The sequence below is a fragment of the Ruegeria sp. AF5 genome, from assembly GCF_056541905.1.
This window is the reverse complement of the sequence record NZ_JBQFYZ010000007.1, coordinates 1-53,831: the sequence shown is the minus strand read 5'-3', so window position 1 is coordinate 53,831 and position 53,831 is coordinate 1. Positions and strand designations below refer to the sequence as shown.

At 57.4% G+C, this 53,831-nt stretch carries 69 protein-coding genes and 1 tRNA gene (1 of these 70 running past the window's edge); 37 read left to right on the top strand and 33 right to left on the bottom strand.

Going from position 1 to position 53,831, the window contains the following annotated elements:
• Nucleotides 1-746, top strand: partial view of a sensor histidine kinase gene (locus ACR0DS_RS11795; protein ID WP_480559559.1) — the 3' portion only. Its footprint begins 787 nt before the window's first position; 746 of the gene's 1,533 nt are visible here — the last part of the coding sequence; the start codon falls outside the window, past its left edge; the stop codon is at nt 744-746.
• A gap of 363 nt (nt 747-1,109) precedes the next feature.
• Here the strand turns inward: ACR0DS_RS11795 and ACR0DS_RS11790 are convergent, their stop codons facing one another.
• On the bottom strand, nt 1,110-1,667 hold the full coding sequence (locus ACR0DS_RS11790) for a DUF3604 domain-containing protein (RefSeq protein ID WP_480487266.1): 558 nt from the start codon (nt 1,665-1,667) through the stop codon (nt 1,110-1,112).
• Complete coding sequence (locus tag ACR0DS_RS11785) at nt 1,664-2,524, bottom strand: DMT family transporter (protein WP_480483840.1); 861 nt, start codon at nt 2,522-2,524, stop codon at nt 1,664-1,666. Before ACR0DS_RS11785 ends, ACR0DS_RS11790 begins: the two co-directional genes overlap by 4 nt.
• A gap of 116 nt (nt 2,525-2,640) precedes the next feature.
• On the opposite strand from ACR0DS_RS11785, the gene ACR0DS_RS11780 reads away from it, so the two are divergent.
• Nucleotides 2,641-4,029: an aminotransferase-like domain-containing protein gene (locus ACR0DS_RS11780; protein ID WP_480559556.1), complete on the top strand. Its 1,389-nt coding sequence runs from the start codon at nt 2,641-2,643 to the stop codon at nt 4,027-4,029.
• An 83-nt stretch (nt 4,030-4,112) separates the two neighbouring features.
• Here ACR0DS_RS11780 and ACR0DS_RS11775 read toward each other — a convergent pair whose 3' ends face one another.
• The gene (locus ACR0DS_RS11775) at nt 4,113-4,514 is read right to left on the bottom strand and encodes a VOC family protein (RefSeq protein WP_480559554.1); all 402 of its coding nucleotides are present in this window, start codon (nt 4,512-4,514) and stop codon (nt 4,113-4,115) included.
• A 107-nt stretch (nt 4,515-4,621) separates the two neighbouring features.
• Entirely contained in the window at nt 4,622-5,098 is a 477-nt protein-coding gene (locus ACR0DS_RS11770) for a cupin domain-containing protein (protein WP_480483843.1), read from the bottom strand.
• Nucleotides 5,099-5,188: 90 nt separating this feature from the next.
• On the opposite strand from ACR0DS_RS11770, the gene ACR0DS_RS11765 reads away from it, so the two are divergent.
• Nucleotides 5,189-5,764 (top strand): hypothetical protein, encoded by a 576-nt coding sequence (locus ACR0DS_RS11765; RefSeq protein WP_480559552.1) that lies wholly within the window; start codon nt 5,189-5,191, stop codon nt 5,762-5,764.
• Between the two features lie 335 nt (nt 5,765-6,099).
• Here the strand turns inward: ACR0DS_RS11765 and ACR0DS_RS11760 are convergent, their stop codons facing one another.
• The 5 genes from ACR0DS_RS11760 to ACR0DS_RS11740 form a co-directional block, all read right to left on the bottom strand.
• Nucleotides 6,100-6,345 (bottom strand): GlcG/HbpS family heme-binding protein, encoded by a 246-nt coding sequence (locus ACR0DS_RS11760; RefSeq protein WP_480528746.1) that lies wholly within the window; start codon nt 6,343-6,345, stop codon nt 6,100-6,102.
• A 663-nt stretch (nt 6,346-7,008) separates the two neighbouring features.
• Nucleotides 7,009-7,085: transfer RNA gene (locus ACR0DS_RS11755), tRNA-Arg, on the bottom strand.
• A 64-nt stretch (nt 7,086-7,149) separates the two neighbouring features.
• Nucleotides 7,150-8,532 carry an ATP-binding protein gene (locus tag ACR0DS_RS11750; protein ID WP_480559550.1) on the bottom strand — a complete coding sequence of 461 codons (1,383 nt, stop codon included), beginning with the start codon at nt 8,530-8,532 and terminating at the stop codon, nt 7,150-7,152.
• An 18-nt stretch (nt 8,533-8,550) separates the two neighbouring features.
• Nucleotides 8,551-9,969 (bottom strand): dihydrolipoyl dehydrogenase family protein, encoded by a 1,419-nt coding sequence (locus ACR0DS_RS11745; RefSeq protein WP_480484752.1) that lies wholly within the window; start codon nt 9,967-9,969, stop codon nt 8,551-8,553.
• 3 nt (nt 9,970-9,972) lie between these two features.
• The gene (locus ACR0DS_RS11740) at nt 9,973-10,731 is read right to left on the bottom strand and encodes a TVP38/TMEM64 family protein (protein WP_267366121.1); all 759 of its coding nucleotides are present in this window, start codon (nt 10,729-10,731) and stop codon (nt 9,973-9,975) included.
• Between the two features lie 269 nt (nt 10,732-11,000).
• Between ACR0DS_RS11740 and rpmH the strand changes: the two genes are divergently transcribed.
• From rpmH to yidD, 3 genes are read left to right on the top strand one after another with little or no spacing between them, the layout of a single operon-like run.
• The gene (gene rpmH, locus ACR0DS_RS11735; RefSeq protein ID WP_005980833.1) at nt 11,001-11,135 is read left to right on the top strand and encodes a 50S ribosomal protein L34; all 135 of its coding nucleotides are present in this window, start codon (nt 11,001-11,003) and stop codon (nt 11,133-11,135) included.
• A 26-nt stretch (nt 11,136-11,161) separates the two neighbouring features.
• On the top strand, nt 11,162-11,587 hold the full coding sequence (gene rnpA / locus ACR0DS_RS11730; protein ID WP_267366122.1) for a ribonuclease P protein component: 426 nt from the start codon (nt 11,162-11,164) through the stop codon (nt 11,585-11,587).
• Entirely contained in the window at nt 11,584-11,817 is a 234-nt protein-coding gene (yidD, locus tag ACR0DS_RS11725) for a membrane protein insertion efficiency factor YidD (protein WP_480484753.1), read from the top strand. Before rnpA ends, yidD begins: the two co-directional genes overlap by 4 nt.
• Here yidD and ACR0DS_RS11720 read toward each other — a convergent pair.
• The gene (locus ACR0DS_RS11720; protein WP_480484754.1) at nt 11,814-12,749 is read right to left on the bottom strand and encodes an alpha/beta fold hydrolase; all 936 of its coding nucleotides are present in this window, start codon (nt 12,747-12,749) and stop codon (nt 11,814-11,816) included. The two genes, yidD and ACR0DS_RS11720, sit on opposite strands and share 4 nt — an antisense overlap.
• Before the next feature lie 114 nt (nt 12,750-12,863).
• On the opposite strand from ACR0DS_RS11720, the gene ttcA reads away from it, so the two are divergent.
• From ttcA to ACR0DS_RS11680, 8 genes are all read left to right on the top strand, one after another.
• On the top strand, nt 12,864-13,757 hold the full coding sequence (gene ttcA, locus ACR0DS_RS11715) for a tRNA 2-thiocytidine(32) synthetase TtcA (RefSeq protein ID WP_480484755.1): 894 nt from the start codon (nt 12,864-12,866) through the stop codon (nt 13,755-13,757).
• Between the two features lie 65 nt (nt 13,758-13,822).
• Entirely contained in the window at nt 13,823-15,358 is a 1,536-nt protein-coding gene (locus ACR0DS_RS11710) for a putative bifunctional diguanylate cyclase/phosphodiesterase (protein ID WP_480616742.1), read from the top strand.
• 126 nt (nt 15,359-15,484) lie between these two features.
• A complete protein-coding gene (gene yidC / locus ACR0DS_RS11705) occupies nt 15,485-17,314 on the top strand; it encodes a membrane protein insertase YidC (RefSeq protein WP_480559546.1) in 1,830 nt (609 codons plus the stop codon).
• Nucleotides 17,311-18,048, top strand: coding sequence for an MOSC domain-containing protein (locus tag ACR0DS_RS11700; RefSeq protein ID WP_480484758.1), 738 nt, complete (start codon nt 17,311-17,313; stop codon nt 18,046-18,048). The genes yidC and ACR0DS_RS11700 overlap by 4 nt, the downstream gene beginning before the upstream one ends.
• A complete protein-coding gene (yihA, locus tag ACR0DS_RS11695; protein ID WP_480559544.1) occupies nt 18,045-18,698 on the top strand; it encodes a ribosome biogenesis GTP-binding protein YihA/YsxC in 654 nt (217 codons plus the stop codon). Before ACR0DS_RS11700 ends, yihA begins: the two co-directional genes overlap by 4 nt.
• A 60-nt stretch (nt 18,699-18,758) precedes the next feature.
• Complete coding sequence (argB, locus tag ACR0DS_RS11690) at nt 18,759-19,622, top strand: acetylglutamate kinase (RefSeq protein ID WP_267363778.1); 864 nt, start codon at nt 18,759-18,761, stop codon at nt 19,620-19,622.
• A 22-nt stretch (nt 19,623-19,644) separates the two neighbouring features.
• The gene (locus ACR0DS_RS11685; protein ID WP_480559542.1) at nt 19,645-20,331 is read left to right on the top strand and encodes a ferredoxin; all 687 of its coding nucleotides are present in this window, start codon (nt 19,645-19,647) and stop codon (nt 20,329-20,331) included.
• On the top strand, nt 20,328-20,828 hold the full coding sequence (locus ACR0DS_RS11680; protein ID WP_480484761.1) for a SixA phosphatase family protein: 501 nt from the start codon (nt 20,328-20,330) through the stop codon (nt 20,826-20,828). Before ACR0DS_RS11685 ends, ACR0DS_RS11680 begins: the two co-directional genes overlap by 4 nt.
• A 44-nt stretch (nt 20,829-20,872) precedes the next feature.
• Here the strand turns inward: ACR0DS_RS11680 and ACR0DS_RS11675 are convergent, their stop codons facing one another.
• From ACR0DS_RS11675 to rplO, 17 genes are all read right to left on the bottom strand, one after another.
• Nucleotides 20,873-21,664, bottom strand: a complete 792-nt coding sequence (locus ACR0DS_RS11675) for an amino acid ABC transporter ATP-binding protein (RefSeq protein ID WP_480484762.1) — start codon at nt 21,662-21,664, stop codon at nt 20,873-20,875.
• Between the two features lie 12 nt (nt 21,665-21,676).
• Nucleotides 21,677-22,981 carry an amino acid ABC transporter permease gene (locus tag ACR0DS_RS11670; protein ID WP_480484763.1) on the bottom strand — a complete coding sequence of 435 codons (1,305 nt, stop codon included), beginning with the start codon at nt 22,979-22,981 and terminating at the stop codon, nt 21,677-21,679.
• Nucleotide 22,982: 1 nt separating this feature from the next.
• Nucleotides 22,983-24,251, bottom strand: a complete 1,269-nt coding sequence (locus ACR0DS_RS11665; RefSeq protein ID WP_480474035.1) for an amino acid ABC transporter permease — start codon at nt 24,249-24,251, stop codon at nt 22,983-22,985.
• Between the two features lie 128 nt (nt 24,252-24,379).
• The gene (locus tag ACR0DS_RS11660) at nt 24,380-25,396 is read right to left on the bottom strand and encodes an amino acid ABC transporter substrate-binding protein (RefSeq protein WP_480474036.1); all 1,017 of its coding nucleotides are present in this window, start codon (nt 25,394-25,396) and stop codon (nt 24,380-24,382) included.
• Nucleotides 25,397-25,601: 205 nt separating this feature from the next.
• Nucleotides 25,602-26,309, bottom strand: a complete 708-nt coding sequence (locus ACR0DS_RS11655; protein ID WP_480559540.1) for an ATP12 family chaperone protein — start codon at nt 26,307-26,309, stop codon at nt 25,602-25,604.
• 3 nt (nt 26,310-26,312) lie between these two features.
• On the bottom strand, nt 26,313-26,984 hold the full coding sequence (locus ACR0DS_RS11650; protein WP_480559538.1) for an HAD-IA family hydrolase: 672 nt from the start codon (nt 26,982-26,984) through the stop codon (nt 26,313-26,315).
• Nucleotides 26,981-28,024 carry an RluA family pseudouridine synthase gene (locus ACR0DS_RS11645; RefSeq protein ID WP_480487339.1) on the bottom strand — a complete coding sequence of 348 codons (1,044 nt, stop codon included), beginning with the start codon at nt 28,022-28,024 and terminating at the stop codon, nt 26,981-26,983. Before ACR0DS_RS11645 ends, ACR0DS_RS11650 begins: the two co-directional genes overlap by 4 nt.
• Before the next feature lie 186 nt (nt 28,025-28,210).
• Nucleotides 28,211-29,521 (bottom strand): replication-associated recombination protein A, encoded by a 1,311-nt coding sequence (locus ACR0DS_RS11640; RefSeq protein ID WP_480554832.1) that lies wholly within the window; start codon nt 29,519-29,521, stop codon nt 28,211-28,213.
• Nucleotides 29,522-29,524: 3 nt separating this feature from the next.
• A complete protein-coding gene (locus ACR0DS_RS11635) occupies nt 29,525-30,910 on the bottom strand; it encodes a trypsin-like peptidase domain-containing protein (RefSeq protein WP_480559536.1) in 1,386 nt (461 codons plus the stop codon).
• A gap of 65 nt (nt 30,911-30,975) precedes the next feature.
• The gene (locus ACR0DS_RS11630) at nt 30,976-31,311 is read right to left on the bottom strand and encodes a glycosyltransferase (protein ID WP_480559534.1); all 336 of its coding nucleotides are present in this window, start codon (nt 31,309-31,311) and stop codon (nt 30,976-30,978) included.
• 181 nt (nt 31,312-31,492) lie between these two features.
• The gene (rplQ, locus tag ACR0DS_RS11625; RefSeq protein ID WP_480474043.1) at nt 31,493-31,915 is read right to left on the bottom strand and encodes a 50S ribosomal protein L17; all 423 of its coding nucleotides are present in this window, start codon (nt 31,913-31,915) and stop codon (nt 31,493-31,495) included.
• Nucleotides 31,916-32,090: 175 nt separating this feature from the next.
• Nucleotides 32,091-33,107 carry a DNA-directed RNA polymerase subunit alpha gene (locus ACR0DS_RS11620; protein WP_480559532.1) on the bottom strand — a complete coding sequence of 339 codons (1,017 nt, stop codon included), beginning with the start codon at nt 33,105-33,107 and terminating at the stop codon, nt 32,091-32,093.
• A 114-nt stretch (nt 33,108-33,221) separates the two neighbouring features.
• On the bottom strand, nt 33,222-33,611 hold the full coding sequence (rpsK, locus tag ACR0DS_RS11615; RefSeq protein WP_170462414.1) for a 30S ribosomal protein S11: 390 nt from the start codon (nt 33,609-33,611) through the stop codon (nt 33,222-33,224).
• 15 nt (nt 33,612-33,626) lie between these two features.
• Nucleotides 33,627-33,995 (bottom strand): 30S ribosomal protein S13, encoded by a 369-nt coding sequence (gene rpsM, locus ACR0DS_RS11610; protein ID WP_209505862.1) that lies wholly within the window; start codon nt 33,993-33,995, stop codon nt 33,627-33,629.
• A 201-nt stretch (nt 33,996-34,196) separates the two neighbouring features.
• Complete coding sequence (locus ACR0DS_RS11605; RefSeq protein ID WP_209505861.1) at nt 34,197-34,841, bottom strand: adenylate kinase; 645 nt, start codon at nt 34,839-34,841, stop codon at nt 34,197-34,199.
• Nucleotides 34,838-36,202 (bottom strand): preprotein translocase subunit SecY, encoded by a 1,365-nt coding sequence (gene secY / locus ACR0DS_RS11600; RefSeq protein WP_209505860.1) that lies wholly within the window; start codon nt 36,200-36,202, stop codon nt 34,838-34,840. Before secY ends, ACR0DS_RS11605 begins: the two co-directional genes overlap by 4 nt.
• A 110-nt stretch (nt 36,203-36,312) precedes the next feature.
• Entirely contained in the window at nt 36,313-36,786 is a 474-nt protein-coding gene (gene rplO, locus ACR0DS_RS11595) for a 50S ribosomal protein L15 (protein ID WP_480508519.1), read from the bottom strand.
• Nucleotides 36,787-37,105: 319 nt separating this feature from the next.
• Between rplO and ACR0DS_RS11590 the strand changes: the two genes are divergently transcribed.
• A complete protein-coding gene (locus tag ACR0DS_RS11590) occupies nt 37,106-38,140 on the top strand; it encodes a fatty acid desaturase (protein WP_480547319.1) in 1,035 nt (344 codons plus the stop codon).
• Between the two features lie 39 nt (nt 38,141-38,179).
• Here ACR0DS_RS11590 and ACR0DS_RS11585 read toward each other — a convergent pair whose 3' ends face one another.
• Entirely contained in the window at nt 38,180-38,365 is a 186-nt protein-coding gene (locus tag ACR0DS_RS11585) for a hypothetical protein (protein WP_480616739.1), read from the bottom strand.
• A gap of 156 nt (nt 38,366-38,521) precedes the next feature.
• Here ACR0DS_RS11585 and ACR0DS_RS11580 point away from each other — a divergent pair, with 156 nt between their 5' ends.
• The 21 genes from ACR0DS_RS11580 (at nt 38,522) to ACR0DS_RS11480 (ending at nt 49,806) form a co-directional block, all read left to right on the top strand.
• A complete protein-coding gene (locus ACR0DS_RS11580; RefSeq protein WP_480559530.1) occupies nt 38,522-39,472 on the top strand; it encodes an FRG domain-containing protein in 951 nt (316 codons plus the stop codon).
• Nucleotides 39,473-39,664: 192 nt separating this feature from the next.
• Complete coding sequence (gene rplB / locus ACR0DS_RS11575; protein ID WP_170531634.1) at nt 39,665-40,507, top strand: 50S ribosomal protein L2; 843 nt, start codon at nt 39,665-39,667, stop codon at nt 40,505-40,507.
• Between the two features lie 3 nt (nt 40,508-40,510).
• On the top strand, nt 40,511-40,789 hold the full coding sequence (gene rpsS / locus ACR0DS_RS11570) for a 30S ribosomal protein S19 (RefSeq protein WP_005980699.1): 279 nt from the start codon (nt 40,511-40,513) through the stop codon (nt 40,787-40,789).
• Nucleotides 40,790-40,792: 3 nt separating this feature from the next.
• The gene (gene rplV, locus ACR0DS_RS11565) at nt 40,793-41,173 is read left to right on the top strand and encodes a 50S ribosomal protein L22 (RefSeq protein WP_209505855.1); all 381 of its coding nucleotides are present in this window, start codon (nt 40,793-40,795) and stop codon (nt 41,171-41,173) included.
• The gene (rpsC, locus tag ACR0DS_RS11560) at nt 41,173-41,883 is read left to right on the top strand and encodes a 30S ribosomal protein S3 (RefSeq protein WP_209505853.1); all 711 of its coding nucleotides are present in this window, start codon (nt 41,173-41,175) and stop codon (nt 41,881-41,883) included. Before rplV ends, rpsC begins: the two co-directional genes overlap by 1 nt.
• Before the next feature lie 12 nt (nt 41,884-41,895).
• A complete protein-coding gene (rplP, locus tag ACR0DS_RS11555; protein WP_480559528.1) occupies nt 41,896-42,309 on the top strand; it encodes a 50S ribosomal protein L16 in 414 nt (137 codons plus the stop codon).
• Between the two features lie 235 nt (nt 42,310-42,544).
• Entirely contained in the window at nt 42,545-43,165 is a 621-nt protein-coding gene (locus tag ACR0DS_RS11550) for a 2OG-Fe(II) oxygenase family protein (protein ID WP_480496041.1), read from the top strand.
• Between the two features lie 149 nt (nt 43,166-43,314).
• A complete protein-coding gene (locus tag ACR0DS_RS11545) occupies nt 43,315-43,818 on the top strand; it encodes a hypothetical protein (protein ID WP_480487324.1) in 504 nt (167 codons plus the stop codon).
• Between the two features lie 203 nt (nt 43,819-44,021).
• Nucleotides 44,022-44,228: a 50S ribosomal protein L29 gene (rpmC, locus tag ACR0DS_RS11540; protein ID WP_209505847.1), complete on the top strand. Its 207-nt coding sequence runs from the start codon at nt 44,022-44,024 to the stop codon at nt 44,226-44,228.
• A gap of 4 nt (nt 44,229-44,232) precedes the next feature.
• Nucleotides 44,233-44,463, top strand: coding sequence for a 30S ribosomal protein S17 (gene rpsQ / locus ACR0DS_RS11535; protein ID WP_209505845.1), 231 nt, complete (start codon nt 44,233-44,235; stop codon nt 44,461-44,463).
• A gap of 75 nt (nt 44,464-44,538) precedes the next feature.
• Nucleotides 44,539-44,907 (top strand): 50S ribosomal protein L14, encoded by a 369-nt coding sequence (rplN, locus tag ACR0DS_RS11530; protein WP_005621870.1) that lies wholly within the window; start codon nt 44,539-44,541, stop codon nt 44,905-44,907.
• A 2-nt stretch (nt 44,908-44,909) separates the two neighbouring features.
• Nucleotides 44,910-45,221 (top strand): 50S ribosomal protein L24, encoded by a 312-nt coding sequence (rplX, locus tag ACR0DS_RS11525; RefSeq protein ID WP_480474055.1) that lies wholly within the window; start codon nt 44,910-44,912, stop codon nt 45,219-45,221.
• Complete coding sequence (gene rplE / locus ACR0DS_RS11520; protein WP_480484777.1) at nt 45,214-45,774, top strand: 50S ribosomal protein L5; 561 nt, start codon at nt 45,214-45,216, stop codon at nt 45,772-45,774. The genes rplX and rplE overlap by 8 nt, the downstream gene beginning before the upstream one ends.
• Before the next feature lie 19 nt (nt 45,775-45,793).
• Complete coding sequence (rpsN, locus tag ACR0DS_RS11515; protein WP_142639784.1) at nt 45,794-46,099, top strand: 30S ribosomal protein S14; 306 nt, start codon at nt 45,794-45,796, stop codon at nt 46,097-46,099.
• A 13-nt stretch (nt 46,100-46,112) separates the two neighbouring features.
• Nucleotides 46,113-46,505, top strand: coding sequence for a 30S ribosomal protein S8 (rpsH, locus tag ACR0DS_RS11510; RefSeq protein WP_209505841.1), 393 nt, complete (start codon nt 46,113-46,115; stop codon nt 46,503-46,505).
• 11 nt (nt 46,506-46,516) lie between these two features.
• Nucleotides 46,517-47,050 carry a 50S ribosomal protein L6 gene (rplF, locus tag ACR0DS_RS11505; RefSeq protein ID WP_039523384.1) on the top strand — a complete coding sequence of 178 codons (534 nt, stop codon included), beginning with the start codon at nt 46,517-46,519 and terminating at the stop codon, nt 47,048-47,050.
• An 11-nt stretch (nt 47,051-47,061) separates the two neighbouring features.
• On the top strand, nt 47,062-47,421 hold the full coding sequence (gene rplR / locus ACR0DS_RS11500; RefSeq protein WP_480559526.1) for a 50S ribosomal protein L18: 360 nt from the start codon (nt 47,062-47,064) through the stop codon (nt 47,419-47,421).
• 186 nt (nt 47,422-47,607) lie between these two features.
• Nucleotides 47,608-48,183 (top strand): 30S ribosomal protein S5, encoded by a 576-nt coding sequence (gene rpsE / locus ACR0DS_RS11495; protein ID WP_480554841.1) that lies wholly within the window; start codon nt 47,608-47,610, stop codon nt 48,181-48,183.
• Nucleotides 48,184-48,195: 12 nt separating this feature from the next.
• The gene (gene rpmD / locus ACR0DS_RS11490) at nt 48,196-48,384 is read left to right on the top strand and encodes a 50S ribosomal protein L30 (protein WP_480559524.1); all 189 of its coding nucleotides are present in this window, start codon (nt 48,196-48,198) and stop codon (nt 48,382-48,384) included.
• Nucleotides 48,385-48,518: 134 nt separating this feature from the next.
• Nucleotides 48,519-49,346: a VOC family protein gene (locus ACR0DS_RS11485; protein ID WP_480559522.1), complete on the top strand. Its 828-nt coding sequence runs from the start codon at nt 48,519-48,521 to the stop codon at nt 49,344-49,346.
• A gap of 247 nt (nt 49,347-49,593) precedes the next feature.
• A complete protein-coding gene (locus ACR0DS_RS11480) occupies nt 49,594-49,806 on the top strand; it encodes a DUF1127 domain-containing protein (protein ID WP_209505835.1) in 213 nt (70 codons plus the stop codon).
• A 283-nt stretch (nt 49,807-50,089) separates the two neighbouring features.
• Here the strand turns inward: ACR0DS_RS11480 and ACR0DS_RS11475 are convergent, their stop codons facing one another.
• The 4 genes from ACR0DS_RS11475 to rpsJ are packed head-to-tail and all read right to left on the bottom strand — an operon-like array spanning nt 50,090 to nt 52,055.
• A complete protein-coding gene (locus ACR0DS_RS11475; protein ID WP_170609990.1) occupies nt 50,090-50,386 on the bottom strand; it encodes a 50S ribosomal protein L23 in 297 nt (98 codons plus the stop codon).
• Nucleotides 50,383-51,000, bottom strand: coding sequence for a 50S ribosomal protein L4 (rplD, locus tag ACR0DS_RS11470; RefSeq protein WP_480474058.1), 618 nt, complete (start codon nt 50,998-51,000; stop codon nt 50,383-50,385). The genes ACR0DS_RS11475 and rplD overlap by 4 nt, the downstream gene beginning before the upstream one ends.
• On the bottom strand, nt 50,997-51,722 hold the full coding sequence (gene rplC, locus ACR0DS_RS11465) for a 50S ribosomal protein L3 (RefSeq protein ID WP_171638102.1): 726 nt from the start codon (nt 51,720-51,722) through the stop codon (nt 50,997-50,999). Before rplC ends, rplD begins: the two co-directional genes overlap by 4 nt.
• Nucleotides 51,723-51,740: 18 nt before the next feature.
• Nucleotides 51,741-52,055 carry a 30S ribosomal protein S10 gene (rpsJ, locus tag ACR0DS_RS11460; RefSeq protein WP_008756422.1) on the bottom strand — a complete coding sequence of 105 codons (315 nt, stop codon included), beginning with the start codon at nt 52,053-52,055 and terminating at the stop codon, nt 51,741-51,743.
• Between the two features lie 350 nt (nt 52,056-52,405).
• Between rpsJ and ACR0DS_RS11455 the strand changes: the two genes are divergently transcribed.
• Entirely contained in the window at nt 52,406-53,398 is a 993-nt protein-coding gene (locus ACR0DS_RS11455) for a hypothetical protein (RefSeq protein ID WP_480559520.1), read from the top strand.
• Nucleotides 53,399-53,529: 131 nt separating this feature from the next.
• Here the strand turns inward: ACR0DS_RS11455 and ACR0DS_RS11450 are convergent.
• A partial coding sequence (locus tag ACR0DS_RS11450; protein ID WP_480616737.1) for an EF-Tu C-terminal domain-related protein occupies nt 53,530-53,831 on the bottom strand: 302 nt, incomplete at its 5' end.

The window sequence follows — 53,831 nt, the reverse complement described above, 5'->3', positions numbered from 1 at the left end:
TCCAGCGCAGCCAGATGGCGGGCCATGGTGGTCAGGCATGGGAACCACCAGACCAACTTGGCACGCGGGAAATCGCGGATCTGAGCCAGAGCTTTCAATCGCTGACGGAACGCTTGCAGGACAAGCAGGACGGATTGAAAACGTACACCGCCCATGTCACCCACGAGCTGAAGTCACCCCTCACTGCCCTGAAAGGTGCGGCAGAGCTGCTGCGCGACGATGATTTGCCACCCGCGCAGAAACACCGCCTGCTGGACACTGTAGAAAAGGGCGGAAAGCGGATGGAGGATCTGCTGGCCAATATGCGCGCCTTCAGCCTTGCCGATCAGAGCGCCATTAACGGTACATGCTGTCTGAACGACATCACTGATCAGGTCGTTCAGACGTTCCCGGCGCTTGCCATCAAGGCTGAGAACGATCACCTGCCCTTACCCGTCGCGGCGCCCACCCTGCACATCATACTGACACATATGCTCGAGAACGCTCAGCAACACGGCGCGCAGGATGCCGTGCTGACAGCCTATCAAAACGACGGTGTCATCTGTCTGAAAATTGCGGATAATGGCCACGGTATCAGTGAAGGGAACAAGGACAAGATTTTGCAGCCCTTCTTTACAACAAAAAGAGAGGCCGGTGGCACGGGTATGGGCCTGAATATTGTCAAAGCGACCATGGAAGCAATTGGTGGGCAACTCAGTGTTGTGCCAAGCAACCAAGGCGCTTGTTTTCTTCTGACTTTTAATTAATCGGGCGCGCAAGCCGCCTGTAAAAGGGGCAACATTCGCCGTTCAGAAGCGCGGAGGTTCTGTCTATCGAACCGCAGTCGCAGACTTTGCGCTTAGCCGCCATTCGCTCTGACACCGCTGCGCGTTTTGACACATCAATGTCCGAGTGGCGTCAACTTTGCTAAGGATTAGTTCGAGTTGATTACCAAAAGTGAGAAAGGTCCGACGCTTTCTAAATGGCCCTTTCCGAGCGCCGCCAGCATATTGTTCAGGTTGTGTCGTGTCTTTCCACCGAGACCTGTTTTCGCACGAGAGGCGGTACCACTCTCAACCGCACCATCGAACAGTCGATCGCGTTTTTTTCGACCCAAACTTGGCAATCAGTCAGCCTTGCGGCGTGTACCAGATTGGAGACGTGTAGGCACGCTCCTGCTGCGAAGTAGGAGCGCCTTCAGGGATGTCGATACCGTAGCGGTATGCGTCGTAGACGTACCAGGGTGGTGTCGGAATCTCGAGCACACGCGCGTAATAGAAAGCCGGGCGCGTCGGGTCGAATTCAGGATCAGTCCAGATTGTCGCAAGTTCCGCGGCACCAATGGTGTTGGTCCAGGTTGCGGAAGCAACATCCACAGTATCACCAACGGGCGGAACCTTTCCGTCGCTGCCAGTTTCGCGTTCGTCTGACCAGGCGACGTCAAAGACTTTCTCATCGGTCGTCCCGTCCTCATTGAGCCAACCTTTCACGATTTGCACGCGGTCGAGGTTAGCGCCAATTGGATCACGAAGGGCTGCCACCATGAACCTTGGTGCCTGTGCACCTTCGGAGGGGGCCCTAAGGTCGGCACCCATCGGTACGCCTTTTGCATATCCAACCGTCGCCGGAATGCGGGCTGCGACCGCGGCTTCCGACTTGGGCAGTGGATGGCAGGAGTGGGCCGTCACGCGAAACGCTTTGCCCCCGCAACGCAAATCACCACAAAGATCGTGACACTGATCATGGATGGCGCAACGGGCTCGGCGAGCAAAAGAGCCGCAAGAGTCAAACCGAAGAACGGCTGAAGAAGCTGAAGCTGTCCAACGCCTGCTGTGCCGCCAAGTGCAAGGCCACGATACCAGAATATGAAACCGATTAGCATCGAAAAGATCGAGACGTAGCCTAGACTGAACCAGACCGGCAAGGTCAGCTCGTTTAACGTGGGTGGCCATGTCAGAATCGCGAAAGCAGCCATAATAGGTAAGGATAGAACCAGCGCCCAGGAAATCACCTGCCATCCGCCCAATCGGCGCGACAACTGCGCTCCCTCAGCATAGCCCAACCCGCATGCCACGATCGCCGCTACCATAAAGAAACCGCCAATGAGCGAACCGCCAGCGCCTTGGGAGAGCGCGAAACCAACGACGGCGGAGCTGCCAAGGATTGAGAATACCCAGAACAACGCGGTCGGACGCTCACCACCACGCAGCACGCCAAAAGCAGCGGTGCTCAAGGGCAATAAGCCGATAAAGACGATCGAATGCGCAGCTGTGATGTGTTGCAGTGCCAGTGCCGTCAAAAGCGGAAAGCCGATCACCACACCGAAGGCAACTACAACAAGAGAAATCAGATCCGTGCGCAAGGGTCGCTTCTCTCTGAAAAGGGCCAACAAGAAAATTGCAAGAACCGCCGCCAGAACCGCACGGGCTGATGTCAGGAAGAGCGGGTCCAGGCTACTTACAGCCACCCGCGTGGCGGGTAGTGATCCGCTGAAGATCAACACACCGAGTAGTCCGCTGCCCCAGCCAGAAAACGAGGAGTTCATAAAGAAAGATCCCTTTTGGGACCTTGTAGCTGGAGTGGTGGGAAAAATGCAGATACAACGCGATACAATTCACGTAAACTGTACTGTTCATCAGTCCCATACAAAGGCAATCTTACATGGCCGTTGCAACCCGTAGAGCTCTTGTGATGGAACACATAACGCGTCTCATCCGATCGCGGGCACTGGGTGCGGGTGAAAAACTTCCCTCGGTCCGGGGCCTCGCAACGCGCTTGGGCGTGTCACCTTCGACAGTGGTTGAGGCCTATGATGTCTTGGCTGCAAAAGGAGCTATTTTTGCTCGACGCGGCTCAGGTTTCTATGTGTCAGACCGCGTACAGCCGTTCGAGGTTTCACAGACCGGGCCGCTGCTTGAGCGCGAGATTGATCCACTCTGGGTTGCGCGACAATCGATTGACGCCAGCGAGGGCATGGCAAAGCCTGGATGTGGCTGGATGCCTGCCGATTGGATGCCTGTCGAGTCGCTCCGGCGAGCGATGCGCCGAGTGGCACGTGGCGACGACAATATGCTTACAGATTACAGCTGTGCACAGGGCCATTCTGGTCTGCGTCAGCATGTGGCACGTATGCTGTGCGACCAGAACATAGAGGTAGATCCCGATACTGTTTTGCTCACCAATTCCGGATCGCTGGCGCTGGACTTGATTTGTAGATTGCTTCTCAAGCCCGGTGATACCGTTTTGGTAGATGATCCTTGTTATTTCAACTTTCAGGCCCTTCTAAGAGCGCACCAGATTTCCATTGTCAGTGTGCCCTACACGCCTAACGGCCCCGACCTTGCCGCATTTGAAAACGTGCTTTTGAGAGAGCGCCCACGGCTCTACCTGACCAACTCGGCATTGCACAACCCAACGGGCGCGACACTCACTGCAGCGACTGCACACCGTGTGCTGTCTTTGGCCGAAACCTATGATTTGCAGATCGTGGAAGATGCTATTTTCTCTGAGTTCGAACCTGATCTTTCGCCAAGGCTGGCTTCACTGGATGGGCTGAATAGGGTTCTCACGATTGGAAGCTTCTCCAAAACCCTTTCTGCATCGTTGCGATGTGGATACATAGCAGCGCGCCCTGATTGGATTGCGTCTCTGACTGAGCTTCAGGTTGCGATCAGCTTCGGAGGCCCCAGCCCAATGGTGACAGAATTGCTACATTCAGCGCTCACTGATGGCAGCTATCGCAAACACATGGAGGCGCTTAGGGACAAATTGGATCGCATCCGCGCGCGTTCAATCGAAGAATTAAATACGCTGGGCATAAGGCCTTTCGTGAAGCCCAGAGGTGGATTTTATCTATGGTGCGAACTGCCCAACGGGCAGGATGCTGCTGCGATGGCGCGAAAAGCTCTCAAGAAAGGTGTTGTTCTGGCACCCGGAAATGTCTTTAGCCCAACTCAATCAAAGAACTCGTTTCTACGTTTTAACGTAAGCCAGATGGCCGGAAAGACACTATCGCAAGTACTTCGTGATCTGATGAGTGACGCTCAATAAGAACGTCTGCTTCAAGGAACGGTCAAAGACTTTGCCCCTCAAGGTAAATGTCCGGTTAGGGCCGCAAGGAGTTCGGCCATGGGTTAATCGGTATTGGCAGCAATGACTTCTATTACATTACCGTCCGGATCCTGAGCAAAGAACGACCGACCATTCCAGGGCAGACTGTCGGGCCATGAGCGTTCGCGAATGATCATTTTCAGGTCTGCGAAACGGGACCGCTCCAGATCGTATTGGGCGTCGGGAACCTCAAAGGCGATGTGGTCGAGCGTTGAAAGCGACGCATCGATGGAGTGTCCTCTCCCGAATAGAGCGAGAAGTTGCGGGTGCCCGACTTTGCCCAGCGGCGAATTCAGTGCGCCGACTTCCAGAAAAACCACACCGGCTTCGCGGTGATGGAACTTGAAACCCAGAAAATTTTGATAGAACGCAATTGCCCGGTCCAAGTATTCAACACGAATGGCGATTTCTGCGATGCGAAACATGGTAGTGGTTCTCTCTTGCGGGCGCACACGCGATGCCATTGTGACATTCAAAAAAAAACGAAGCATTGACCATAAGCAGCCGCTGATGGCCGTCGATTCATCGCTCTTTAGGCGCGGTGATCTGCAACCTCCGGCGCGAGTATCGTCATGCCCAACGAAGATGCTTTCGCAACCAGGGCCGGGATATCTGGAGGACCGCTCGGCGGCAAAGGCCGCGTTGCGCCCTCGGGCAATTCGGATCCGACGGACGTAAAGAACCGCTCGTGCATCACGCCGGGGGCGTTCACTATCAGTAGTTTCGCTTCCTCTGAGACACCGGAAAAGGCGTGTATCGCTCCATCAGGGACTGTTAGAAACATGCCTTTCTTCGCAACGATGTCTTCTCCATCGACGTGAAAAGCAACTTCACCATCCAGTACGTAGAATGCTTCCATTTCGCCGGCGTGCATATTTGGTGGGGCACCTGCGCCCTTTGGAACAATGCACTCTATGACGCAGTACTTGCCGTCGGTTTCGTCAGGATACGCCAGAAATTTAACGACATTTCCCAAGACATCGTAGGTGCGGTGACGTTGGACGTTCATTGGCTTCTCCTTGTTGATTCTAGTTCGCATATACGTAATTATGATACATATGTCTCTTTTTGAGGCAAGTGTCTTATTTTGGAGTGCTTGATGGCGCCAAGTCTCAGCAAACGATCCAGAACCCGCGAAGCGATTCTTGAGGGCGCGCGAAGTCTGATGTTGCGTGGCGAAACCGTAACCGTTGCGGCCGCAGCGGCAGAGAAAGGAATTTCGCGCGCGACTGCGTACCGGTATTTTTCGGACCCGCAGATTTTGGCCAACGAAGCAGGACTTGCCGTGGCTGTGCGTCCTTACGAAGAGGTGGTCGCAGGACATGAGGGCGCGCGGAAAAAAACGATTGCGGTCGCTCTGTATATTTTCGACCTCTCAGTCGAAAATGAAGCGGCCTTCCGTCAGTTCCTTGCGCGTAGCTTGGATGCCTGGCTCGTGCATGGTCCCGGCGACAGGCGCGGCGCGCGGCGGGTCGAAATGTTCAGAAACGCCCTTTGCTCGGCAAATCTTTCACCCACTGAGAAGACCCGTTTGGTGAACGGGCTGACAGCAGCATCAGGTTCGGAGGCCATGATATCTTTGTATGATATTGCCAAAACCGACCCAAAAGCGGCGCGCGCTGCAATCCGCGATGTCGCCGAGGCGCTCCTGGACAAGTTCGGAGTCACCGAATGAAGTGCGCCGCTTCCGACCGCCAAACGTGATCGAGCTAAAGACTGCGCGCCAGGCAAGACATCAACGCCAAACCAAATTGACCATCTTCCGCAAAAGCTCCGCGGTGTTCAACAGAAGTACTGAGCGCACAGCCAAGGTCTGCAAGACTGGCTGCGATCGCAGCAGCAGACCAGAGCGCTGAGTGTCTGTTGGGGGCCGCGAGTGATGGTGTTGCGCAGTGCACAAATATCCACTTCTTGAATGATGTCGCCCAGGGCAAACGCCTTTTGATTGACGCACAACCGCGGCCCATTGCGCTGCAAACAGCCCCGCATGCCGTGGCGGTAAAACTCGATTCAATCGCCCAGACCAATAGCCGCCAAACCAGCCAGAACGCACTGAATATCATCAGGACCAGCTGCGCCGGACACACCCATAGTACCGATCAATACACCGTCTTCAAAAATGGGAACTCCGCCATCCCAAGCACACAGGCCCGGACGGTTCAGCAGACCCATTTCCAAATTCGGATGCGAGGACATGCGTTCAGCAAACGCCCGCGTGGTTTTTCCCAGACCTCGAATACCATGGACAGGTGCCATGTCTTGAACCCGATGTAGCTGGCCAAAATAGATGCTGTGATAGATGTCATCCCGGACGCCCCCAAAGATCCAACTTTCATCACCCAAATCTGGCGCGCCGATTTCATACCCCCGCGGCCGTCACCGCCGCGACACGCCGCGCAGTTTTCCTCGAAAATCAATCCATCGGCTTTAGCCGCCGTCGCATCATGTTGCTGTCCAGACAGGGACAAATCAAATTCCTTGACACCTTTGACCTGCTGTTTTCGATCATGCCATCCGCTCCAAAGGCAAGCATCTGTGCAATCCTTGTACCGTCATGACGCGCGTTACTGTCCCCTTGTGGGCCAGTGGGATTTGGGCAAGCCAAACGCCCCTGCCCATCAGGGGTAAGACGCTGCCTTCCCCCTCGGGCAACCTATTAGACAAAACCGTGTCCTCGGCTATGCCTGCGGGCCGCACCACTATTGTCGAATAGCATTGCCTCGCCCCCATCCGCGTCGCCATGTGGCAGATCAGCAGGAACAGGCGCTTTCGGCGCCTTATCTGCAAATCAGTCCTGATTTTCCCAATAGGAAGTCAGGATCAATGAAATCGGTCTAAGTGCTGGCTGAAGGAAGTGAGGCGAAAATGGCAAGGTCCTGTCGCTGGTGCAGAACTAATGTCGCCTTTTAGGGAAACCAGTGGCGGACCGAGGAGGATTCGAACCCCCGACCCCTTGATTCGTAGTCAAGTACTCTATCCAGCTGAGCTATCGGTCCGCGTTGGTGAGGCGCTGTTTAGACCTGTGCTCAAAGACGTGCAAGCCGATTCTTCAAAAAAAAATCAAAAAGTCATGTCTCCACGCGGAAGCCTGATTTCAAAGATCGTTCCTTCGGGTCCGGTCTCTTTCAGTGTCAGGTTACCGCCATGCCCGCGCACCAGTTCCTGAGAGATTGCAAGGCCCAGGCCTGAGCCTCCTTTGCGGACCCCACCCTGAAACGGTGTGAACAGGTTTTCACGTGCTTTTGGTGGAAGACCCGGCCCGGTGTCGCGAATTTCAAGACACCAGGCATCCTGATATTCACACCCGACGATGGTGATGTGACCCGGCTTACCCGAGGCTTCCAACGCCTGTCTTGCGTTACGCACGAGGTTCATGATGACACGAAACAACTGCTCGGGGTCGGCGCGGGCGATCAGATTTTCCGGCACTTCGTTCACGATCTCGACGCAGCCCCCTGCGACCGCCAGCTGTTCGCTGGTGGCGACATCAGCCGCAATTGTCCGCAGGGGCACCATCGTCAAGGTGGGCGCAGGTTCTTCTGCACGGCCGAATGCCAATGTGCTTTCACACAGCGATACAGCACGGGTGATCGAATTCACCAACTTCGGAGCCATTCGCCGGACCAGCGGGTCATCACTGGATTCGATCCTGTCCGTGAACAGCTGCGCCGATGTCAGAATGTTGCGCAGGTCATGGCTTACCTTTGCAACCGCCCCACCCAGTTGCGCCAACCGCTCGCGCTGTTTGAGAGCCTGCGTCAGTTCCGTTTGCAGCATCTTCAGCGCTTCTTCCGCCTCGCGCAATTCTGTCACTCTGGAATTCGGAGAGATGATGCCGCGCGCATCTTCGGGTGCGCTGGCATAGCGCTGCATATATCCAACCACGCTTTTGATGGGCCGGACAAGAACCACGCGCACCGCAAGGAACAGTAAGGACGCCGTGATGATCGAGATGACAAAGGACAGCCCCAGAATGCGCAGGCCGTAATCAACCATCGCCATACGGAGGGGAGCGCTGTCGATGGTGACCTCGATCAGCAGTCCCGCGCCCTTGACCGGCTCGCCAATGATACGAATGACTTCATTTTCAGGTATGAATATCCGGCTCACCGCATCCCGGATCAAAATCCATGGACCGGCATCCCGTAGATCAAATGTTTTGGTGATTGCCTCTGGAATCGGAGACGACAGCATGAGTTGGCGGACTTCATCCCGACGCAACACAACGTTGTAGACACCGGCATTCGCCAGCAATTCCGCCTCAAGATCTTCGGCCAGCATATCATCTGCCAACAAAGCCAGCGATGCGATCTGAGCGCGTTCCAGACGGTTCAGTAGGAAATCCTCGCGGAACCGGGCTATCGACGGGACAAAGATCAGGATTTCGGCCAACATAACGAAGACCGTCGTCAGGATCAGAAATCGGCCCGACAGCGAGTTCAATTTACGCTCCTTTACAGGTCAGGGAATCCAACGCTGAACAAACCTGACCACACGTTTAACTGTCTGATTCTCAAACAGCCTTGGAGAGAAATAAGCGCCAGCAACGCGTTTGTTAAGCTCTCCGATTGTCGGATAGGGTGAAACCATAGCAGCGATCTGTCCCATCTTCAGATTATTGGCCAAAGCCAGCGACCACATGTTTATCAACTCGCCCGCCTGATGGCCCACAATCGTGGCGCCGACGGGCCTGCCCTTCACCACCATGACCTTTATGAACCCTTTGGTTTTGCGCTCGGCCAAAGCGCGGTCATTGTGGTGAAAATCAAAGCGCGCAACCTCCAGCCTGTCGCCATGCCGGTCGCGGGCCTGAGCTTCGGTCAGACCTACCTGTGCCAGTTCAGGATCGGTGAACGTTGCCCATGGGATATGCGCCGTTTTCGCCCTGGTGGGCAGGCCGAACAAGGCGGATCGAATGATGATACCCGCATGATACCCGGCAACATGGGTGAATTGCAGCCCCCCCACGACATCGCCAATCGCATAGACCCGGCGGTTTGACGTCCGCAAGCTGCCATCCGTCTTGATTCCGTTTCTGGTGCGGTCAATTCCCGCCGCAGTCAGTTTCAGACGCTCGATATTGGCTTTGCGCCCTGCGGCGATCAAAAGGTGAGAGCCCCGGTGAATATCGCCGTTCTCGGTCACGACCTCCACAACGCCATCCTTTCCGCGAATCTGGGCCACCACGGCGTTTTCGTGGATCACGACACCTTCACTGCGCAAAGCCTCCAGCACAACGGACGCGGCCTCGGGGTCGTCTTTGCCCAACGCCTTTTGCCCTTCAACGACTGTTACTTTACAGCCCAAACGGACATGAGCCTGCGCCATTTCCATACCCACAGGACCACCGCCAATGATCAGCAGGTGTTCCGGACGCTCGCGCAGGTCGAAGATGGTTTCGTTTGTTTGATAAGATACAGTGTCCAGACCAGGGATTGGCGGAACCATTGGCGACGACCCGGTCGCAATCACGATCCGGCGCGCGGTGATGACATGATCTCCGGCCTGCACTTTGGTCGGGGAGATAAAGCTGCCATATTCGCGGATCACCTGGACACCCAAACCTTCAAAGCGTTCCTGGCTGTCCATCGGTTCGATCTGGGCAATCACATCCCGCACATGATCCTTCGCCGCCGCATAGTCGATCTGAGGGTTTACATCGGCCACGCCAAACGCGGCGGAATGCGCCTGACCAAAGGCCGCTTTGCCGCTTGCGATCAGCGCTTTCGACGGGACGCAGCCGAAGTTCAGGCAGTCGCCGCCCATCTTGTGCCCTTCCAGAAGGATCACCTTCGCACCCATCTGGCTGGCACCGGCCGCAACCGATAACCCACCGGACCCGGCCCCAATGACCAGGATATCTGTCTTGAGGTGTTGCATGGGTCAGGCGTCCTTTCCGCCACGCAGGGACTTGATGACAATCGGCAAAGCAGCCAGCACACACAAGCCGACAATGGGGCCAATGACGAAGGGTTCCCACAACAAAGATACGTCCGGTGTTTCGCCACGGTCGAACACACCGCCCAGCCCAACGCCGATCCAGGTGTAAACGATACCCCCCGGAATAATGCCCAGCGCCGTCGTGATCAGAAAATTGCGAAATTTGACGCCCACCAGCGCAGGCACCAGATTGGCCACAAAGAACGGCACAACCGGGACAAGCCGCAGCAGGAACAGCACCGAGATTTCGTTCTCGCGCAACCTGTCTTTCAGCTTCCCAATCGTCCCCTTTGAAGCATCCAGCCGGGCCGTCAAAGCATTGCCCAACCCCCAGCGGGCAGCCAAAAAGATGGCCGATGCGCCAATAGTGGCCGAAAATACATTGAACACCGTTCCGGCAAACAGTCCAAACAGGAACCCACCTGTCATCGAGGCGACAGCAGCCCCGGGCAGCGAAAACGCGACGATTACGATATAGACGGCAACGAACCCGGCCACCATGGCCCAATAGTTTGCGTCCCGCCACGCCAGCAACGCTTCGCGGTTGTCGCGCAGGGTTTCGAAAGTCAGGTAATCACCCAGCGTGAAAAACCCCACCGCGGCGACACCGAGAATCACCAGCAAGGGGATATGACGCGCCAACCCGTTTCGTGGAGCGTGGCTTGTTTCGGACATCTGGCCTTCCGGTTCTTCTTGCTTCATCTTACGCCCAACATGCGCTGCTTGCGCTTTTGGCAACAGGGGGTTCACGGGGCCTTGATCTATGTGGCCGCGAACGTGACAGTTTCAGACGATAATCGACCGATTTGAAATCTTTTCTGCATCCGGTTTACAGAATTGTTGCAAAAGCCGCGAAAACCGGACCGTTGGGGTTTGACTTACACTTCGCTTGGCAGTAGAGGACGGGCTTCGAACACTAGGGCCAGGCGAATCCGCGCCGCACCCGACCGCTATAGATTGGAGACGGAGCGATGAAACGCACCTATCAGCCTTCGAACCTGGTTCGCAAACGCCGCCACGGTTTCCGCGCGCGCATGGCCACCAAAGCCGGCCGCAAGATCCTGAACGCACGCCGCGCCCGCGGCCGCAAATCGCTGAGCGCGTAAAACCGCCCACCGATCAGGGTATGAACATGACGCCGCCGGAGGCCCCTGAGGATGGTAAGAACCACCCCGGGAATACGCCCCCGGCGGCTTCTGTTTGTCTACCCACATCCCTGACGATCCTGAAAAAAAGAGCCGATTTCCTGAAAGCCGCCCGCGCGCGCAGGCAGGGAACGTCTTCGATGATGGTGCAGGCCCGCAGACGCGCTCCGGATGAAGCGGTGGGGCTGCGCGTTGGCTTTACCTGCTCAAAGAAAGTCGGCAACGCCGTGGCCCGCAATCGTGCCAAGCGCCGCCTGAGAGAAGTCGCACGGGCCGTCTTGCCTGTGTCTGGTCTTGAAGGTTGGGACTATGTGCTGATCGGGCGGGCTGATGTAACCGCCGATCTTCCTTATGACGTCCTGCTGAGCGACTTGCGGTATGCGCTTCGCAAAGTGCATGCGGATCGCAAATGACCTTTCTGTCCCATATCGTCGCCCTGCCCGTTCGCGCGTACCGGCTGATTTTCAGCCCCTGGGTTGGTTTCAACTGCCGCTATCAGCCCACATGCTCGGCCTATGCACTGGAAGCATTGGAAAAACATGGCGCGATCCGGGGATCGTGGCTGGCTGCACACCGGATATGCCGATGCCACCCCTGGGGCGGTGACGGTTACGATCCGGTGCCCGACAATTCCGACCCTTAAATCAACGCCAGGTTGCCGCGGTCGGTGAAGCTGCGGGTCGGAATGACCTCTCGGTCCAGTTTCCCCATCAACGTATGGTGCAAGTCTTCGAAAAACCGAGGCGAATCAAAATACCAATTGTGTGTCGCCGAAGGCCCATCCCCGTATTCATCGCGGGTATTCTTGAAATGGGACCCGCAATACAGATTGACCGCTTTCTCAGGCCGGTCGTTTGGCATTCCGACACGGCCCAGTCGGCGCGATACTCCGACACGCTTGACCTCTGAAATCGACAAAACCTCGTCAAAGGGGCTGTAATAGCATGTCAGCCTGGTACAACGTCGCATCAGAGAGGACGTCTTGGAACTGCCGTCACGGAACGATTTCGCGGATACATCCGCCGCGACAAACGCGATCTGACTGGTCATCCAGCTGTGTTGCGCGGTTTCATGGTCGTCATCGGCATAATCCATGGCTTCGCGCACCAAGAACGTGCCCATGGAATGCGCCAGAACATGGACGTTATACCGGCAATCCGCGGTCTGCATCCTGGACAGCCGCGTGATCCCGTGACTGAACAATTTTTCTGCCGCACGCCGCGCGTCAGCCCGGTCAACGTTATAGCCCAGAACCGATCCATCGCTTGGCCAATCATAGCTGATGACCACACCGTTAAAGCCATGCGCCTCGAGACCGGTGCGTATTTTGCGGTGACGTTCCAGCATCTGATATTGCTCGGTATTGAACCCGTGCACGAAGACGACAATATGCCCATTCTCGGTAGCCGTCGCCCCGGCTTCGGCCTGAATCCGGCTTATCCATTGAGACTGCGGTATTTCATGCTGCCGTGCCGGTTGCCCGACATTTCCCGGAATAGCCAGATATCGCGCGGCACCCATCTTGTTTGAATAGTGATCGCCGCTGCGGGCGCGGACCGAAAAGAAGTAGTCCATAATATACCTCCTGAAAAATACGCGCAGGGTAACACGGGTGCAACTACGCTCCAAACGCGGTTGATCCTGCTTCTACGCCTTGCCCGGGCCTTCGGTCCGCTGTAACCACGGCGCATGTTTGATGATGCAGACGATATCCACCCGCTGTTTGCCGGCGCGCCCTCGACAACCGAGTTCAAGAAGCTGCGCAAACGTATTGTGCGCCAGACCCGTGAAGCGATCGAGCAATACGGGATGGTGGATCCGTCCGCCCACGACAAGGATGGCAAGCCACCCCGCTGGCTGGTCTGTCTTTCGGGTGGCAAGGACAGCTATACATTGCTGGCCGTTCTCTACGAGCTCAAATGGCGGGGCCTGTTGCCTGTCGATCTGCTGGCCTGCAATCTGGATCAGGGCCAGCCGGGCTTTCCGGCCACGGTCCTGCCCGAGTTTCTGGGTCGAATGGACGTACCGCATCGGGTCGAATATCAGGACACATATTCCGTTGTGATGGACAAGGTCCCGCAGGGCCGGACCTTTTGCGCCCTGTGTTCCCGTTTGCGCCGTGGCAATCTCTATCGCATCGCGCGCGAGGAGGGATGCTCGGCGGTCGTTCTGGGGCATCACCGCGACGATATCCTTGAGACGTTTTTCATGAACCTGTTCCACGGCGGCCGCCTGGCCACAATGCCGCCGAAACTGGTGAATGAAGAAGGCGATCTTTTTGTATTCCGCCCGCTCGCCCATGTCGCCGAAGCCGATTGCGAGAAATTTGCAAAGGCGATGCAATACCCGATCATTCCCTGTGACCTGTGCGGCAGTCAGGATGGGTTGCAGCGCCAGCAGGTCAAACAGATTCTGGATCAATGGGAAAAGAACAGCCCGGGTCGGCGACAGGTTATGTTCCGAGCGTTAACAAATGCGCGGCCATCGCACCTTCTGGATGGAAAGCTATTTGATTTCATTAACCTTTCGCTAAATTCCAACGAAAATTCCGGGAATTTGGAAGAGATTCCGCTTCTGCGTTAACGACTGACTCAGACTGGTTTCATAGGCTTTGCCTTGTGCAGATCATGCCCAAGGCCAGAAAGCTGATGCGGAACCATCCCCTTACCGACCGTTTTGTCCATTCGTTGAAAACCGTTCTGGGCGGCCCAGCTGCGCTGGCCTTTGTTCCGGCGCTTTGTCTGAGTGCATTCTGGATTGGGGGTGAACAGGCCCTGGTTGCACTGGCCCTGATTTTGCCTCTGATCGTCGCAGGCATCAATGCGTTCGCAGCCAATCCGTCGCGTAAGGGGCTTTGGCGTCCCGGCGGTCTGCTGTCAAAGGACCAGTTTGAGACAGTTTTGGAGAAGGTATTTGCCGACGCCCGCCTGAAGGGGGAAAACTCGGCCTGCTTCGCGGTGGTTCTGGATGACTTTACGCAATTGCTTGATCTGCACGGACAGGCGGCGGCGAACCACGTTGCACAGCAGTTCTGCTCACGCGTCTTGTCCATGATCCGCTCAAATGATTGCGCAACCCGGATGGGCGGAAACAGGATGATGGTTGTTCTGCACCCGGCACGGCAACTGGATCTTGAAGCTTGTATTCAGATGTCGGGCCGTATGCAAAACGCCGTTGAAGACCCCATCATGTTGAACGGCACCGGCGTGTATATGTCCTGTTCGATTGGCTTTTGCTTGAGCAGCAGTATCACTGACGGCTCTGCGGTCGATTGGCAGGAAGCCGCAAACAACGCCCTTTTGGAGGCACAACAAAACGGGCCATCCACGATTCGCGCTTTTTCCTCACAGACGCGCAGACGGGCGCAGGTCAGGATCAACTTGCGCAAAGAATTCGAAGCGGCGCTGGACAGCGGTGAGATCCGCCCGTGGTTTCAACCCCAGATCTCAACCGATACCGGGCGTATCAGCGGGTTTGAGGCTCTGGCCCGCTGGGAACATCCGAAGAAAGGGGTTCTTGCCCCCAATGTGTTCCTGCCCTTTGCCGAACAGGCCGAACTGATGGACCGGCTGGGGCAGGCCATGCGGCATCATTCCTTTTCCGCAATGCGCGATTGGGATCGGTCCATGCTGTCTGTGCCGCGCATTGGGATAAACTTTTCATCTGACGAACTGCGTAATCCGGGCCTGATCGACCGTCTGAAATGGGAACTGGATCAATTCGATCTGACCCCCGACAGGCTGGCGGTCGAGGTGTTGGAAACCGTGTTCTCCAGACGGCCCGACGATGTCATCACCCGCAACGTCACCGGGCTTGCGGCTATGGGGTGCTGTATTGATCTGGACGATTTCGGGACAGGACATGCCTCGATCGGTTCTATCAAACGGTTCAACGTATCCCGCATCAAGATCGACAGGTCATTTGTTGCCAAAGCGGATCTGGACCCAAGCCAGCAACAGCTTGCCAGCGCTATTCTGATGATGGCGGAACGTTTGCATCTGGAAACGTTGGCCGAAGGTGTCGAAACGCCGGGTGAACACGCCCTGATGGCCCAACTGGGTTGCGATCATGTTCAGGGGTTTGGCATTGGCAAACCCATGCCATTCGAAAAAACCAAGGATTGGATCACGTCTTACCGCAACAAGATCGACGGTGTTCCCAAAATCGGGCGGCAAACGCGGTAGGGAACCGGAAATCGTGACAAAGAAGACCCCTCCGTGACGAAATGACGGGCGATTCCGCTTGACCTTTGGGTCTGCACTCTGTTGAACCCTGCGGGTGTCTTTCACTGCTCAAGGTGGCTGTCCCCGATGGACGATCAGAACAAGAACCTTATCCTCGCAACCGCGCTCAGCTTTCTCGTGATCCTGGTCTGGTTCGTGCTGTTCCCCCCTCCGGAACAGACGACAACCCCGGATCAGGCTGAAGTAACCAGCGTCGAAGGCAGTGAGGTTCAGACGCCCAGTGCGGCCGACACCAGTACTGTCGGAGAGGCAACTGCGGCAGCTGCCGAAGCTGAACCCGAGGCCGAAGCGCCCCGCATCAATATCGACACGCCCCGCCTGACCGGTAGCCTGTCGCTTGCTGGCGGTCGGATCGACGAGCTGTCTTTGAAAGACTACAAGGTCTCACTGGCCGAGGATTCTCCGATTGTCGAGCTGTTGTCGCCGGTCGGGTCGCAATCCGCCTATTACGCCCTCTATGGTTGGGCTCCTGGCGCGGGCCTGACCGGTACCGATGTTCCCGGACCAAACACCATCTGGACGCTCGAGCAGGGTGAAACCCTGGGTGTTGACACACCTGTGACGCTGGCCTGGGAAAACGGCAATGGACTGACATTCCGCCGCACCATTGCGGTTGATGAGAACTATATGTTCACGGTCACGCAATCTGTCGAAAACGCCACCGGAACCGAAGTTGGACTGGCACCTTATGGCATTCTTGCGCGCCACGGCATTGGCGAAGACGGCGACCTGCCGGACCTGAAAAACTTCTTCATTCTGCATGAAGGTGTGATCGGTATGGCCGACGGCACTCTGACCGAAGTGGATTATGGCGACGTTCGTGATTTCGATATCGATCCGGACGAACGCGCGCAGGCCGAGGTATTCCAGGTCAAGGAAAACGGCTGGATCGGGTTCACCGATCATTTCTGGATGACCACGCTGATCCCGGAACCCGGTTCTGCTTTCAAGGCGGCTGCCAAATACGACTCGCGTCGCAAGATTTACCAGACAGAAACGGTACTTCCGACGCTGACCGTGGCACCGGGAACAACCGAGCAGGTGACAACGCAGCTGTTTGCTGGCGCAAAGGAATGGGAGACCATCCGCGAATACCAGGCTGACGGTGTGCAGAAATTCATCGACAGTATCGACTGGGGCTGGTTCTTCTTCCTGACCAAGCCGATTTTCTGGCTGCTGCACAACATTCATGCGCTGATCGGCAACATGGGTTGGTCCATTATTGGCCTGACGCTGATCATCAAGGCAATCCTGTTCCCGCTGGCCTTCAAGTCCTACGTCTCGATGGCGAAGATGAAGGAACTGCAACCGCAGATGGAAGCCCTGAAAGAAGCCGCGGGCGACGACCGCCAGAAGATGCAGCAGGGCATGATGGAGCTGTACAAGAAGGAAAAGGTGAACCCCGCTGCCGGTTGTTTGCCAATCCTGTTGCAGATCCCGATCTTCTTCTCGCTGTACAAGGTGATTTTCGTCACAATCGAACTGCGTCAAGCACCGTGGTTTGGCCCCTTCCAGGACCTGAGCGCACCTGACCCGACCTCAATCATGAACCTCTTTGGCTTGCTGCCCTGGGCCGGCCCGCAACCGGATACCCTGATGGCGCTGATCTTTATCGGTATTCTGCCGCTGCTGCTGGGGATCTCGATGTGGCTGCAACAGAAACTGAACCCGGCACCAACTGATGCCACACAAGCGATGATCTTCGCGTGGATGCCCTGGGTCTTCATGTTCATGCTGGGCGGCTTTGCAAGCGGTCTGGTCGTGTACTGGATTGCGAACAACACGATCACCTTTACCCAACAGTATCTGATCATGCGCAGTCAGGGCTATTCGCCGGACGTATTCGGAAACATCAAATCCGGATTTAAGCGATTGCCGAACACGGACAAGAAATGAGCGGAACAGTTTCAGGCCTTTGGCGTCACCCGATCAAAAGCCATGGGCGTGAAGCCCTGAGCCAGATTACCCTCAACCCCGGGCAGACCATGCCCGGGGATCGCGTTTGGGCCGTTGCCCATGAAGCGGCCAAGACCGACGGAACGGAATGGGCCCCGTGTGTGAATTTCAGTCGCGGTTCAAAAGCCCCCAAGCTTATGGCGATTTGGGCGAAACTGGACGGCGAGCAGGTCACGTTGCACCACCCGGACCGCCCGAATCTGAGCTTTCATCCTGACACAGAAGAATCGGTTTTCCTGGACTGGGTAAAACCGCTTATGCCCACGGATCGCGCTGCGTCCGCCCGAATTGTCCGGGTGCCCGGGCGCGGCATGACCGATACCGATTTCCCGTCAATCAGCCTGTGCAACATGGCGTCTCATCGCGCTGTTGAACAAAAGCTGGGCCAGTCTTTGTCTGCGGCGCGATGGCGCGGGAACATCTGGTTCGAAGGTCTGCCTGAGTGGGATGAATTCGACTGGCTGGGCCGAGACCTTCGCATTGGCGAAACCGTGCTCCGGGTTCGCGAGCGTATAGTCCGCTGTCTGGCCACCACCGCAAATCCGGAAACCGGCGAACGCGACGCGGATACTCTGGGCGCGCTGAACAGCTGGGATCATCAGGATTTCGGCGTCTATGCCGAGGTTGTTCAGGGTGGTGAAATCCGCCTGAATGATACCCTGGAGGTGTTATGACCACGCTTCCGTTTCCGCTGGCCGAAGAGCCGGATGACTTCGCAAAAGAACGCGGTCGCAAACTGTTTGCCGGCCCGTCTGAATTTGTCAAAGGCGTAGTCGCCATGACGGGCCTGCCCGCTCCTGACCGGCTGGAGGTTTGCTTTGCCGGTCGCTCGAATGTCGGCAAATCCAGCCTGATCAATGCGCTAACCGGAACAAAGGGTCTGGCGCGTGCCTCGAACACACCTGGCCGCACGCAAGAAATCAACTTTTTCACGCAAGGCCCGGACCTCTATCTGGTGGACCTGCCGGGCTATGGGTATGCCAATGCACCGGTTAACGTGGTTGAAAAATGGCAGAAGCTTCTCAAGCAATACCTGAGCGGCCGTCAGACACTGCGCCGTGCCTTTGTCCTGATCGATGCGCGCCACGGGGTAAAACCGGTCGACACTGAAATCATGAAGTTGCTGGATACCAGTGCCGTGACCTTTCAATGCGTTCTCACCAAGGCCGACAAGGTCAAGGCCAACGAGCGCGAGAAGGTTCTGGAACAAACCCGTGCGGCTTTGTCCAAACATCCCGCAGCATTCCCGGAAATCGTCCTGACCTCGTCCGAAAAAGGCGACGGGATTCCGACCCTGCGCTCGATCATTGCGCATCTGGAATAGCTTCGCCCTTGGCAGCGCGGTGCAAAGGCCCTAACACGGACGGTCAGAGGGACCTTAGCAATGAAGACACGTGACATGAACCGGGACTGGATCGCCACCGCAGCAACTCTGAACAGCGCATTGCCCTATCTGCAGCGCTATGATGGGGCCATCGTCGTCATAAAGCTGGGCGGGCATGCCATGGGCAGTGACGAGGCGATGGAGAGCTTTGCCCGCGATGTCGTCTTGATGCGGCAGGTCGGCGTGAACCCGGTTGTCGTGCATGGCGGTGGTCCGATGATCAACGCGATGCTGAACAAGCTTGATATCCAGTCCGACTTTGTGAACGGCAAGCGCGTGACCGACACGGCAACCGTCGAAGTTGTCGAGATGGTTCTGTCTGGCCTGGTGAACAAGCGCATCGTTCAGGCTATCAATGGACAGGGCGGTTCGGCCGTGGGTCTGTCGGGCAAGGATGCAAACCTGATGATCTGCGACCAGACGGATGCGTCTCTGGGTTATGTCGGCACCCCGTCCGAGATGAACCCGAAAATCCTGCATGATCTGTTCTCACATGATGTGATCCCGGTCATCGCCCCTCTGGGCGCGGGACGTGAGGGTGAAACGTTCAACGTGAACGGCGATACGGCTGCCGGGGCGATTGCCTCGGCATTGAAAGCTGACCGCCTTCTGCTGCTGACTGATGTCTCGGGCGTCAAGAACGCGGCTGGTGACGTGGTGACCGAGCTGAAAGCCGGCCAGATCCGCGAGATGACCCGCGAAGGCACCATCGCGGGCGGTATGATCCCCAAGACCGAAACGGCCCTCGATGCCCTGCACAGCGGCGTTCGGGCCGTCGTGATACTTGACGGGCGCGCGCCAAATGCGGTTCTGCTTGAACTGTTCACGGAACATGGCGCCGGGTCGCTGATACGGCCAGACTGATCGCAGCAACAGCCGAGGGAAGATGACAGACCTTGCGCAACCTTCCTCAGTTCCGGATGCGGCAACCTATGGCCGCGTAGAACACGCGGCGCGTCAGGCGGGGTTGATTGTCATGGGTGCGCTGCATCCTCATCGCGTGGCAGCCCGGCAACTTGACACTGGCACGCTGGTCTTGCTGGGCGCGGGTCCTGATTTCTGGCCTGCTCTGAAAGCCTCGCCGGAATGGCGGGGGCCTGATCCAGTAGACCACTGGTCAACCAGAACCGTCGGCCAGATGGCGCATGCGTTCGGTGCACAGGCCTATTTCCCCTTTGGTGGTCCGCCCTATGCGCCATTCATCGACTGGGCCCTGAAATCGGGACGCACTTTCAGCAGCCCGGTGGGGGCCTTGGTACATGACACGGTCGGCATGATGATCTCATATCGCGGCGCACTGCATTTCGCCCATGAGCTTGCCATCCCCGAGGCGTCCGGCGTTTCCCCCTGTGACACCTGCGCCGCACCGTGCACGACGGCCTGCCCTGTCGGCGCGCTGAACGCGCAAAACTTCTATGACATCGCAGCCTGCCACAACCATCTTGATACCGCTAAGGGGCAGTCCTGCATGACGGGCGGCTGTCTGGCCCGCCTCGCTTGCCCGCTCAGCGCTGGCGCAGGGCGCGACCCCGAACAATCAGCCCATCATATGATGGCTTTTCACCCGTCATGACCCGCACCCTGATCCTGACGCGTCACGCCAAATCCAGCTGGGACAATCCGGGACTTGGCGACCATGAACGCCCCCTGAACAAGCGTGGGCGCAGGTCTGCCCCCGCCATTGGTGCATGGCTGCGCGATAACGGCTGGCTGCCGGAAGAAGTGCTAAGCTCGACGTCAACCCGCACCCGCGAGACATGGGCCCGGATGGGGTTAAAGGCCGATAAGGTCCGCTTTCACAAATCGCTCTACCACGACGCCGATGCCGAAGACATGTTGCGCGAGTTAGCAGGTGCCACGGAACCGACTGTGTTGATGCTGGGCCATAACCCCGGAATCGCCGAATTCGCCAACCGCCTTGTGCAACGGCCGCCGGATCACATGCGCTTTTTCGACTATCCGACTTGTGCAACCACTGTGATGAAATTCGACGCCGACAGCTGGTCAGACGTGCGCTGGCATATGGGCGCGGTGCTGGGCTTCACCACTGCGCGTGAGTTGCTGGAATAGAAAAAGGCGGGGCAAAACCCCGCCTTTCCACCATCTTGAGCCGTTCAGTGTCCCAGAATCTGGCTGAGGAACAGTTTGGTCCGCTCGCTTTGCGGATTATTGAAGAACTCTTCCGGTTCGTTCTGTTCCACGATCTGGCCCGCATCCATAAAGATCACGCGGTTGGCAACCTGACGGGCAAAGCCCATCTCGTGCGTCACGCACAGCATGGTCATGCCTTCCTCGGCCAGCTCGATCATGGTGTCGAGCACTTCTTTGATCATCTCGGGGTCCAACGCCGATGTCGGTTCATCGAACAACATGATCCGCGGCATCATGCACAGCGAGCGGGCAATTGCCACACGCTGCTGCTGACCACCCGAAAGCTGACCAGGATACTTGTCGGCCTGCTCGGGGATTTTCACCTTTTCAAGGAAATGCATCGCGCGCTCTTCGGCCTCTTTCTTAGGCGTCTTGCGCACCCAGATCGGGGCCAGCGTGCAGTTCTCCAAAATGGTCAGGTGCGGGAACAGGTTGAAGTGCTGGAACACCATGCCAACCTCGGACCGGATCTTGTCGATGTTCTTGAGGTCATTCGACAGCTCGGTCCCATCCACGATGATCGTGCCCTGCTGGTGTTCCTCCAGCGCGTTCAGGCAGCGGATCAGGGTAGATTTCCCTGACCCGGACGGACCCGCAATAACAATCCGCTCGCCCTGATTGACGGTCAGATTGATGTCGCGCAGCACGTGAAAGGAACCGTACCACTTGTTCATGTTGGTGATTTCGATGGCGACCTCGTCGCTCACCTGCATTTTGGAACGGTCGATTTCGCGGTCAATTGCAAGTTCAGACATGTGTTGAACTCCTTAACGGTGGCCAGTCTGAAGCTTGCGCTCCAGATACATGGAATAACGGGACATAGAGAAGCAGACGATGAAGAACAGGAACGCGATGAACGCGAACAGTTCCCAATAGATGCCGTTCCAGGCTGTGTCGGCGCGGATAGCAGATGCCAATCCGATCACGTCGAACAACCCGATAATCGACACCAGCGTCGTATCCTTGAAGATCCCGATGAATGTGCTCACGATGCCCGGAATTGAGATTTTCAGGGCTTGCGGCATGATGATCAGCCTCTGCGCCTGCCAGTAGTTCAGGCCCAGACTGTCGGCGCCTTCGTACTGTCCTCGTGGCAGGGCAGCCAGACCACCCCGGATCACCTCGGCCATGTAGGCCGCCGAGAACAGGGTCATCATGATCATCACCCGCAAGATGATGTCAAAGTTGGTGCCTGGCGGCAGGAACAGGTTCAGAAGCAGCGACGCCACGAACAACAAGGTGATCAGCGGCACACCGCGAATGAACTCGATAAAGCCCACGCACAGGTATTTGACGATTAGCAGGTCCGACTGACGCCCCAGCGCCAGAACGATACCGATCGGAAGTGAGACACCAATGGCCACAACGCCCAGCAGGATCGCCAGCATGAAACCACCGAACTGACGGCTTTCAACAGCTTCGATGCCAATCGGCAGAACCGAGTCCAACGCGCCCGTGAAATAGCTGGACAGCACCAGCCACCAGATCACTGCGGCAACGACCGCACCGATCATACCCACCAGTTCACTCACCTGCTTGCTGAGGACCGAATACACGAACCAACCGACGACAAACCCAAGCGCGGCCGAGATTGGCCCCCAGATGGTTCCGCCCCACATCAGGAACGGCATCAGGAACGGGTAGATTGCCGTGAAGATCAGCATCTTGGTTGGGACGCGGTCCGAATACAGAACCGGCGCCAATGCGACCAGCAACAGAACCAGCGCAAGGATCGGTCTCCAGTACAGATGGCTTGGATAGAAGCCGAACAGCAACTGTAACCATCGGTCATTGATAACCGCCCAGCAGGCGTGCCCATGGGTCGACCCCCAGGTGGCCATCATGATCTCGCGGCACTCGTTGAGAGAGTCGGCATTCCACACGGACTGGAAAATCCATGGCAGAACACCTGACAGCACGTAGTAGATCGCATAAAGCGAAACCACCGTCAGGATCGTGTTAAACCAACTTGAGAACAGGTTGTGCTTGACCCATCCCAGCGCACCGACCTCGGAAGCAGGCGGTGCCTGCTCGGGCAGCATTTCCGTGCGGACAAATGAAACATCACTCATATTACCGCTCCACCAGTTTTACACGGTTGTTGTACCAGTTCATCACCCCTGAGATGCTCAGCGAGATGGACAGATAGACCAGCATCAACAGCAGAACACATTCCAGCTCGCGACCGGTCTGGTTCATGGTGATGCCGCCAAGGGTCCCCGTGATGTCCATATATCCGACCGCGATCGCCAGTGACGAGTTCTTGGTCAGGTTCAGGTAGTTCGAGATCATGGGCGGAATGATCACCCGCAATGCCTGCGGCAGGATCACAAGGCGCATGGTCCGGCCCGGGCGCAGACCCAGCGCCGATGCGGCTTCGGTTTGGCCTTTTGAGATGGCCAGGATACCCGCACGAACGATCTCGGCGATGAAGGCCGCCGTGTAAAGCGACAAGGCCAGCCACAGCGCGATCAACGAGTTACGCAAATGTGTGCCGCCGGTAAAGTTGAAGCCTTTCAGCTCAGGGAAACCAAGGTGAAACCCCAGGATGGTGAGAAGGACAATCATCGGCACAAACAGAATACCCAGTTGGATGTGCCAGATAGTCGGACGATCACCGGATGCCTCTTGCTTGGCTTGTGCCCAGGCGGACACCTTGCGCATCGCAAAGATGCTGCCACCAAGCACGATCAGAATGGCGATCAGGTCCAGCGAGATATCGAACCGCAGGCTCGACGCACCGAAGATGTGTATATCACCCAGGCTGCGCGAGAACAGGAACTCCGGGATATAGACCCCGCGATTGGTCACCGCGACAGAATCGAACAGATTCATCGTGGCTTCTGGGTTTTCTCCGCGGAACGCCCTTGGTGCTGGCAGGCTTTCGATCAGAATGGCCATGGCCAGAACGATCCACAGCAGCACAGGTACGTTGCGGAACATCTCGACATAGACGGTCATGATCCGCGCAACCAGCCAGTTGTTGGACAGGCGCAGAACACCAACCAAAACACCGACTATCGTTGCTGTGATACAACCAAGAACCGCCACAACCAGCGTGTTCAGCAAGCCGATAAAGGCCGCGCGCAAGTGACTGTCGCGCGAATCGTATTCAAGCAAGCGCTGGTTGATATCGTAACTGGCCGGTTCTGCGAAAAAGCCGAACTCAACCGGTTTTCCAAGCGCTTCGAGGTTTTGGATGGTATTGGAGATGATCCAGGCTGCCAGAAGCATAAAACCAATCATTGCAATGACCTGGATGGTCGCAGATCGGTACCGCGTATCATAAAGGAGCATGGACAGCCGGAACTGCTCCTTCGGCGGGTCAGTGAGAGTCGTCATGACCTATGTATATCCCCGTGCATCCCGTAAATATGTCGGCAGAGTTGATCCCTGCTCAAAACCGTACGGGCGTGATTCTTATGGATGGAAAAAGGGCGCAGGTTGCCCTGCGCCCTTCTCCGTCGATATTAGCGGAACGGCGGCGAGTACAGCAGGCCGCCTTCGGTCCACTGTGCGTTCAGGCCGCGTGCCAGACCAATCGGGGTTTCTTCACCGATGTTCTTGGCAAACACTTCGCCATAGTTGCCGCCGGCTTTGATCGCCTTGGCTGCCCAGTCAGCGTTCAGACCCAGCATCTCGCCCAGGGTGCCTTCGGTACCCAGCAGGCGGTTGATTTCAGGGTTTTCGGTACCCGCGGCCAGTTCATCGATATTGGCCGAGGTTACGCCCAGCTCTTCAGCCGAGATCAGCGCGTTCAGAGTCCAGCGCACAACGTCGCCCCACTCGTGGTCGCCGTGACGGACCAGCGGGCCCAGCGGCTCTTTCGAGATGATTTCAGGCAGCAGGATGTGATCACCGGGGTTTTCGAATGTGGCGCGGGTTGCCGCCAGACCCGAAGCGTCGGTGGTGTAAACGTCACATGCGCCAGCCAGGTACTGCTGCTGTGCTTCGGCGTTGGTTTCGATCGGAACCGGTTCGTAGCTGATGTTGTTCGAACGGAAGAAGTCCGCCAGGTTCAGCTCGGTTGTGGTGCCGGTCTGGATACAAACGGTTGCGCCGTCCAGTTCCTTGGCCGAGCTTACGCCCAGTGCCTTGGGAACCATAAAGCCCTGACCGTCATAGTAGTTCACACCGGTGAATTCGAACTTCAGGTCGACGTCGCGGCTGAAGGTCCAGGTGGTGTTCCGCGCCAGCATGTCGATCTCGCCCGAGGCCAGAGCGGTAAAACGTGTCTTACCGGTGGTCGGAACGAATTCTACCGCGCTTGCATCGCCCAGAACAGCAGCAGCAACGGCACGGCACAGAGATACGTCAAAGCCCTGCCATTCGCCATTGGCGTCAGGAGCAGCAAAGCCAACCAGACCGGTGGTCACACCACAGTTCAGCTTGCCGCGCGCTTTAACGTCGTCAACGGTCCCTGCCACGGCTGCGCCAGCAGCAAGACCGGCAATCGTTGCCGCGCCCAAGATTACGGATTTTTTCATTTTTACCTCTTCCTGATTTCCCGCCCCATCAGAGGCGGCTCTGCCCGGCAAGTGGATGCCGGATAGGTTACTCCAAAGGTGTCTCCCCTTTAGTGGCACTGAGTTTGGGCGTATTCATAAACAAACGTCAAGGGTCGGATCATCGAAAACGATGGATCAGACCCCAACCAATTTGAACATTTGGCCAAAAATCGGAAAATAAGGATCAAACCGACATATCAAAGAAGCGTTTAGCATGCAGAAATGCGGCTTTCTTCGTTTCGGCAACCGCATGGGCCTCGTCATCGTGACCCCATTGTTCGATCTGCCAGGTTTCGTCCAGCCTCGAAATGCGCCATATTTCGGCCGGTTCGCGCCAATCCATGGCCGCCGCAAACCCGAGAATCAATGACCCTGACAAGCTGACCAGATCGTGGAACGCCGCCAGTTGAAACGCATCCAGCGCATGGACGCGAGCACGCAGCGCCGACAGGGCAGCGGCAGATTGCGGCTTGTGCAACACACCTATAACCGGCTGCAAGCGAGCAGACAGCGCAGCCTCGGCCCAGTCCAGTGCCGGATCCCATTCGGCGCTTTGACGTTCCTGCAACTCTGTTGGATGTGTCGCTCGATAGCACAGCAGATCAGAATCGCCGTAATCCGCAAGCATATCGGCAACTTCCCCGTGCTGGGACCGAACCTTGTCGATTGCCGCATTCGCCGAACGGGTGCATGGCATCGTCGACGGTTCTACCTCTTTCTGCTGGGCATCCCATTCTGACGCAACCGCTTCGGCCATGGCGCGGGTCGGCAGGATCAACGCCGCTTTGGCAGGGGTCTTGACGCGGCGGCCATCCAGTTCAACCGTAAACCCGCCGTCGACCTCGGTAATCCGGCTTTCTTTCCAGAAGCGTTTCGGTTTCCAGTCACTCATGTTTCAGTTCCATATCCCGGCCAGCGCAGTGGGCAACTGGTCAAAGGTCTCAATCACGCAGAAGGCCGAGGTCAAAGCAGACCGATCATGGTACCCCCATGCCACGCCGATGCCGCGCACCCCGGCAGCGGCAGCCATGTCCATGTCATAGCTTGTATCGCCGACCATCACCGCGCAGTCGGATTCGACACCGGTCTCGGCCAACGCGGCCTGCACCATGGAAGGATGCGGTTTCGACGGATGGTGGTCGGCGACCTGCCGGGTGACGAAGTAGCGCTCAAGCCCATGCACTTCGATCAACGCATCAAGTCCGCGCTTGGATTTGCCGGTTGCCACCCCAAGAAGCACTTCGGGTACGGCGTGCAAGGCTTCAATCGCCTCTCGCGCGCCGGGATAGAGCGGAGAGCTGGCAGCGTCCAAATCCAAGCGATGCGCGTGATAAGCTTCCTTGTACCCTTCAACGAGATCGTTCTGTACCGAGGAAGGTTGGTCCGGCACCAATCGTGCGATGGCATGTGGCAGGGACAGCCCGACAATGGACAGGATCACCTCTCGCGTCGGTACAGGTACCGACGCGGCCTGAAAGCTGGTGGTCATGGCGTGAACGATACTGCCCTGACTGTCGACCAGAGTGCCATCGACATCAAATAGAACCAGCCGCAGGGGTGCGCTCATTGCAGCGCCTCAAACGGGTCGTCGGCGGCCAGATCCTCGGTCCAGCCGAAGGTGTCCCAGCTGTGTTTCATATGTTCTGGCAAGGGCGCTGTCACGGTCACAGGTTTGCGCGTGATCGGATGCAGGAATGACAGTCGCCGCGCGTGCAGATGCAGCTTTTTGCTGATGATCCCACCCAATTGTGCGCCCCAGCCATCACCCAGGTTTTCCTGCCCCGAGCCACCGTATTTGCCGTCGCCTATGATCGGATGCCCGATCGCTGCCATATGCGCGCGCAGTTGGTGGGTGCGGCCCGTGATTGGCTCCATCGCCACCCAAGCGGCGCGCCCGGCCACCCGGTAGAGGGTCGCATAATGTGTATGTGCCCGTTTCGCACCGGGGGTGCTGTCGATCTCGTTCATATGGACGGGGATCATCTTTTCACCCTCGCCGTGGGCGCCATGACCGGCTGCTTTCACAAGACCCGTCTTGATTTCACCCAGATATGGCGTGGGAACACCTGCAACCAGCGCCCAGTAAATCTTGCGTGTATCGCGGTGACGGAAAGCGGCTGTTAGCCCCTTCGCGGCTTCACGCGTGCGGGCCAGCAGCAGAACACCTGACGTATCCTTGTCCAGGCGGTGAACCAGACGCGGGTTTTCGTCATACCCAAACCGCAACGCCTCGGACAGGCTGTCGACATGCCGGGTCTGCCCGCTGCCGCCCTGTACCGGCAGGCCCTGCGGCTTGTTCAGGGCCAGAATGTGATCATCACTGTAGATCACGCAGGACTGGATCATCTTGGCATCCGCATCCGAGATACGATGCTTGACCTCAACCGGTTTGTGATCAGGCCCCGGCAATGGCGGCACACGAACCACCTGCCCGACCTCCAATCGGGTCGAGGCCTTGGCCCGGCTGCCATCCACACGCAGTTCTCCCTTGCGGCACATCTTTTCGATGCGGCCCTGGCTGACATGCGGGAACAGGCGGCGCAACCAGCGGTCCACACGCTGATCGCCGTCCCCTTCAGCGACTGTAATCATCTGTACGCCACTCATGCCATTGCCCCTTGCGCCGCGCGGGTGATCCGCCCGGATTGCGTCTTTGTCCGTGTCCCAGAAATCATGGGGGTCTCTCGCGCGCAACGCGGCAAGAGTCAAGGTATCAGACAGGAACCTTTGGCGTTCGTGGGGGCTCAGCGCCACCCGCCACTTCTCGGCGCGGTCAATACATTCCCAGCCAGCCTAGCTGTTGCGCTGGGTCCGAAGCTTGGCGAAGTAATCGAGGCGCTTTTTCAGCTCACGCTCGAACCCGCGCTCGACCGGTTGATACAAAACCGGGCGTTTCATCGTTTCGGGAAAATAGTTCTGACCGGAAAACCCGTCTTCGGCGTCATGGTCATACGCATAGCCAGCACCATATCCCTGATCCTTCATCAGTGATGTGGGGGCATTCAGGATATGTTTGGGTGGTGGCTCGCTGCCTGATTGCTTGGCCAGCCGCATCGCTGCCTTATAGCCGACATAAGCACCGTTGGATTTCGGGGCCAGGGCCAGATAGACCAGCGCCTGCGCCAGCGCCAGCTCACCTTCGGGAGAGCCGAGCCGCTCATACGTTTCCCAGGATTGCAGGCAGATGGCCTGCGCCTGCGGGTCGGCCAGACCGATATCCTCGACCGCCATCCGTGTGATCCGACGCGCCAGATAGCGCGGGTCTTCGCCCCCTGTCAGCATTCGCGCAAACCAGTACAGCGCCGCGTCCGGGTCGGACCCGCGCACCGATTTGTGCAGGGCTGAAATCAGGTTGTAATGTTCATCGCCCGACTTGTCATATTTCGCCGCCCGCCGCATCAGCCGCGTCGACAGCGCGTCCGTGTCCAGTGGCGCATCCACCTTCCAGGCCGAGACCTGTTCGATCAGGTTCAACAACGCCCGTCCGTCCCCATCGGCCATTTCCTGCAACGCATCGCGGGCTGCGGGTGTCAACGGCAACGCGCGGCCCAGCTCTTTTTCGGCACGCTGGGTCAGGCGTTCAAGATCGGAAAGGCCAAGCCGTTCCAGCACCAGAACCTGCGACCGGCTGAGAACAGCGGCGTTCAGCTCAAAGGACGGGTTCTCGGTCGTTGCCCCGACAAGAAGGATCGTGCCGTCCTCCATATGCGGCAGAAAACCGTCCTGCTGTGCCTTGTTGAAGCGGTGAATCTCGTCCACGAACAGCAAGGTCCCCTGCCCATTCTGACGCCTGATCTTGGCCGCTTCGAAAACCTTCTTCAAATCCGGCACACCGGTGAAAATCGCACTGATCTGAACGAAATGCAGATCGGTTTCCTGCGCCAGCAACCGTGCGATCGTCGTCTTTCCGACACCGGGCGGCCCCCAGAAGATCAGGCTGGACAGACTGCCCGACGCCAGCATGACCCCCAGCGGCGCATTCGGGCCAAGAACCTGTTCCTGACCGATGACCTCGGCAAGAGTCTGCGGGCGCAACCGGTCCGCCAGGGGACGGTGTGGCGCAGCGGTGGGTTCCGTTGGCCCGGTATCGAACAGATCGCTCACGGGTTACAGCCGGAACCGCAATGAGACTGACCGGCCACCGCGCAGAAGACCCATCTGCACACGACGACCCGGATCTGTCAGCGCATTCTCTACATCCCCAGGACGTTCGATGTCATTGGAATTGATGCTTTCAAGAATATCCCCCGATCGCAAACCTGCGCGTCCACCATAGGGACCGGGATCAACAACAACGACACCTGTCTGGGACAGTGGCAAGCCCATATCAGAGATCACCGCAGGGTTGACGCGGGACACCACCAGCCCCGGCAGGACAGTGTCTTCATCCAATGTCGTCTCTTCAGCCGCCGGGACTTCGGGCGCTTTGATCAGTGCCACCTCAACCTCTTCGCTCTGGGTGCCACGCAGCCGTGTCAGAACCGATGTTCCCCCAACCCCTGCGACAGACATGCGAAACTTCATCTCGGCAGGTGAGTTCACTTCGTCCCCGTCCACATGGGTCACGACATCCCCCACCTTAAGCCCCGCCTCGCGCAGCGGGCTAAGGTCATGCAGGTCCGAGATGACAACACCCAGTGGGATGGCAAGACCAAGGGATTCAGCAATATCCGCGCTCATATGCTGACCGGTCATGCCTGCCCAAGGGCTGACAAAACTGTCATTGCCCTGCTGTGCCTGTTTCAGGAACTCGGCCACAAGATTTGCGGGGATGGCAAAACCGATACCATTCGACCCGCCCGAGCGTGTCAGAATAGACGTGTTGATCCCGATCAGGTCCCCGTTCATATCAATCAGCGCACCGCCGGAATTTCCCGGATTGATCGCTGCATCTGTCTGAATGAAATACCCGCGCGCATTGCCCGTCGCCGTACCTGTACGCGCCAAGCCCGAGATGATGCCAGAGGACACCGTCTGCCCCACCCCGAACGGGTTGCCGATGGCAAGGGCCAGTTCGCCAACCTCGACCTGATCGGAATCGCGCAGGGTCAGGTAGGGCAGATCTTGCGCCTCTTCCAGAAGCAGGATCGCAATATCGCTTTCTTCGTGCCCCAGTACGACCGTGGCAGAAAACTCGCGCCGATCGGTTGTCACGACCCTGATCTCGGTCGCCGAGCCTACAACATGGTAGTTGGAAACAACGTAGCCATCTTCAGACAGGATGACCCCGGAGCCCAGCGAGTTCTGAACCCGCGGCTGCGGCGTTCCCAGGCTGCCGCCGAAGAAATCCCGAAAGAACGGGTCCGAATAAAATGGGCTGGCCCGCCCCTGCCGCACGATCTTGGCGTAGATATTCACCACCGCAGGCGAGGCCTTTTTGACCACCGGAGCAAAGCCCAGAGAGATTTCGGACTGTGATTGCGGGACGCGGGTTTCGGCAAATGCTGGCAGGGCCATGACAAGCATAAGAGCGATAAAGGATGCGCGGATCATGGGGGCTCCGGATTAGATCATCCTTGGGATATGCGGGGCAAAGGCGATAAATGCAAGCCGCGCGCTCAGCTTCGGCGGCGCAGGAACTTGAGCCCGGACCAATCGGCGTCAACCGCGCAAACCTGCACGTCGACCCAGCCCAGCGGCAGGATTTCATTGCGCAGCATATCCTCGGTCACACCTGCGTGCAGTGGCGAAGATTTCTTGGCCCAGGAGACCCACAGCATTCCTCCGGGCCGTATGTGGGCGATTTGCTCAGCGGCCATTTCGGCGATCTGGTCCGGGTGGTTCAGGAACATGTGAACCGCATCCGCGAGATCGGCTACGGGGTCGAACAGAACACCGTCGGCACCCGCTGGCAGGTTTGCATAATGGGCAGGGGCGTTGAGTGTACGGACCATGTATCCGGGTTTGAATCCCAGTTTCGCCCAGAGCGGTTTGCCTGAGTATCCTGCTGCAGGTTCACTTGCCATAACAGCCTGAACTTATGGCGCAAATCGAATGAAGGCAATTGGTTAGCTGAGGCACAAAAAAGCCCGCCCGATTGCTCGGGCAGGCGCATCAGGTCGATGACCGTCGTGCTTATTCTTCGGCTGCGGCCTCTTCGGCGGCAGCGCGGGCTTTGTCCGCGGCGCCTTTGGCATCGATGTCGCGATCGACGAATTCGATGATCGCCATCGGAGCCATGTCACCATAGCGGAATCCGGCTTTCAGGATGCGGACATAACCGCCCTGACGCTCAGCATAGCGGGGGCCCAGAACTTCGAACAGCTTGGCGACGTCTTTGTCTTCTTTCAGCTGTGCTGCGGCCTGACGGCGGGCGTGCAGGTCGCCGCGCTTGCCCAGAGTGATCAGCTTTTCGATGATCGGGCGCAGTTCTTTTGCTTTGGGCAGAGTTGTCTTGATCTGCTCATGTTCGATGAGCGAGCCAGCCATGTTTGCAAACAGAGCCTTGCGGTGCTCATGAGTACGGTTCAGGCGGCGGTAACCACGTGCGTGACGCATTTTTCAATTCCTTCTTTCGCGTTTTGCTTTGTCCGGCCTCCGATGCGTGTCAGAGGCTCACCTTGGGGCGGGATTGCCCGGATTGTACGTTTTGTACCGGCTTTCAGACCCCATTGGTCCGAAATGTACAAAACCTGCGACGGCAGGTTGGCCCCGCCGCCGCAGCCGAAGATGCTTAGAACGCGTCTTCGAATTTCTTTGCCAGATCTTCGATGTTGTCGGGCGGCCAGTCCTCGACATCCATGCCGAGGTGCAGACCCATGCCGGACAGCACTTCCTTGATCTCGTTCAGCGACTTGCGGCCGAAGTTCGGGGTGCGCAGCATCTCGGCTTCGGTCTTCTGGATCAGGTCGCCGATATAGACGATGTTGTCGTTCTTCAGGCAGTTTGCCGAACGGACCGACAGTTCCAGCTCGTCCACTTTCTTGAGCAGCAGCGGGTTGAACTCCAGACCATCGTCTTCGTCCTGACGGTTTGCCGATTCCGGCTCGTCGAAGTTGACGAAGATCGACAGCTGATCCTGCAGGATGCGCGCGGCGTAGGCCAGTGCGTCATCGGGGGTGATCGAACCGTCGGTGTCGATCTTCAGGGTCAGCTTGTCATAGTCCAGAACCTGACCTTCGCGGGTCGGCTGCACGTCATAGGCGACTTTCTTGACCGGCGAATAGATCGCGTCGATCGGGATCAGGCCGATGGGCGCATCTTCCGGCTTGTTCTTTTCAGCCGAAACGTAACCCTTACCGGTGTTGACGGTCAGCTCCATGAACAGGTCGGCGCCGTCGTCCAGGTGACAGATGACGTGATCGCGGTTCAGAACCTCGATACCTGCGCTTTCGCTGATGTCACCTGCGGTAACGATTGCCGGACCTTTGGCATTGATCGACAGGCGCTTGGGGCCTTCGACTTCCATGCGCAGGGCAACCTGCTTGAGGTTCAGGATGATGTCGGTGACGTCTTCGCGCACGCCCGCAACCGAGGAGAACTCGTGCAGGACGTTGTCGATCTGGACGCTGGTGATGGCCGCGCCTTGCAGCGAGCTCATCAAAACGCGACGCAGGGCGTTGCCCAGGGTCAGACCAAAACCACGCTCCAGCGGTTCGGCAACCAGGGTCGCCTGACGCGCAGGGTCGTTGCCCGGCTTGGCTTCCAGCTGGTTCGGCTTGATCAATTCTGCCCAATTCTTGTGGATCATGTAATCCCTCCATTCCTGCCCGCGCCCCATGACCAACAAGGTGCAGACGCCCGAGGTTCAAAATGACGTGCTGGGGCCGTGTAAAAACACAGCCCCAGCTTAATTTCAGATCGCTTAGACGCGACGACGCTTCGGCGGACGGCAGCCGTTGTGAGCAATAGGGGTCACGTCACGGATCGACGTGATGTTGAAGCCCACGGCAGCCAGTGCGCGCAGAGCCGACTCACGACCCGAACCGGGGCCTTGAACTTCGACTTCCAGCGTCTTGACGCCATGTTCCTGCGCTTTCTTGCCTGCGTCTTCCGCAGCCATCTGCGCGGCATACGGGGTAGATTTCCGCGATCCCTTGAAGCCCATGGTACCGGCAGACGACCACGAGATGGCGTTGCCCTGTACGTCCGAGATCAGGATCTTGGTGTTGTTGAAGGTCGAGTTCACATGGGCAACGCCCGATGCGATGTTCTTGCGCTCTTTGCGCTTGATGCGAGTCTTATCGCGTGCCATCGGTCAGACCCTCCCTTATTTCTTCTTACCGGCAATGGCCTTTGCGGGGCCTTTGCGGGTACGAGCGTTGGTGTGGGTACGCTGACCGCGAACCGGCAGGTTGCGGCGGTGACGCAGACCGCGATAGCAGCCCAGGTCCATCAGACGCTTGACGTTCATCTGAACTTCGCGACGCAGGTCACCTTCGACGGTGTAGTTGGCGTCGATATGTTCGCGGATGGCCAGAACTTCGGCATCCGACAGTTCATTGACGCGGCGGTGCGCTTCAATGCCCACGGCTTCGCAGATTGCGTTGGCCGAGGTGTTGCCGATACCGGTGATATATGTGAGGGCGATTGGAACCCGCTTTGCAGTCGGGATGTTTACGCCGGCAATACGTGCCACGTGTCACTTTCCTTTTTGTTGCGGTTCCGTAACTCCGGAACCTTTTTTCACAACACTTTACCGTGGCAGTGACGCCAGAGGGTCCAGTATTATTCGAGGTGGTCGGGGCAATTGGGACGAATCCCGCATGCAGTCTTGATTCCCTTTAGGGATGGGGGTCGATATGGGCTTTTGGTGGGGCCGTCAAGCCCCAACTTTCGGTCAACCCAGTATCGCCTCGATCGAGGCCGTCACTTCCTTGATATCCGCCAGCCCGTTCACGGGGCGCAGATCGCCCTTGGCGTAGTAATAGCCAATCAGCGGAGACGTCTTCTTGTAGTATTCCATCAGGCGCGTGCGCAGGCTGTCTTCGTTGTCATCGGCGCGGCGCTGGAAGTCATTTTCCTTGCCGCAATTGGTGCATTTGCCATCCGCCGGGATCGGCTTGGTGTTGTCGTTATAGACTTCACCACATCCGCCGCAGGTTGAGCGTGCGGTGATCCGGCCCACCAGCGCGTCGTCATCAACGCGCATCTCGATCACGGTGTGCAGCGACTGGCCCAGCTTGGTCAGCAGAGCGGCCAGCGCATCGGCCTGCGCCAGCGTGCGGGGAAAGCCGTCAAAGATGAAACCAGCGCCTGTTTCGGTGGTCAGCTTCTCTTCGATCAGGCCGATCACGATTTCATCGGTGACCAGCTTGCCCGCGTCCATGATCGCCGCAACCTTGCGACCCATCTCGGTGCCCGAGGTCTTGGCTTCGCGCAGCATGTCGCCCGTGCTGAGCTGCACCATGCCGCGTGTTTCAACCAAGTGACGCGCCTGCGTTCCTTTCCCTGCCCCCGGGGGGCCCAACAGAATGATATTCATCGACGAGAGGGTCCCTTCCTGCCGCGTTTCTTGCTTTTGCCGCGCAGTTGAGACTTTTCGATAAGCCCTTCGTATTGGTGCGCCAGAAGATGGCTCTGAACCTGCTGGATCGTATCCATGGTCACGGAGACGATAATCAGAACCGAGGTGCCGCCGAAATAGAACGGGATGGCAAATTGGCCCCGCAGGATTTCAGGCAGCAGACAGACGGCGGCCAGATAGGCCGACCCCAGCACCAGCACGCGGTTGACCACGTATTCCAGATACTCGGCGGTTTTCTTGCCGGGGCGGATACCGGGCACGAACCCGTTCTGCTTTTTCAGGTTGTCCGCCACATCGTCCGGTTTGAACGACACGTTGAACGTGTAGAAATACGCAAAGAACACGATCATCGACGCGAAGAACAGCAGATACAGCGGCTGTCCGGGGCCGAAATTGGCCAGCAGCCACGACATGACCGGCCCGTTTGCAGCGCCCGACGAGAAGGTCGAGATCGTCACCGGCAGCAGCAGCAGAGAGCTGGCAAAGATCGCCGGGATCACGCCCGCGGGGTTGACCTTGACCGGCAGGTGGCTGGAGCCACCTTCGTAGATTTTCATCCCGGCCTGACGGCGCGGGTACTGGATATGGATCTTTCGCAGCGCCCGTTCCATGAAGACCACGAACATGATGACGGCAATCACCATCACGATCACGCCAACAATCACGGCGGGGCTGATTGCGCCCGAACGGCCCGACGCGAAGAACTGCGCCAGGGCGGCGGGAACCTCGGCGATGATGCCGACGAAAATGATCAGAGAGATACCGTTGCCGATGCCGCGCGCGGTGATCTGCTCACCCAGCCACATCAGGAACATGGTGCCACCAACCAGCGTGATCATGGTCGACATGCGGAAGAAGAGGCCCGGATCGGTCGCCAGATCGCCCGATTCCAGCGACACAGCCAGACCGTAGGCCTGCACGGTGGCCAGAGCCACGGTGCCGAAACGGGTGTATTGGTTGATCTTCTTGCGGCCCTGCTCGCCCTCTTTCTTGAGCTGTTCGAGCGCGGGAACCATCGATGTCAGCAGCTGCACGATGATCGAGGCCGAGATATAGGGCATGATGCCAAGGGCAAAGATGCCCATTCGGCCAAGCGCCCCGCCCGTAAACATCGAAACCATGCCGCCGATGCCCTGCCCCGCCTGTTCCATGAACTCGCGCAATGCTGCTCCGTCGATCCCCGGCACCGGAATGAAGGTGCCCAGACGATAGACGATCAGCAAACCCAGCGTGAACAGGATGCGGTTGCGCAGATCGGTGGCCTTGCCAAGGGCAGCCCAGCTTGTGTTGGCTGCCATTTGTTCTGCTGCTGATACCATAAAGTCGGTCTCTCTTATGCAAACGCCGCCCGGAACCGTTTTCCGGCTCGGACGGCGTCTTGGAAAACTCTGAAGTCTATGTAAGCGGGTCTTTGCCCGCTCACAAGCGCTTACTCTGCCGCAGCGGCTTTTGTGACTTTCAGTGAACCGCCCGCTTTTTCAACTGCCTCGACAGCAGCTTTCGACGCACCGGTCACTTCCAGATTCACCTTGGCGCTGATCTCGCCTTTGGCCAGAACGCGGATACCGTCCAGCTTGCGGCGGACCAGACCTGACGCAACCAGAGCGTCTTCGGTGATCGCGGCCTTGGCGTCCAGCTTGCCGGCTTCGACGAATTTCTGGATCAGGCCCAGGTTGATGACGGCGAATTCCTTGCGGTTTGGCTTGTTGAAGCCACGCTTGGGCAGACGCTGGTACAAGGGCATCTGACCGCCTTCATAGCCATTGATGGCCACACCCGAGCGGGATTTCTGGCCTTTGATACCACGGCCACCCATTTTACCTTTGCCGGAACCCGGACCACGGCCAACGCGGGTGCGTTTTGGGGCGGCGCCAGGATTGTCGCGCAATTCGTTCAGTTTCATTTCGCTTCTCCTAAGCCGGATATGACCCCCGAAGCGTGATGGGCCAAACACGGCATTTCTTGGTTTTGATTCTCGCGGCCAAAAAGCCACCGCAGGCGTATAGGCCCGATGGCAGGGCTTGGCAAGACTGTAGATCGCCAGCCGCTTGTCATGACCGGCAAAAGCCCCGGGACCGGCCCCGCGGGTGAACCCAAAAGGACACCTTCACCGGGGTCTGACCGAAAATCGAGCACGAAATATGGCGATTTTGGCAATTATCGCTTGCCATGACCGGGCGGTAGTCTATCCGGATTGCCACAAACAAGAACTTGGCAGGCGCATGACTGAAACCACTCTCTCGACCCGGAAACAGCCGGAGACTACCGCTGCACGTGACTGGGTAACAACGCTTGCCAAATATCGCGAACCCGACCAGCTGCGCAGCGCGTTTGAGCTGGGCGTCAGTATCATCCCCTTCTTCGCGCTCTGGGCTTTGTCCTGGATGTCGCTGTCGGTCAGCTATTGGCTGGCTTTTGCGATCTCTGTTCTCAACGCGGCCTTTCTGTTGCGCCTGTTTGCCATCCAGCATGATTGCGGGCACGGCGCGTTCTTCAAGAACCGGACGGTCAGTGACTGGGTTGGACGCTCGATCGGAGTTCTGACGCTGACACCTTATGATGTCTGGCGCCGCACGCATTCCACACATCACAACAGTTCCGGCAATCTGGGCAAACGCGGGATGGGCGATATCCACACCCTGACCGTGGCCGAATATCAGGCGAAAACCCCGATGAACCGGTTCTGGTATCGTGTGTATCGAAACCCGATCACCCTGTTCGTCTTTGGCCCCGGATATCTGTTCCTGTTTCAGAACCGCCTTCCACTGGGCCTGACCGACAGCGTCCGGTTCTGGGTCAGCGCGATGGCCACCAATCTTGCCATTCTGGTTGCGCTTGTGGCCATTTACTATTTTGGCGGGCTGATGCCGATGGTTCTGATCTTCCTGCCCTCGACCCTGATTGCCGCCACCGCCGGGGTATGGCTTTTCTATGTGCAACACCAGTTCGAGGACACGCATTGGGACGCCGATGAAGACTGGCAGTTGCACGAAGCGGCGCTGCACGGAAGCTCTCATTATATATTGCCGTCCGTGTTGCAGTGGTTCACCGCCAATATCGGCATCCACCACGTGCATCACCTGTACAGCCGCATTCCGTTCTATCGCCTGACCGAAGTGCTGCGCGACCATGATGAGCTGGCCAACAGCAACCGGATGACCATCCGCGAAAGCCTCGCCAACGCGCGCCTGCACCTGTGGGATGAGCAAAGCCGTCGACTGCTGTCCTTCGCCGAGGCGCGGGCACTTTACGGGTGAGGGGTTCCGTGGCGTCGAGCGCAGGCGGAGTTTTCAGAGTTACCGGTCCGTGAGCCGCGCCAGCGACTGCCCGTGGGGTGGCGCTGCAACAGCTGATCCGCGTGCTTTATGGTACCAGACACGTGTGAATTCGTAGCGAGGCGCAAAGGCCCCCAAAGCGCCAGCCCGCCGGGACGGGCAGTCGCTGGCGCGGCGGCCTTCGGCCTTGTCCCGCGCTTGGGGCAACGTACTACTTGTTCATTTTGCTGTCTGACTTTTCACTTCATTCGCGCTGAAAACAAATTGCAGTGGGTGAAATTTGTTTGAACTGAAAGACTTTTGCCCTTTTGATAACTATTGAGAAGGCCTTTGTTACAGTAAATTCAAAGTTGTTAATCGATTATGCCCTATATAAAAAACCTATCTGAGTACATCGAACAGATCTCCGAGCGAAACTCTGAATGGAACAGCGGTGAGCTACTGTACAGAGGTCATGAAGACAGGGCCTATAAAGCTGAACCGTCAGTTTTGCGATCTGAAGATTGGAAACAGCGCGAACACGAGATGATCCGTGAATTGTTGGCCGAGCATCCAGAAGATTTCTCTCGTGATCTAAGTACCTTTGAGTGGCTGGCTCGAGCGCAACATTACGGCCTCCCCACACGATTGCTAGACGTTACCAAAAATCCTTTGGTCGCTTTGTATTTTGCGTGTCGTAGCGCTTCCAGCTCTTCTTCTGAGACCCTTCCCAGGCGTCCAGCGGGCGAAGTTATAGTCTTCAACCCCATTTCGCTAAGAAAGCGCTTCTTTGATAGCGAGAGCGTGGCCGTCCTTTGCAACTTAGCATATTTGCCGTTCGAAAAGAAAAACTCATTAAGAAAACACTTGTTGCGGTGCCGTGAGGATGCGCTGCGAGAAACAACGGACGGGTCGGAAGAAGATTTCAACAAAGCCTATGTCTCTAAATTCAATGCAAATTCAGAAATTAGAGAAATCTTGAGATTGGCTAACCGGGACAACCCAAGTGTAGGTGATACTCTCCATCCCGATGATCTTTCTCAGATAGTAGCGGTTTTGCCAAGAAAGCTAGATGTGCGTATCGCCTCGCAAAGTGGTGCATTCCTAATATTCGGTTTGTTCAACCCAGAAAGAGAGGGTATTTTTGCAGAACGTAAACGTAGTCGTTTGCCAACGCGTCATTTCCTTAAGAATTTTGATACGTATGAAATATACGTCGCACCAAAAAACAAAAATGGTATTTTGAGTGAGCTAGATAGTTTGGGTATTAATGAAGAGGCGCTCTTCCCAAGCTTGGAGATAACAGCCGCAAAGATAAAAAGACGAGGTGCCTGAAACGCACTAACCCCCCTTGCCACCCACCCCCAACACTGCTAAACGCTCCCAATCTTGCGGCCTCGGATTCGTTCCGGGGCCTTAGATATTTTGCAACCGGGGACCTTCGGGGCCCTATACCTTTGGCACCTACGGGGGCCTATCACATAGCGGGGGACCTCCCCTGCACTTGCTAAACGGAAGACAGAAAGCATGGCACTCAAGTCGTACAAGCCGACGACGCCGGGCCAGCGCGGGCTGGTGCTGATCGACCGTTCGGAGCTTTGGAAAGGACGTCCGGTCAAGTCTCTCACAGAGGGTTTGACCAAATCGGGCGGCCGGAACAACACCGGACGGATCACTTCACGCCGCCGCGGCGGTGGCGCAAAGCGTCTCTACCGGATCGTTGACTTCAAACGGAACAAATTTGATGTCGCGGCAACCGTCGAGCGGATCGAATATGACCCGAACCGGACCGCGTTCATCGCACTGGTAAAATACGAAGACGGCGAGCAGGCGTATATCCTGGCTCCGCAGCGTCTGGCTGTTGGTGACAAGGTCATCGCGTCGGCAAAGGCCGATATCAAGCCGGGCAACGCAATGCCGTTCTCGGGCATGCCCATCGGTACCATCGTCCACAACATCGAGATGAAGCCTGGCAAAGGCGGTCAGATCGCACGTGCGGCCGGTACTTACGCGCAATTCGTGGGCCGCGATGGCGGTTACGCTCAGATCCGTCTGAGCTCGGGCGAGCTGCGCATGGTCCGTCAGGAATGCATGGCCACCATCGGTGCCGTGTCCAACCCCGACAACAGCAACCAGAACCTTGGTAAAGCCGGTCGTATGCGCCACAAGGGCGTTCGTCCGTCGGTTCGTGGTGTTGCTATGAACCCGATCGATCACCCGCATGGTGGTGGTGAGGGTCGTACCTCGGGTGGCCGTACACCGGTTACGCCGTGGGGTAAGGACACCAAGGGTAAGCGTACCCGCAACAAGAACAAAGCGTCCCAGAAGCTGATCATCCGCTCGCGGCACGCCAAGAAGAAGGGACGTTAATCCATGTCTCGCTCTGTTTGGAAGGGTCCTTTCGTCGATGCTTACGTGCTGAAAAAAGCCGAAGCAGCGCGCGAGTCGGGCCGCAACGAAGTCATCAAGATCTGGTCGCGTCGTTCCACCATCCTGCCCCAGTTCGTGGGTCTGACCTTTGGTGTGTACAACGGCCAGAAGCATATCCCGGTAAACGTCTCGGAAGACATGATCGGTCAGAAGTTCGGTGAATATTCGCCGACACGGACCTATTATGGCCACGCCGCAGACAAAAAAGCGAAGCGGAAGTAAGTCATGGGCAAGGAAAAGAACCCCCGCCGCGTGGCTGAAAACGAAGCAATGGCGAAAACGCGCATGCTTCGCACCAGCCCGCAGAAACTGAACCTGGTAGCAGCTATGATCCGCGGCAAGAAAGTCGAGAAGGCCCTGACCGACCTGACTTTCTCGAACAAGCGCGTCGCGCAGGACGTCAAGAAGTGCCTGCAGTCCGCAATCGCGAATGCCGAAAACAACCACAACCTGGACGTTGACGAGCTGATCGTCGCCGAAGCCTGGGTTGGCAAGAACCTGGTCATGAAGCGCGGTCGCCCGCGTGCCCGTGGCCGTTTCGGCAAGATCATGAAGCCGTTCTCGGAGATCACCATCAAGGTGCGTCAAGTTGAGGAGCAAGCCTAATGGGACATAAAGTCAATCCGATCGGCATGCGCCTTCAGGTCAACCGCACCTGGGACAGCCGCTGGTACGCAGATACCAAGGACTACGGTGATCTTCTTCTGGAAGACCTCAAGATCCGTGAGTTCATTCAGAAAGAGTGCAAGCAGGCCGGTGTTGCCCGTGTGATCATCGAACGTCCGCACAAGAAGTGCCGCGTTACGATCCACACCGCACGTCCGGGTGTCATCATCGGCAAGAAAGGTGCGGACATCGAAGTCCTGCGCAAGAAGCTGGCTGCGATGACCGACAGCGAACTGCACCTGAACATCGTCGAAGTGCGCAAGCCCGAACTTGACGGTCAACTGGTTGCCGAGTCGATCGCTCAGCAGCTGGAACGCCGTGTTTCGTTCCGCCGCGCGATGAAGCGTGCCGTACAGAACGCCATGCGCATGGGCGCCCTGGGTATCCGGGTGAACGTCGCTGGCCGTCTGGGTGGTGCCGAAATCGCACGGACCGAATGGTACCGCGAAGGCCGTGTGCCGCTGCACACGCTGCGCGCCGACATCGATTACGCACATGCCGAAGCGATGACCCCCTACGGGATCATCGGGATCAAGGTCTGGATCTTCAAAGGGGAGATCATGGAGCACGATCCGCAGGCACGTGACCGTAAAGCACAGGAACTCCAGGACGGCCCTGCACCTCGTGGTGCTGGTGGCGGTCGTCGCTAAGGAGGGAAAGATATGCTTCAACCAAAGCGTACAAAATTCCGCAAGTTGCACAAAGGCCGGATCAAGGGCGAAGCCAAGGGCGGCTCTGATCTGAACTTTGGCACCTACGGCCTGAAAGCGATTGAGCCTGAGCGTGTAACCGCACGCCAGATCGAGGCTGCACGTCGTGCCATGACGCGTCACATGAAGCGTCAGGGCCGTGTCTGGATCCGCATCTTCCCCGACACTCCGGTCACGGCAAAGCCGATCGAAGTTCGTATGGGTAAAGGTAAGGGTTCGGTCGACCGCTGGGTTTGCAAGGTCAAACCTGGTCGCGTGATGTTCGAGATCGACGGCGTCAATGACGAAATCGCCCGCGAGGCCCTGCGCCTGGCTGCGATGAAGCTGCCGATCAAGACCCGCGTCGTGGTTCGCGAAGACTGGTAAGCGATCCGGGGCACCCCCGCTCGTGACTAGATTGACCCCCGTCGAAACACCGGCGGGGGTTTTTCTTTAGGGGGCTCTGCCCCCGCCGCGCGTGCCGCGCGCCTCCCCCGGGATATTTTGGGCCAGATGAAGCAGGGGATCCGTTCTTCATCTGGCTGCAAATATCCCGGAGCGCGAGGCAGAGCCTCGCAAAACAGCCATCGCCTTCACCGCGCGGCTGGTTTAAGACAGCGCCATGCCACAGATTGAATCACTCTTCGTCACCCGCCTCTATCGTGCCTCTTTGTCCGAGTTCGGTCCCCCGATCGATGCGGAGGAGTTGGAAAGCTCGTGCCTTGTCATCGCCGAGGATGACGAGGCCGGTCAGGACTGGTGCGAAGAAAACGGCTATCCCGGTTACACCAGCTATGCTTCGCTGACCGACCTGCCCTGGCGGTTTCCGATATTCGCCGATCTGGTCAAAGCGCTGGACAGCCATGTGGCGGCTTTTGCCAAGGATCTGGAGTTTGATCTGGGTGAGGGTGAGCTGAAGCTGGAAGACCTGTGGATCAACATCCTGCCCGAGGGTGGCATGCATTCCAGCCATCTGCACCCGCACAGTGTGATTTCCGGCACCACCTATGTGGCGATGCCCGAAGGCGCGAGCGCGCTGAAGCTGGAAGACCCCCGCTCAGGCCGCATGATGGCCGCGCCGACGCGGCTGAAAGGCGGGCGACGCGATTTGCAGCCCTTCATCTATGTGAAGCCGCAGGTGGGCGATGTTCTGCTGTGGGAAAGCTGGCTGCGCCACGAGGTGCCGATGAACATGGCCGAGGAAGAGCGGATTTCAGTGAGTTTCAACTATAAGTGGGAGTGACCGTTTCTGGCAGGGCTGACTTCTGCACCTGTTTGATTGATCGGGATCAAGCACACTTAAGCCTGCTCGTTGTAGACTCCGCTCCAATGCGTCGGTCTGCCTGATGAGTCGGACCGGAGTGCCGCGTATCTGGTTTGATCGGACACACCGTGCTGAGATTTGTCACATTGATCATAGGGCTACTGGTCTCAAGCGCGACTGGCGTAGTGGGACAGGAGGTCGACCCGCACCGCATCTACGAAAACAGCTGTTCCGGATGCCACGCCCCCCATTCCGGTGATTTCGTTTGGGATGAGCTTAATGTGTCAGATGGCGTGCTGGTCGGAGCCCGGTCCGGACGGGCGGTCGAAAATTACTTGCGCTCCGGTCATGGCGGGGTGACTACGGACAAGGCCGAGGTACTGCTTGCTCATTTCCGGATTATCCGGGACTCGGGCGGTGTCTTCATCGAGAAATGCCGTATTTGCCATGTGACCGCCGTGGAGCTTGTGCGAAACAATCTGATCCTTGACGAAGGGAAGCTGACGGGGCGATATACCGGGCGTGACATCGGAGCGTTCCTGGACGGTCATGGCCGTCTTTCGCCGGAAGAGGTTTCCGAGATGCTGTCCGTACTGACCAGAGTGGCAAATAGCCAGGGTCTGACACGGTGACGCACGCGGGTTTTTGATTTTGGGAATTTCCCTGTTCCCGCATGGCAAACTTTCCCTTGCCACCCCACCCCTAACCCCCTATAGAGCGGCATCTTGCGGTCTCCCGGCGTTGTCGGGCGATTCGTATGTCTATCATTCATCCACCAGGTCAAAGGTGACCCGTGTACGGGGCCTTCTGGTGTTTTGAGCAAAGGAAAAAGGCGATGAACGCCCAAGAACTGCGTGACAAGACCCCTGATCAGCTCCGCGAGGAACTGGTCAACCTGAAGAAAGAAAGCTTTAACCTGCGCTTTCAACAGGCAACCGGTCAGCTGGAAAACACTGCTGGCATCAAAGCGGCCCGCCGCAACGCTGCCCGCGTCAAAACCATCCTGAACGAAAAGGCCGCTGCCGCGGCATCCGAGGAGTAATCAGATGCCCAAGCGTATCCTGCAAGGCACCGTGACCAGCGACGCCAACGAACAGACCATCACCGTGCTGGTCGAGCGCCGTTTCAAGCACCCGCTGCTGCACAAAACCGTTCGTAAGTCCAAGAAATACCGGGCTCATGACGAAAAGAACGCCTTCAAGGTCGGCGACTCTGTACGCATCATCGAATGCGCGCCGAAATCGAAGACGAAACGTTGGGAAGTTCTGGAAGCGTAAGCTTCCGGGATTTTTCATTTGTCGAAACCCTGGGGGATTTAATCAGACCAGCCCCCACAGGTCGGGAGAAACCACATGATCCAGATGCAGACCAATCTGGATGTCGCTGACAACTCTGGCGCACGCCGAGTTCAGTGCATCAAGGTCCTGGGTGGTTCCAAGCGTAAATACGCCTCCGTTGGCGACATCATTGTCGTCTCGGTGAAGGAAGCCATCCCGCGCGGCCGCGTAAAGAAAGGTGACGTCCGCAAGGCCGTCGTCGTACGCACCGCCAAAGAAGTCCGTCGCGAAGACGGCACCGCGATCCGTTTCGATCGCAACGCCGCCGTCATCCTGAACAACAACAACGAGCCCGTAGGTACCCGTATCTTTGGCCCCGTTGTTCGTGAACTGCGCGCGAAGAACTTCATGAAAATCATCTCGCTGGCTCCGGAGGTGCTGTAATTATGGCTGCTAAACTCCGCAAAGGCGACAAGGTCGTCGTGCTGTCCGGCAAGGACAAGGGCAAAGAGGGAACTATCACCTCGGTTGACCCCAAAGCCGGTAAAGCTGTGGTCGATGGCATCAACATCGCCATCCGCCACACCCGCCAGTCGCAAACCTCGCAAGGTGGTCGCCTGCCTCAGGCAAACCCGATCGAGCTGTCGAACCTGGCACTGCTGGACAAGAACGGCAAAGCAACCCGCGTTGGCTTCCGCATGGAAGGTGACAAGAAGGTGCGTTTCGCCAAGACCACAGGGGACGTGATCGATGCTTGATAACGCAACCTACACCCCGCGCCTGAAAGCGCAGTACGCCGAGACCATCCGTGCCGCTCTGAAAGAAGAGTTCGGCTACAAGAACGACATGCAGCTGCCCAAGCTGGAAAAAATCGTTCTGAACATCGGTTGTGGTGCTGAGGCCGTCAAAGACTCGAAGAAAGCGAAAGCCGCTGTCGAGGATCTGACTGCAATTGCCGGTCAACAGGCCGTCTCAACCAAGGCGAAGAAGTCGATCGCGGGTTTCCGCGTCCGGGAAGACATGCCGCTGGGTGCGAAAGTGACCCTGCGCGGTGACCGGATGTACGAATTCCTGGATCGTCTGATCACGATCGCAATGCCGCGCATTCGTGACTTCCGCGGTGTTAAGCCCTCTTTCGATGGTCGTGGCAACTTTGCCATGGGCATGAAAGAGCACATCGTGTTCCCGGAAATCGACTTCGACAAGGTCGACGAGGTCTGGGGCCTGGATATCGTAATTGCCACCACAGCGAAAACCGACGCTGAAGCAAAGGCACTGTTGAAAGCATTCAACATGCCGTTCAACGCGTAAGCGCCGGGAGGATTGAGACATGGCTAAAAAAGCAATGATCGAACGCGAGAAGAAGCGCGAACGCCTGGTGGCCAAATATGCCGCAAAGCGTGCCGAGCTGAAAGAAATCGCGAATGACGAGAGCAAGCCGATGGAAGAGCGTTTCAAAGCGCGTCTGAAACTGGCGAAACTGCCGCGCAACAGCTCGGCTACCCGTCTGCACAACCGTTGTCAGCTGACCGGTCGTCCCCACGCTTACTACCGTAAGCTGAAGGTCAGCCGTATCATGCTGCGCGAGCTGGGTTCTGCTGGTCAGATCCCCGGCATGGTGAAATCGAGCTGGTAAGGGAGACATAGATATGAATGATCCTATCGGCGATATGCTCACCCGTATCCGCAACGCGCAAATGCGCGGCAAGTCCACCGTTTCCACTCCGGCGTCGAAGCTGCGTGTTTGGGTTCTGGACGTGCTGGCGGACGAAGGCTACATCCGAGGCTATGAAAAGACGACCGGTGAAAACGGTCATCCGGCCATCGAAATCAGCCTGAAATACTACGAAGGCACCCCTGTCATTCGCGAACTGAAGCGGGTTTCGAAACCCGGTCGCCGCGTATACATGGGCGTCAATGACATCCCGCAGGTCCGTCAGGGTCTGGGCGTGTCGATTGTCAGCACTCCGAAAGGTGTGATGTCGGACGCAAACGCTCGCTCCAACAATGTTGGCGGCGAAGTGCTCTGCACCGTCTTCTAAGGAGGTCTGCAATGTCTCGTATTGGTAAAAAACCGGTCGAGCTGCCCAGCGGCGTAACCGCCTCTGTGTCGGGTCAGACCATCGAAGTCAAAGGTCCGAAAGGCACCCGCAGCTTCACCGCCACCGACGACGTGACGCTGTCGGTTGAAGACAACGTGGTCAAGATCGACCCTCGCGGCATGTCCAAGCGTGCCCGCCAGCAGTGGGGCATGAGCCGCACCATGGTTGCCAACCTGGTAACCGGTGTGACCGAAGGCTTCAAAAAAGAGCTGGAGATCCAGGGTGTTGGTTACCGGGCGCAGATGCAGGGCAACACCCTGAAGCTGAACCTGGGTTATAGCCACGATGTTGATTTCACAGCTCCGGAAGGTGTCACCATCACCGCACCGAAGCAGACCGAGATCGTTGTGGAAGGTATCGACCAGCAGCTGGTGGGCGAAACCGCGGCCAAAATCCGCGAGTGGCGCCGCCCCGAGCCGTACAAAGGCAAGGGCATCCGCTATAAGGGCGAGTTCATCTTCCGCAAGGAAGGCAAGAAGAAGTAAGGACGCAGACAATGGCAAACAGCAAAAGAACCCTGTTTCTGAAGCGCCGCCTGCGCGTTCGGAACAAACTTCGCAAGGTCAACGCGGGTCGTCCGCGCCTGTCCGTACACCGTTCGAACAAGAACATCTCTGTTCAGCTGATCGACGACGTACGTGGCGTGACCCTGGCCTCGGCCTCGACCCTGGAAAAAGATCTGGGTGTTGTTGGCAAGAACAACGTCGAAGCGGCCACAAAAGTGGGCGCGGCCATCGCCGAGCGTGCCAAGAAGGCAGGCGTCGAAGAGGCCTATTTCGATCGTGGCGGCTTCCTGTTCCACGGCAAAGTGAAGGCTATCGCCGACGCTGCGCGTGAAGGTGGCCTGAAGATCTGATGGTGCGCCGGGCTGAAGCCCGGCTTACCGGATACGACGCCGTAGGCCGGGCTTCAGCCCGGCACCGGCACTTTGAAGGCGGGTCCGCCCGCCTCGATGATCGGGGAGCCCCAGAATGTCATTCACGGGTTCACTTCGATTGAGTAATTGGCGCCGCAAGCGCCTCTAGAGAAAAAGGGATGCCAAATGGCAGAACGTGAAAACCGTCGGGGCCGTGGCCGCGACCGTGAAGAAACGCCGGAATTTGCAGATCGCCTGGTCGCAATCAACCGCGTGTCGAAAACCGTAAAAGGTGGTAAGCGCTTTGGCTTCGCCGCTCTGGTGGTTGTCGGCGATCAGAAAGGCCGCGTCGGCTTTGGCAAGGGTAAAGCGAAAGAAGTACCTGAGGCCATCCGCAAGGCGACTGAGCAAGCCAAGCGTCAGATGATCCGCGTGCAGCTGCGCGAAGGTCGGACCCTGCACCACGACATCGAGGGCCGTCACGGCGCCGGTAAAGTGGTTATGCGCGCCGCGCCTGAAGGTACCGGTATCATCGCCGGTGGTCCGATGCGTGCCGTGTTCGAAATGCTGGGCGTCAAGGACGTTGTGTCCAAGTCGCTGGGCTCGCAGAACCCGTACAACATGATCCGCGCCACCATCGACGGCCTGCAGAAAGAGCAGAGCCCGCGTTCGGTTGCCGCACGTCGTGGCAAAAAGGTTGCTGACATCCTGCCCAAGCGGGACGAAGCACCGGCTGCTGCTGAAGCAGAAGCAGAAGCATAAGGAGAGCACGTCATGGCAAAAACCATCGTCGTCAAACAGATCGGTTCGCCGATCCGTCGCCCCGCCGAACAGCGCGCAACCCTGATCGGCCTGGGCCTGAACAAGATGCACAGAACCCGTGAGCTGGAGGATACTCCTTCGGTGCGCGGCATGATCCGCAAGATCCCGCATCTGGTAGAGATCATCGAAGAACGCGGCTAAGCCCGCCTTCATCGGAAAGAACAAAAACGCCTCCGGTAAATTCGGGGGCGTTTATTGTTGGCACTTCAGCTTCTTGGGGATTCCTTCCTCCAACCCGGATTTCTGGAGCGCCATGTTCAGATTGATCTGTATCAATGACCAATTGGATTATGATGGGCTATCCAGCGTGTTTCACGCAGGAGGTTCTTGAAGTGAGTGCGGATAAGACAGGACGGATCGTTTGGCATGACCTCTTTACGCCTGATCTGAACGCTTCCGAGGCTTTCTATGGCCGTGTAGCATCGTGGGATTTCATTAAGGAAAGCACAGAAGACTATGTCTGGGGCCGCGGAAAGGGGGAATTCACTCTTGCTCTTTTGAATGGGGAAGCCGGAAGTGGATTTACCAAGACTCCAGCGGGCTTTGATGCCGGCTGGCTTCCCTATTTCGAGGTTCCCGATGTTGACAAGTATTCAAAGCGTGCCGAGAAGCTGGGCGCGCGCATCATTCGACGCCCCTTTGATGTGCCCGGCGTCGGGCGAAACTGCTTATTGTTGGACACCTTGGGAGCCAGGTTTGGCATTTCCGTTTCACAACACGATTACCCGATACCTACACAACAGTTCACAACAGAGGTTTATCTGAGCGAAGGCCCGGAGTTTCCAGTCGAATTCTACCAATCGTTGTTTGACCGAACATCTTCGAAGACGGATGGCACGGGCGCGACCGGGCCAGGTCAGTGGCTTTCACATATTCCTGTGGTTGCTTCACCAGATATAAAGATACGTGGAAGATGCGCCTGGCTACCTGGAATTAAGGTCACTGCTATCGAGAATGCGGTACGTGATGCTTTGACGCTTGGAGCGTCCGAAGTGCGTGTTCGATCACGGAATAGCGCGCAGCATGCACCGCGTGTATTTCGCGATCCGACGGGGCTTTATTTTGCATTTCAGCAGGTGGGTCCGGTTTTAGGAACAAACTAATGGTCGCTGCAACCCGCAGATGGCCATTGCGTCGATTTGCAGGTCAGCTGCAAAATCCAAGCCAATAGGAATGGGAACCAGGCTACGAACAAGCCAACCCGCGAATGTTATTCGCCGCATGCATACCGGCTAGACCAAAATCTGCGTTGTTAGCGATAGCAAACGCTCCTATCTCTGCCTTGTCCAATGAAGGAACACAAAAGGAAACGTCAGGGAATACGCCCTGATACGAGAAAGGAATAAAGAGATGACAACTGCGACACTGACCCATACCGGCTTCAACTTCGGCACCCGGATCGCTGACATGATCACACGGATCAAAACAGCCCGCGCACGTGCTGCTGAGTATCAGCGCACCTATACCGAGTTGCAGCGTCTGAGCAACCGTGAGCTGGACGATATCGGCATCCGCCGCTGCGACATCGCAGATATCGCGCACCGGCACGTATATTGCTCGTAACCACTCACACAATTGAAACGACCCAAAGGCGCCTTAGGGCGCCTTTTCTATGTTCAGTGCAGGCCCTGCCCCGCGAGCAGGCCGCTCAGCGGCCGTCAGAGGGTGCGATAGCTGTTTGATGCGGCCCACAGTGCCGGTGACGCCAGAATTGCCCTGAGCGGCCGCTGGAGGGCGTGTGACCGCCCTGCCCTGACGCGCAAACCCAGAGTTTTGACGTCTGAAACGAAATCGGCCCCGGAGGAGTGATCCACCGGGGCCGAAAAGTGTCGCTGTAAGCGTTGGATCAGAGACCGGTGCTTACGTCGATTGTGTTACCCTCTTCCAGGGTCACATATGCTTTCTTGACGTCTTTCCGACGGCCCAGCTGGCCGCGGAACCGCTTGACCTTGCCTTTGGTCACGGTGGTGTTCACCGCCTTGACCTTCACACCAAACAGTGCCTCAACGGCCTCTTTGATCTGCGGCTTGTTGCTTTCGATCGCCACTTCAAAGACAACCGCGCCATTTTCGGACGCCATGGTCGACTTTTCGGTGATGATCGGCTTGCGGATCACGTCGTAGTGTTCTGCCTTCGCGCTCATTTCAGACGAGCCTCCAGTGCTTCGACAGCCGCTTTGGTGAGCACCAGGGTGTCACGCTTGAGGATGTCATAAACGTTTGCACCCATCGACGGCAGGATATCCAAACCTTCGATGTTGCGCGACGCCTTCAGGAACCCTTCGTTCACGGTCGCGCCGTCGATGACCAGAGCGCGTTTCCAGCCCAGGTTTGCAACCTGTTTGGCCAGTGCGGCGGTCTTGCCTTCGGCTTCGGCGTTCTCGATCACAACCAGTTCACCTGCTTTGGCTTTGGCCGACAGAGCGTGGCGCAGGCCAAGCTTGCGGAACTTTTTCGGCAGGTCGTGGCCGTGCGAACGAGGGGTCGGGCCCTTGTAAACACCACCCTTGCGGAAGATCGGTGCGTTACGGTCACCATGGCGTGCGCCACCGGTGCCCTTCTGGCGATAGATCTTCTTGGTCGAGTAGCTGGTTTCCGAGCGGGTCTTGACCTTGTGGGTGCCGGCCTGCGCGTTGTTGCGCTGCCAACGGACCACACGGTGCAGGATGTCCGCGCGCGGCTCGAGGCCGAACAGGTCTGCATCCAGCTCGATGTCGCCGGCCTTGCCGCCGTCCAGTTTGATTACATCAAGTTTCATGCTTCACCACCTTCCGCGGATACTTCTTCCGCAGGTGCTTCGGTTGCAGCCGATTTCACAGCAGCCGGGAAAGGCAGGCCTTCCGGTGCTTTCTTCTTCACGGCGTCCTTGACGGTGACCCAGCCCGATTTCGGTCCGGGAACGGCGCCTTTGATGAAGACCAGACCACGGTCGGCGTCGGTTTTGACCACCTCGAGGTTCTGGGTGGTAACACGGGCAGCACCCATGTGACCGGCCATCTTCTTGCCTTTGAACACCTTGCCCGGATCCTGACACTGACCGGTCGAGCCGTGCGAACGGTGGCTGATCGACACACCGTGCGAGGCGCGCAGACCACCGAAGTTGTGGCGCTTCATCGCACCGGCAAAGCCTTTACCGATCGAGGTGCCCGACACGTCTACCTTCTGACCAGCCAGGAAGTGCTCTGCCGAGATTTCGGCGCCCACTTCGATCAGGCCATCTTCGGAGACGCGGAACTCGGCCAGCTTGCGCTTGGGCTCGACCTTGGCAGCGGCGTAGTGGCCGCGCATGGCCTTCGAGGTGCGTTTTGCCTTGGCAGCACCAGCGCCCAGCTGAACGGCGGTGTAGCCGTCTTTTTCAGCGGTCCGCTGTGCAACAACCTGCAGGTTGTCCAGGTGAAGAACGGTCACAGGGATCTGCTTGCCGTCTTCCATGAACAGGCGGGTCATGCCAACTTTTTTTGCGATAATACCAGAGCGCATATTCTATACCCTCCGATCTTACGACTGCAGCTTGATCTCGACGTCCACACCAGCAGCCAGGTCGAGCTTCATCAGCGCGTCCACGGTCTGGGGGGTCGGATCAACGATGTCGAGCAGACGCTTGTGCGTGCGGATCTCGAACTGGTCGCGGGATTTCTTGTCAACGTGAGGGCCACGGAGAACCGTGAACTTCTCGATCTTGTTCGGCAGCGGGATCGGGCCGCGCACGTTCGCGCCGGTCCGCTTGGCAGTGTTGACGATCTCTTGCGTGCTGGCATCCAGAACGCGATAGTCAAATGCCTTCAGCCGAATACGGATATTTTGGCTTTGCATAGTAACAGCCTTTTATCAGGCGTTGAGGTTGAGAGGAGGACAGACGCGCATCGCCAACCCTCATCGAACCCAAAAGGCGGGAATCACCCCGCCTTGACGTTCTTGTTGAGAACTCGCGCGTATTAGTGGGGTTGGCGGGGTTTGGCAAGGGGGAAGTTGGTTCTCTCTCAGACGGCAGCTGAGAGACACGTGTCGAACCGAGAACGACATCGACGCGAAGCATCTGAATTTTCACTTTTTGGTTGGGAATACCCGACTTGAATACCACTCTAAACTGAGTAGTCCTTGGGTCTTAGTATCTGACAGACTTACCCGCACTTGCTTTTATAATCAGTGGGAAACCCTACGCTTTGACGGAAGCCTTGTTATCCAATTCACTTGTTTTCCCTGCTTTGTTGCATGTGGGCGCGTTTGATATTGCACACCTGTTTAACGACGATCCCAACATCCATTATACCCACGCAATCGCGATACAGTTTTTTTTACTGATGCTGTTGTTTACTTTGACTTCCCCCCTCTTCCTTTTGGGTTCAATTCTCGCCTTCTGTTTTTCGCCCAGAATGATCGATCCAGAACGATTGGTTGCACCTTGGACCATGTTACTTGCAATCGCACTTTTACTGAGTGCTCCAATGGGCTTCTCCTACATTTTGCTGGGTGTATTCCTTGTTCTGGCCCTACTAAGCTTGGTGACGCTTCGTTGGATGAAAAGTCCGAAGATCAAGCAAGAGTATCTCTGGCAACCTGAGGGTTTTCGGAATGCAAACCTCCCAAAGAAAACCCTTGCACTCTTGATTCTGGGCCTACTTCTTTACTTTCTGAAATCACTCGCAACGGCACTGATTTTTTCAGCGGTGCCATTAAATACTGGTCAGCCAGAGTTCCAGTTACAGTTTTCACACAGAATGAACATCAGTGTTGTGCGTGCATCATACAGGTTTCCAGATACACAATCCTGCCTTGAGAGCGGCGCAGATGCTGGAATCCGCGAAGATCTGCTGCGAATGGATTGGGATGAGATTTCGACGATCGGAGACGCAAAGGTCTGCATGTTCAGGTTGCTACACGAATGGGGTGGAGTGGCTGAGGCTGCATCTTGGCTAGAAGCCCAAGGCTTTCGTGTGGGCGAGAATATCAGTTCCGAAAAACCCTACGAGAACCGAGATGGCACATTACGCGTCGACGGCGGATGGTCGATCAAGAGAAATGGCCCACGCTTTCCAACATCCGGCATTGTGACTCGCATTCTAAAGGCAGTACCTTATGGCATGGGTGTGAGAGCCACCTTTAGCGAAGACGGGGAGGAGCTACTTTATCTCAACATCGATTTTTCCACACTATGAAAACTCGCGACTGCACCGCCTTCTGAGCCAAGGTTCTTCGGCGTATGGTTAGAGTAAACAAAAAGGCCGCCCCTTTATGGAGCGGCCTTCGTTTATTCACCGATGTGCCGGGCTGAAGCCTGGCCTACGGATTATTCTACGATCTTCGACACGACGCCGGCGCCGACGGTGCGGCCGCCTTCGCGGATCGCGAAGCGCAGGCCGTTTTCCATCGCGATCGGGGCGATCAGCTCAACGCCAAACGACACGTTGTCGCCGGGCATGACCATCTCGGTGCCTTCCGCCAGGGTCACGGTGCCGGTCACGTCAGTTGTACGGAAGTAGAACTGAGGACGGTAGTTCGCGAAGAACGGGGTGTGACGGCCGCCTTCTTCCTTGGTCAGGATATAGGCTTCGGCTTCGAACTTGGTGTGCGGTGTCACCGAACCCGGCT

Bases quoted from the DNA above. Each gene is read 5' to 3' on its own strand.
- ACR0DS_RS11650 (WP_480559538.1), bottom strand. From the start codon at position 26,984: ATGAGCGCACCCCTGCGGCTGGTTCTATTTGATGTCGATGGCACTCTG.
- ACR0DS_RS11475 (WP_170609990.1), bottom strand. From the start codon at position 50,386: ATGAGCGCGAAGGCAGAACACTACGACGTGATCCGCAAGCCGATCATC.
- ACR0DS_RS11710 (WP_480616742.1), top strand. From the start codon at position 13,823: ATGCGGAACCATCCCCTTACCGACCGTTTTGTCCATTCGTTGAAAACC.
- rplN (WP_005621870.1), top strand. From the start codon at position 44,539: ATGATCCAGATGCAGACCAATCTGGATGTCGCTGACAACTCTGGCGCA.
- rplR (WP_480559526.1), top strand. From the start codon at position 47,062: ATGGCAAACAGCAAAAGAACCCTGTTTCTGAAGCGCCGCCTGCGCGTT.
- ACR0DS_RS11480 (WP_209505835.1), top strand. From the start codon at position 49,594: ATGACAACTGCGACACTGACCCATACCGGCTTCAACTTCGGCACCCGG.
- ACR0DS_RS11580 (WP_480559530.1), top strand. From the start codon at position 38,522: ATGCCCTATATAAAAAACCTATCTGAGTACATCGAACAGATCTCCGAG.
- rpsN (WP_142639784.1), top strand. From the start codon at position 45,794: ATGGCTAAAAAAGCAATGATCGAACGCGAGAAGAAGCGCGAACGCCTG.
- ACR0DS_RS11775 (WP_480559554.1), bottom strand. From the start codon at position 4,514: ATGTTTCGCATCGCAGAAATCGCCATTCGTGTTGAATACTTGGACCGG.
- rpmD (WP_480559524.1), top strand. From the start codon at position 48,196: ATGGCAAAAACCATCGTCGTCAAACAGATCGGTTCGCCGATCCGTCGC.
- ACR0DS_RS11485 (WP_480559522.1), top strand. From the start codon at position 48,519: ATGACCAATTGGATTATGATGGGCTATCCAGCGTGTTTCACGCAGGAG.
- rplC (WP_171638102.1), bottom strand. From the start codon at position 51,722: ATGCGCTCTGGTATTATCGCAAAAAAAGTTGGCATGACCCGCCTGTTC.
- ACR0DS_RS11780 (WP_480559556.1), top strand. From the start codon at position 2,641: ATGGCCGTTGCAACCCGTAGAGCTCTTGTGATGGAACACATAACGCGT.
- ACR0DS_RS11655 (WP_480559540.1), bottom strand. From the start codon at position 26,309: ATGAGTGACTGGAAACCGAAACGCTTCTGGAAAGAAAGCCGGATTACC.
- ACR0DS_RS11550 (WP_480496041.1), top strand. From the start codon at position 42,545: ATGCCACAGATTGAATCACTCTTCGTCACCCGCCTCTATCGTGCCTCT.
- yihA (WP_480559544.1), top strand. From the start codon at position 18,045: ATGACCACGCTTCCGTTTCCGCTGGCCGAAGAGCCGGATGACTTCGCA.
- rpsJ (WP_008756422.1), bottom strand. From the start codon at position 52,055: ATGCAAAGCCAAAATATCCGTATTCGGCTGAAGGCATTTGACTATCGC.
- ACR0DS_RS11785 (WP_480483840.1), bottom strand. From the start codon at position 2,524: ATGAACTCCTCGTTTTCTGGCTGGGGCAGCGGACTACTCGGTGTGTTG.
- ACR0DS_RS11645 (WP_480487339.1), bottom strand. From the start codon at position 28,024: ATGAGTGGCGTACAGATGATTACAGTCGCTGAAGGGGACGGCGATCAG.
- rplD (WP_480474058.1), bottom strand. From the start codon at position 51,000: ATGAAACTTGATGTAATCAAACTGGACGGCGGCAAGGCCGGCGACATC.
- ACR0DS_RS11740 (WP_267366121.1), bottom strand. From the start codon at position 10,731: ATGAAGCAAGAAGAACCGGAAGGCCAGATGTCCGAAACAAGCCACGCT.
- ACR0DS_RS11635 (WP_480559536.1), bottom strand. From the start codon at position 30,910: ATGATCCGCGCATCCTTTATCGCTCTTATGCTTGTCATGGCCCTGCCA.
- ACR0DS_RS11720 (WP_480484754.1), bottom strand. From the start codon at position 12,749: ATGGACTACTTCTTTTCGGTCCGCGCCCGCAGCGGCGATCACTATTCA.
- ACR0DS_RS11660 (WP_480474036.1), bottom strand. From the start codon at position 25,396: ATGAAAAAATCCGTAATCTTGGGCGCGGCAACGATTGCCGGTCTTGCT.
- rpsH (WP_209505841.1), top strand. From the start codon at position 46,113: ATGAATGATCCTATCGGCGATATGCTCACCCGTATCCGCAACGCGCAA.
- ACR0DS_RS11675 (WP_480484762.1), bottom strand. From the start codon at position 21,664: ATGTCTGAACTTGCAATTGACCGCGAAATCGACCGTTCCAAAATGCAG.
- ACR0DS_RS11665 (WP_480474035.1), bottom strand. From the start codon at position 24,251: ATGACGACTCTCACTGACCCGCCGAAGGAGCAGTTCCGGCTGTCCATG.
- yidD (WP_480484753.1), top strand. From the start codon at position 11,584: ATGACCTTTCTGTCCCATATCGTCGCCCTGCCCGTTCGCGCGTACCGG.
- rplO (WP_480508519.1), bottom strand. From the start codon at position 36,786: ATGAAACTGAACGAATTGCGCGACAATCCTGGCGCCGCCCCAAAACGC.
- ACR0DS_RS11765 (WP_480559552.1), top strand. From the start codon at position 5,189: ATGGCGCCAAGTCTCAGCAAACGATCCAGAACCCGCGAAGCGATTCTT.
- argB (WP_267363778.1), top strand. From the start codon at position 18,759: ATGAAGACACGTGACATGAACCGGGACTGGATCGCCACCGCAGCAACT.
- rplB (WP_170531634.1), top strand. From the start codon at position 39,665: ATGGCACTCAAGTCGTACAAGCCGACGACGCCGGGCCAGCGCGGGCTG.
- yidC (WP_480559546.1), top strand. From the start codon at position 15,485: ATGGACGATCAGAACAAGAACCTTATCCTCGCAACCGCGCTCAGCTTT.
- rpmH (WP_005980833.1), top strand. From the start codon at position 11,001: ATGAAACGCACCTATCAGCCTTCGAACCTGGTTCGCAAACGCCGCCAC.
- ACR0DS_RS11620 (WP_480559532.1), bottom strand. From the start codon at position 33,107: ATGATCCACAAGAATTGGGCAGAATTGATCAAGCCGAACCAGCTGGAA.
- secY (WP_209505860.1), bottom strand. From the start codon at position 36,202: ATGGTATCAGCAGCAGAACAAATGGCAGCCAACACAAGCTGGGCTGCC.
- ACR0DS_RS11680 (WP_480484761.1), top strand. From the start codon at position 20,328: ATGACCCGCACCCTGATCCTGACGCGTCACGCCAAATCCAGCTGGGAC.
- ACR0DS_RS11630 (WP_480559534.1), bottom strand. From the start codon at position 31,311: ATGGTCCGTACACTCAACGCCCCTGCCCATTATGCAAACCTGCCAGCG.
- rplP (WP_480559528.1), top strand. From the start codon at position 41,896: ATGCTTCAACCAAAGCGTACAAAATTCCGCAAGTTGCACAAAGGCCGG.
- rplE (WP_480484777.1), top strand. From the start codon at position 45,214: ATGCTTGATAACGCAACCTACACCCCGCGCCTGAAAGCGCAGTACGCC.
- ACR0DS_RS11770 (WP_480483843.1), bottom strand. From the start codon at position 5,098: ATGAACGTCCAACGTCACCGCACCTACGATGTCTTGGGAAATGTCGTT.
- rpmC (WP_209505847.1), top strand. From the start codon at position 44,022: ATGAACGCCCAAGAACTGCGTGACAAGACCCCTGATCAGCTCCGCGAG.
- ACR0DS_RS11590 (WP_480547319.1), top strand. From the start codon at position 37,106: ATGACTGAAACCACTCTCTCGACCCGGAAACAGCCGGAGACTACCGCT.
- rplX (WP_480474055.1), top strand. From the start codon at position 44,910: ATGGCTGCTAAACTCCGCAAAGGCGACAAGGTCGTCGTGCTGTCCGGC.
- ACR0DS_RS11670 (WP_480484763.1), bottom strand. From the start codon at position 22,981: ATGAGTGATGTTTCATTTGTCCGCACGGAAATGCTGCCCGAGCAGGCA.
- ACR0DS_RS11700 (WP_480484758.1), top strand. From the start codon at position 17,311: ATGAGCGGAACAGTTTCAGGCCTTTGGCGTCACCCGATCAAAAGCCAT.
- rpsE (WP_480554841.1), top strand. From the start codon at position 47,608: ATGGCAGAACGTGAAAACCGTCGGGGCCGTGGCCGCGACCGTGAAGAA.
- ACR0DS_RS11685 (WP_480559542.1), top strand. From the start codon at position 19,645: ATGACAGACCTTGCGCAACCTTCCTCAGTTCCGGATGCGGCAACCTAT.
- ACR0DS_RS11605 (WP_209505861.1), bottom strand. From the start codon at position 34,841: ATGAATATCATTCTGTTGGGCCCCCCGGGGGCAGGGAAAGGAACGCAG.
- rpsQ (WP_209505845.1), top strand. From the start codon at position 44,233: ATGCCCAAGCGTATCCTGCAAGGCACCGTGACCAGCGACGCCAACGAA.
- ACR0DS_RS11745 (WP_480484752.1), bottom strand. From the start codon at position 9,969: ATGCAACACCTCAAGACAGATATCCTGGTCATTGGGGCCGGGTCCGGT.
- ttcA (WP_480484755.1), top strand. From the start codon at position 12,864: ATGTTTGATGATGCAGACGATATCCACCCGCTGTTTGCCGGCGCGCCC.
- rpsK (WP_170462414.1), bottom strand. From the start codon at position 33,611: ATGGCACGCGATAAGACTCGCATCAAGCGCAAAGAGCGCAAGAACATC.
- rplF (WP_039523384.1), top strand. From the start codon at position 46,517: ATGTCTCGTATTGGTAAAAAACCGGTCGAGCTGCCCAGCGGCGTAACC.
- rplQ (WP_480474043.1), bottom strand. From the start codon at position 31,915: ATGCGTCACGCACGTGGTTACCGCCGCCTGAACCGTACTCATGAGCAC.
- ACR0DS_RS11760 (WP_480528746.1), bottom strand. From the start codon at position 6,345: ATGGCACCTGTCCATGGTATTCGAGGTCTGGGAAAAACCACGCGGGCG.
- rpsS (WP_005980699.1), top strand. From the start codon at position 40,511: ATGTCTCGCTCTGTTTGGAAGGGTCCTTTCGTCGATGCTTACGTGCTG.
- rpsC (WP_209505853.1), top strand. From the start codon at position 41,173: ATGGGACATAAAGTCAATCCGATCGGCATGCGCCTTCAGGTCAACCGC.
- rplV (WP_209505855.1), top strand. From the start codon at position 40,793: ATGGGCAAGGAAAAGAACCCCCGCCGCGTGGCTGAAAACGAAGCAATG.
- rnpA (WP_267366122.1), top strand. From the start codon at position 11,162: ATGACGCCGCCGGAGGCCCCTGAGGATGGTAAGAACCACCCCGGGAAT.